Source organism: Geomonas propionica (assembly GCF_016458235.1).
In the GTDB taxonomy this organism is placed as follows: domain Bacteria; phylum Desulfobacterota; class Desulfuromonadia; order Geobacterales; family Geobacteraceae; genus Geomonas; species Geomonas propionica.
Genome location: NZ_JAEMHK010000001.1, coordinates 227,213 through 284,883 on the forward strand (window position 1 = coordinate 227,213; position 57,671 = coordinate 284,883).

Sequence of the window (57,671 nt, forward strand, 5' to 3'; positions counted from 1 at the left end):
GCCGCTGGTGGTCTTCCTGAAGTTCCTCTACAAGTACACCGGCAACTACGGCATCGCCATCATCATCATCACCTGCATCCTGAAGCTCGTGTTCTTCCCGCTTACGCACAAGAGCTACAAGTCTATGAAGGACATGCAGAAGCTGCAGCCGAAGATGACCGAGTTGAAGGAAAAGCACAAGAACGACCGCGACGCCATGAACCGCGCCGTGATGGAACTCTACAAGACCCACAAGGTCAACCCGCTGGGTGGCTGCCTCCCGATGCTGGTCCAGATCCCGGTGTTCTTCGGCCTGTACCGCTCGCTCATGTACTCCATCGAGCTCAGGCACGCGCCGTTCTATCTCTGGATCACCGACCTCTCCGCCAAGGACCCGTACTACGTGACCCCGCTCATCATGGGCGCCACCATGTTCATCCAGCAGAAGATGACCCCGACCAACATGGATCCGGTGCAGGCAAAGATGATGCTGATGCTGCCGGTCGTCTTCACCTTCATGTTCCTGAACTTCCCGTCCGGCCTGGTCATCTACTGGCTGGTCAACAACGTGCTGACCATCGCGCAGCAGATGTACATCAACAAGTCGGTTGCCGACTGACCTAAAAGTGGATCAAAGCAATGTATGTTCGCGACACAATAGCAGCAATCAGCACAGCGATAGGTGAGGGGGGAATCGGGATCGTAAGGATCAGCGGCCCTGCCTCCCTGCCCATCGCAAGCAGCATCTTCAGAGCAAAGTCGAACGGTGGCCTAAAAAGCCACCGTTTTTCTTATGGTGACGTGGTAAACCCTGGCAACGGCGACCTGGTCGATGAGGCCATGGTGGTCTATATGAAAGGCCCCAACTCCTACACCCGTGAGGACGTGGTCGAGATACAGTGCCACGGGGGGACGCTGGTGGTATCCCGCATATTGTCATTGGTGCTGACTGAAGGGGCGCGACTGGCAGAGCCCGGAGAATTCACCAAGCGTGCCTTTCTGAACGGCAGGATAGACCTCGTGCAGGCCGAGGCTGTCATGGACGTAATCTCCAGCCGTACCGACGCGTCGCTTGCCCTGGCCCAGCACCAACGCGAGGGGCTGCTTTCAAGGCGCATTACCACCGTGAAGGAAGGGATTGTTTATGCCCTGGCCTACGTGGAGGCGCTTATCGACTTCCCCGAGGATGACGTCGACGTGGCGGTTGAAACCGACGTGCTCGGCAAGGTAGCGCCCGCTTTGGCTGAACTTGAAGCCCTGATCGAGGGATTCGACGAGGGGAGGGTGCTGCGTGAAGGGGTGTCGGTGGTCATCTCCGGCAAGCCCAACGTCGGCAAATCGAGCCTGCTCAACACGTTATTGAAGGAGAAGCGGGCCATAGTTACCTCCGTTCCCGGCACCACACGGGACCTGATCGAGGAAGTGGTCAACATCAATGGCCTGCCGGTCAAGCTTTTGGATACGGCCGGGATACGTGAATCAGAGGATCAGGTCGAGCAGGAGGGTGTCCGTCTTTCGTTGGACCGCATACCCAAGGCCGACCTGGTGCTCTTTGTCATCGACGGCTCCAGCGAGTTCGGCGAGGACGATGCCGCCATCTTGGGGGCGATTGGGAACAAGAGTTATATTGTGGTTCGCAACAAGGCCGACCTGCAGGTGAATGCCGTGCTGCCGGAAGCGTGTTCCGGTCCGGTCGTTGCCATATCCACCCTGACAGGGGATGGTGTGCCTGAACTTCGGAATGCCATTACCAATGCCTTCATGCATGGTCACGCCATCGATGGTCGTGAGTTTGTTGCGGTATCGAAGGCTCGCCATCGTGACGCGCTGCTTAAGGCACTTACCTCGCTGCAGTCATTTGTTGCCAACCTTGAGGCAGGAGTGAACATGGAATTGCTGCCGGTGGATCTGCGTGATGCGCTTGATGCGGTAGGGGAGGTCACCGGAGAGACGACTGCAGACGACGTGTTGGATAGGATCTTCTCAAGCTTCTGTATCGGGAAGTAGGGGGTAATCATTCGGTAAAGCATGCCATTATCGATGTTTCACGTGAAACAATTCTGTTTTCTACAGTTTTGTCGCAGCGTTGTGGTGCTCGACTGATTGCCTTATGGTGGCTGCGTTTCTGGTTGTGAATGGAATATCACTCTTGCCATCGGCACCTTGGAGCATTGGACCATTGTTTCCCGATTTGTGTAACTTGTAACTCGCTGTGGATGATTGGTACATTGCGGCTGAGAAGTTACGAATCGCGATGGATAAGTTGTACATCGCGGTTGAGAACTTATGAACATCGATAAATAAGTCGTGCATCGCAGTTGAGAACTTATGAACCGCGATGGAGAAGTTGTGCATCCCGATTGAGAACTTATGAACAACGATGCAGAAGTTGTATATCGCAATTGAGAAATCATGAACCGCGATAGATAAGTTGTACATCGGGGTTGAGGACTTATGAAGCGCGATTGATAAGATGTACATCGCGGTTGAGAACTTATGAACCGCGATGGATAAGTTGTACATCGGGGTTGAGAACTTACGAACCGCGATGGATAAGATGTACATCGCGTCGAGTAACTTGTTCGTCGCACCGAGTGGCTTGCTTGTCGCGCCGAGCGACTCAGCTGGCGTCACGACTGATTCGCTTGCCCCAGCGAGTGACTCGCCACCTCGCTCCCAAGGTGAATCAACGTTCCCCCCTTTTGCGAAGGGGGGACAGGGGGGATTTGCCTTTCGCGGTAGAAGCTCCAGGCATCGTATTTGGCAGAGCCAGCCACGGCACATTTGATGTTTGAGCCCCGGCGATAGTAAGCGGTGCGGTTTGATCGTTACCATGTCTTGTTGGAAAGATTGTTGTTCAGGAGCGGGATTACTGATGATCCAGCAAAGAGTAAATCCCCACTGACCCCCCTTCGCAAAGGGGGGGACGTTGGGCCTCGTGATTTGCTTCGTGGCACAGACAGTCGGGTTTTCGGGGTTCTGAGGAGAACCCCGACCTTAACTCAATTTCATGGAGTGGGCATTGAAGTATTTTGGATTTAAGTAACTGTTATTGTGTTGTTTTTTAGTTTTGTTTCACGTGGAACATGCGCCAATACCTGCTTCCTTGGTGGCGCATAAGCTTTCGTAGTAGACGGAGTCAAGTTTTGATAGTTTATGACAAGAAATACGATGTGATTGTTGTCGGTGCCGGTCATGCCGGGTGTGAGGCTGCACTTGCCGCGGCCCGAATGGGACGCTCGACCCTTATGCTTACCATCAACCTCGACGCCATCGCCCTGATGTCCTGCAACCCGGCCATCGGTGGCTTGGCCAAGGGACACCTCGTCAAGGAGATTGATGCCCTTGGCGGCGAGATGGGGCGCAACATAGATGCGACCGGTATCCAGTTCCGCGTGCTAAACACCAAGAAGGGACCGGCGGTCCGCGCTTCTCGCGCACAAGCCGACAAGCAGTTGTACCGCCTGCGCATGAAGCACGTGATGGAGCAGCAGGACTACCTGGACCTGAAGCAGGTTGAGGTGACGGGCCTGGCGATCGAAGGTGGCGAGGTGGTAGGCGTCGATACCCGTGGCGGCGTCCGCTTCATCGGCAAGACCGTCGTGCTCACTACCGGCACCTTCATGCGCGGCCTGATCCATATCGGCCTGATCAATTACCCAGGCGGCAGGGCAGGGGACCTTCCCTCTATCGGCCTTTCCGACGGGCTTAAAGATTACGGTTTCGATGTCGGTCGCCTCAAGACTGGTACGCCGGCGCGCCTGGACGGCAGGACCATCGACTTCGACCGGCTGGAGAAGCAGTACGGCGACGAGAACCCGATTCCGTTCTCTTTCTCCACCGAGCGCATCGAGCAGCCGCAGGTGCCCTGTCACATCGCCTACACCAACCCGAAGTCCCACGATATCATCCGTAGCGGCCTGGATCGCTCACCGCTCTACGCCGGGATCATCGAGGGGATCGGTCCGCGTTACTGCCCGTCGATCGAGGACAAGGTGGTGCGCTTCCCCGAGAAGGATCGGCACCAGACCTTCATCGAGCCGGAAGGTCGGGAGACTGTCGAAGTTTACCCGAGCGGCATGTCCACCTCGCTCCCCATCGACATTCAGTGGGCCTTCTACCGGAGCATCGAAGGTCTGGAGCGGGTCGAGATAATGCGCCCGGCCTACGCCATTGAGTATGACTACGTCAACCCGATCCAACTGCACGCTTCCCTGGAAACCAAGCTGGTGCGCAACCTCTATCATGCGGGCCAAATCAACGGCACATCCGGTTACGAGGAGGCTGCGGCACAGGGGCTGATGGCCGGTATTAACGCGGCACTCAGAGTACAGGATAAAGAACCGCTGGTGCTTGGCCGTAGCGAGGCCTACATCGGTGTGATGATCGACGACCTTGTGACCCTGGGCACCAAGGAACCGTACCGCATGTTCACCTCGCGGGCCGAGTATCGCCTGCTGCTGCGCGAGGACAATGCTGATCTTCGCCTGAGGGAGAAAGGGCACGAGATAGGGCTGGTGCAGGATGAGATCTACAAGTCGTTCCTGGCCAAAAAGGAATTGATCGACTCTGAGTTGGTGCGGCTTTCCAAGGAAAGACTGGCACCGTCCTCCGCCGGTGAGGAACTGCTGGAGGAGTGGGGGTTGACGGGAATGCAAAACGCGATCAGCTACGAACAGTTGTTGCGGCGCCCCGAGTTCACCTGTCAGGACCTCTCCAGGGTCTACCCTGCCATCATGGATTTGCCGGAGCAGGTGCGCGAACAGCTCGAGATCCAGATCAAGTACCAGGGATACATTCAGCGCCAACTGGAGCAGGTTGATCGTTCCGCGCGGCTTGAGAGCACCAAGATCCCTGGCGACATGGATTACGGCACAATCTCCGGCCTTTCCACCGAGGTGCGTGAAAAGCTTGCCCGCTTCCGTCCTGACACCCTGGGGCAGGCTTCCCGCATCCCTGGCGTCACGCCTGCAGGTATCACCATCCTTTCGATCGCAGTGAAGGCGAGGTGTGGACGATGAACCAACGCGCCAAGGATCTCCTGAAGAAAGGTGCCCTGGAACTTGGCCTGGATCTGACTCCGGCCCAGTTGAACACGCTCGATCTCTTCGCGGAAGAATTGAAGAAGTGGAACCGGAAGATCAACCTCACTGCAATAACCGATGACGAAGGTATCGCGGTGAAGCACTTGGTAGATTCGCTGAGCCTGCTCAAAGTGGTGCGCGGGCCGGGATCCATGCTCGATATCGGTTCTGGCGGCGGTTTTCCCGGTATCCCCGTAAAGCTGGTGCAACCGGATCTGGAGATCGTGTCCGTCGATGCGGTGGTGAAAAAGATCAGCTTTCAGAAACAGGCGGTGCGCCTGCTTAACCTGGTTGGGTTCGATGCGGTGCATGTCCGCGCCGAGACCTTAGCCGCGCAGTACGCAGGTCATTTTGATTGGGTTGTCTCCCGAGCCTTTTCGGATATACCTTCCTTCGTTGCTATGGCCCTGCCGGTTTTGAAGGAGGGAGGACGCATCGTCGCCATGAAAGGGAAGAGCGCCGCCGAGGAAGTGGTAGCCGCCGAGGCTGAGCTGGAAAAACTCGGTGCCCGGGTCGAGTCGGTGCAAGATTTTACTCTTCCCTGCTCCGGTGACGCCAGATCGTTGGTTCTCATCGCCAAGATATGATTAACAAAATTTAATAGTTCGTATAACGAGCAAGAAGGGCTCTAGAAGCTGTTTTAGCGGTCAAAGAAGGTGGTTGCTTGCGACGGCACGAGAACGCGGGTTTTAGGCCATAAAATGGCAGCCTAATTTTTGTGCAAATACCCCTCGAAAACCTGTTCAGCTCTCTTCTCGCTCCGACGTGTTACGACACGCTTACCTCGCCCTCCCACGAAGAAGAGGGAAGGGGGGACGGCGATGATCGGCGCAGGATCCCGGAGCGCTTCCCCCAGCTCGCGGTCTCATCTCGACTCCAGGAGAGGGACAGGGATTAGGGCTGCTCCCACTTCAGGTGAAAGTTTTCTAAAGACGCCCTGTGCAAGCCGCGGGGGGGCGTCCTGTTCGCCATTCTGGAACCGTGTTAACAACCAGACAACCACCGTAATTCTCCGGTCCTGACGCGGGAATAGTGGTGAGCATTACTTTGACTTTTTATCTCTTTATATGTTAGAAATAAAAACTTTTTTTGTTTACGATGCCACAGTCCCCAGTTGAATGAGGACAGGTCGTCAAGGACCGTTGGTAAAGTGCCGTCTTTCCCAAGTGGGGAGACCCGGCCCAAGAGTAGCGGGTGCGAAGCTTTCGTGTCCGCCGCTGCGACAATCGAAACACCACTAGCCATTCACATAGCTCTAACGAGGAGGTAGACCATGTTTCACGGAAGTATCGTTGCCATCGTGACCCCGTTCAACAATCATGCGGTGGACGAAGAAAAACTGAGGGAACTTGTCGAGTTCCAGATTGCGAACGGCACCGACGCCATCGTGCCCTGCGGCACCACCGGTGAGTCCTCCACCCTCAGCTACGAGGAGCACGACCGGGTCATCCAGATCGTGGTAGAGCAGGTCAACAAGAGGGTTCCGGTCATCGCCGGCACCGGCTCCAATTCCACCCACGAGGCCATCGAGATCACCAAGCACGCCAAGGAACTGGGCGCTGACGGTGCGCTCCTGGTGACTCCGTACTACAACAAGCCGTCCCAGGAAGGCCTGTACCGTCACTACAAGGCCGTCGCCGACGCGGTCGCGCTGCCGCAGATCCTTTACAACGTACCGGGCCGCACCGGCGTCAACCTCCTGCCGGAAACCGTGGCGCGTCTCGCCGAGCACAAGAACATCGTCGCCATCAAGGAGGCCACCGGCTCGCTGCAGCAGGCTTCCGAGGTGCTGGCGCTTTGCGGCGACAAGCTCGACGTCCTCTCCGGTGACGACTTCATCACCCTGCCGATCATGGCGGCCGGTGGCAAAGGGGTCATCTCGGTGACCGCCAACATCATGCCGAAAGAAATCTCCTCGCTGGTCGACGCCTTCAACGCCGGCAACATGGAGGAGGCAAGGAGGCTGCACCTGTACCTCCTGAAGATCTCCAACGCGATGTTCATCGAGAGCAACCCGGTTCCGGTAAAGACCGCGGTGTCCCTCATGGGCAAGTGCAACGACGAAGTCCGCCTGCCGCTGGCCCCGCTCATGGAGGCCAACAAGGCGAAGCTCGTGGCCATCATGAAGGAATACAAGCTGATCTAGGTAAGCGGGCGAATGTTATTCGCCCCTACAGTGATCGCAGCGGATGGAACAATGGGGGACTGTAGGGGGGAATAATCATTCGCCCCAACCCTGCCTCCTCGCCGGGCCCCCAGCATCATCAATATAATGGAGAAACCAATGGTTAAAATAGCTGTTTGCGGGGCTGCCGGCCGGATGGGCGGCCGTATCATCGCCGCCATCAAGGAATCCGAAGGCGTGGAACTCTCCGGCGCCCTGGAGCGGCCGGGCCACCCGATGGTGGGACAGGATGCCGGTTACAACGCGGGTCTCGGCGCCATCGGCGTCGCCATCAGCGACGACCTCAACGCCGTCGTCCAGGGCTGCGACGTCCTGATCGACTTCACCGCTCCCAAGGTGTCCCTGAAAAACCTGGAAGTCTGCGCTCTTTACAAGAAGTCCATCGTCATCGGCTCCACCGGCTTCACCCCGGAAGAGCGCGCGCTGGCGGCGGAACTCGCCCGCGAGATCCCGGTCATCATCGCCCCCAACATGTCGGTGGGCGTCAACGTCTGCTTCAAGGTACTGGCCGACGTGGCCAAGATCCTGGGCGAGGACTTCGACGTCGAGATCGTCGAGGCGCACCACCGCCTGAAGAAGGACTCCCCCTCCGGGACCGCGGTCAGGATGGGCGAGGTCGTGGCCAACGCGCTGGGGCGCGACTACAACAAGGTCGCCAACTACCACCGCGAGGGGATCTGCGGCGAGCGCACCCACGACGAGATCGGCATGCAGACCGTGCGCGGCGGCGACATCGTCGGCGAGCACACCGTTTACTTCATCGGCATGGGCGAGCGCATCGAACTCACCCACCGCGCCCACACCCGCGATATGTTCTCCCGCGGCTCCGTGCGCGCCGCCAAGTGGGTGGTCACCGCCAAGCCGGGTATCTGGGACATGCAGGACGTGCTCGGGCTGAGATAAGTGATTCAGGCGGCCCGATGGGCGCCGTAAAGTTTAATTCTGGAGGAATTACGTGGCAAAGATAAACGATAACTACCTGAAACTGAAAGCGGGTTACCTCTTCCCGGAGATCGGGCGCCGCGTGCGCGCATTCGCCGCCGCCAACCCGGAGGCGAAAGTGATCCGCCTGGGGATCGGCGACGTGACCCGCCCCCTGGCCCCGGCCGTCATCAAGGCGTTCCACGAGGCGGTGGATGATCTGGCCACTGTTGAAAACTTCGCCGGCTACGGCCCGGAGCAGGGCTACGACTGGCTCATCAACGCCATCATCGAGAAGTCCTACAAGCCGCTTGGCGTAGACCTGAAGACCGAGGAAATGTTCGTCTCCGACGGCTCCAAGTGCGACTGCGCCAACATCCTGGACATCTTCGCGCTGGACAACGTGGTCGCTATCGGCGACCCGGTTTACCCGGTGTACAACGACACCAACGTGATGATCGGCCGCACCGGCGAGGCGGACGAGAAGGGGCACTATAAGGGGATCGTCTACCTCCCCTGCACGGAGGAGAACGGCTTCATCCCGGCGCTCCCCACCGGCAAAGTCGACATCATTTACCTCTGCTTCCCCAACAACCCGACCGGCACCGTGGCCAGCAAGGCGGAGCTGAAGAAATGGGTCGATTACGCCCTCGCCAACGACGCCGTCATCTTCTACGACGCCGCCTACGAGGCGTTCATCACCGATCCGAGCATCCCGCATTCCATCTACGAGGTGGAAGGGGCGAAGAAGTGCGCCATCGAGTTCCGTTCCTTCTCCAAGACCGCCGGCTTCACCGGCGTGCGCTGCGGCCTCGTGGTCGTGCCGGAAGAGGTTATGGGGACCACCGAGAGCGGCGAGAAGTACTCCTTCAACAAGCTCTGGCTACGTCGCACCACCACCAAGTTCAACGGCGCCTCCTACCCGGTGCAGAAGGCCGCTGCCGCGGTGTACTCCGAGGAAGGGTGGAAACAGAACAAGGAAATCATCGACTACTACATGGAGAACGCCCGCATCATCCGCGAAGGTCTCGCGGCGGCCGGCCTGACCGTGTTCGGCGGCGTCAACGCCCCCTACATCTGGCTCAAGACCCCGGACGGGCTCTCCTCCTGGGACTTCTTCGACAAGCTCCTCAACGAGTGCAACGTGGTCGGCACTCCGGGCAGCGGCTTCGGCCCGGCCGGCGAGGGGTACTTCCGCCTCTCCGCCTTCGGCAACCGCGACAACGTCATCGAGGCTGTCGAGAGGATCAAGAAGAACCTCAAGTAGCAGCGCACATGCAAGTAACAAAAAGGCGGCTCCCGATCGGGAGTCGCCTTTTTTTTTTATCAAATCTTGGTCAACTACCTCCCTCTCCCCCCGGGAGAGGGGCGGGGTGAGGGCGTTGCACGAGGAGGGATATTCGCTACGGCCGAGCCCTCACCCGGCCTGCGGCCACCCTCTCCCGGAGGGCGAGGGTAGGAGGGGCCTCCGTTAGCCTTGCGCTTTGAGCATCCTGGTCAGCTCGCGGCAGAAAGCCGGGAGATCATCCGGCTTTCTGGACGTGATCAGATTGCCGTCGACCAGCACCTCGATGTCCTGGTATTGAGCCCCGGCGTCACGCAACTCCGGTGCCACCGACTCATAACAGGTGGCCTTGCGCCCTTTGAGCAACCCTGCCGAGATAAGGATCTGCGGTCCGTGACAGATGGCCGCCACCGGTTTCTCCGAGGACATGAAGGCGCGGGCGATTTCCTGCACCGCCGGGATATTGCGGATGGCCGCGGGGGCCTTGCCTCCCGGCAACACCAAGACGGCGTACTCGGCCGCATGGATATCGGAAAACTGTTTGTCCACCGGTACCTCGTAGCCGTGTTTGCCGTGGATGGTGCCCGATTTTTCAGACGCAACGATGACGGAGTACCCGACTTCACGCAGTCGGTAAAGGGGAACGAGCAGCTCGGTATCCTCAAAGTTATCAGCGCTCAAGATCAGTGCTTTCATGATTCCTCCCGCTTTGCAAAGTTAATAAGGCTGGTGCCCGAACGGGCCGCATGCCGGAATGGCCCAGCCACAACGGACACAGTTTACCATGCGCTTCGTGATCGTCACTGGTAAGAGTAAAAAAAACTAATGATCGGTAGAGGGTGTCTCTTCTAAGGGCTTGGCGGGGGAAACAGGATGGAACGGGGGAGGTCACTTGAGGACGGTGTAGCCATGCTTGACGTCCCAGCGGTAACCCTTGCCGCTCCAGATCGCCTCGATGGTCTTCCAATCGAGCCCTAACCCCTTCATCTCTTCACAGATGTAGTAGGCGGGCATGATTTCGTCGTCGTCGATACGGCCGTCACCGTTGCTGTCGGCCCAGTGGTAGGCGCCTATGTGGATGGAACCGCTGCCGCCTACCGCTTCGGTCCGGTTGGAGGACCCGGCTGCGTGGATCACGATCTCTCCCTTGAGTGCTGCATCCTTGCCGGAGTTGAACGTGTCGGGGACCTGCAGAGTGTAGGCGACGGTCACGGGGGTGCCGCCGCTGGGAACCAGCCACTTCAGTTCCGAATCGGCAGAGGAGGTGGCTGGGAGCGAGTTTATCAGGCGGGCGCCGGCGGGAAGCTTCTCCCTTAGGATAAAGCCGAAGAGGGCAGAAGACTGCCGCGCCACCTTGATCTGCACCGGGAAAGCCTCCCCGGGAGCGGCGAAGCGCGGCGCCCAGCGGGTGGCGCTGGAGGGCGCGGAAGACTGGCGTAGCAGGAAGAAGACGAGCAGGCCGAGGAGCAGGGCAGTCACGACGGCCAAAAGGGCGATAACGGGACGTTTGGCAGGGGAGGGCGGAACCTGCGGCGCAGCTTCGTCTGGTTCGGAAGGCTCCTGGCGCAGGATCTCCTCGAGCGATACCTCAAGGGCGTCGGCCAGCTTCTGGGCGTTGTCACGCTTGATGGAGGGATAGCGGTTATTCTCCCAGCGCGAGATGGTATCCGTGGTCACGCCGACCACGTTGGCCACGTATAACTGGGTGAGCTTCTTGGCTTCCCTGATGGTCCTGGCCCGGGTGCCGTCGATGGCGACGCTGGGAAGGGGAGCCTTATCGTTTTTGTCGCTGCTTTCCACCATCACCACGCTCTCCGAAGGGTAGAAATCCAGTCTGCCGGGGGGCGCCAGGGGCCGATATGGCGCTCAAAGGACCCGACATCGGGTCGAATTGCTATAGATGTCGATACCGGGGGGGCTGACCAGATGCTATTTTTACCACAGTTCCGCCACAAAAAACTCGCAAGAAAAAGGAGCACACAATGAAAAAGGTAATCGTAGCAGCAGCCCTCGTCGTATTCGGTGCCGGCGCGGCCTTCGCCGCCGATGTCATCACCCTGCCGGCCAAGAACGGCAACATCACCTTCAATCACAAGAAACACCAGGAGGCGTTGAAGGACTGTAAGGTGTGCCACGAGAAGGCCCCGGGCAAGATCGAAGGCTTCGGCAAGGACTGGGCACACAAGACCTGCAAAGGGTGCCACAGCGAAAAGGGCGCGGGCCCGACCAAGTGCTCTGACTGCCACAAGAAGTAAACGGCAAGGCAGGTGTAAGCCGTTCCTCCCAGGGACGGCGCAAGGCGGCTCTCTAAAGGAGGCCGCCTTTTTTGGTTCCCCCTCCCCTTGCGGGAGGGGGTTAGGGGGTGGGGGAGGGGGGGACAGAGGACCGGTCTCTTGCGGCGAAGCGGAGGGCCCCTCCCACAGAATCCCTGCTACTGGGCGAAGTGTTCGTCGATGGCGTCGAAGTCGAGGCGCTCATCTGCCAGGGACCGGATCAGAGCAAGTTTTTCAGTGTCCTTGGCGGTAAGTTTGGAAACGTCCTCGGTGATGAGTTTGTAGAGCTCGGTGGTGGTCTGGTTAGTACGCAGGTACGGGATGTTGCTACGGTCCACGATGCGCTGGGTGATGCCGCTGACCGGTGCCTGACCCGAGATAATCAGCCCGGCGATCTGCGGATGGAACTCGGGCATCTGGTACAGGTTGGCGATAGTGACCAGCAACTCGTCCCGGCTGCTGGTGACCAGGAGCAGCGAGGTGTCGCGCAGCATCTCGGTGACCCGCTGGGTGGAAGCTGCCCCTATCTGCACATGGTGGATGATGCGCTTCACCTCGCGGCGGTTGCCGTGCAAGGGGAGGTCGAGCAGGCGTGCCACCCTCCCAAGGGATGGGTTGGCCAGTACCGGCTTGTAGTCGAAGCCCCCGAGGACGGAGAACGGTTGTCCTACGAAGGCACGGGTCAGGTAGTCCAGCATGGTGTCGCGTTTTTCCGTGAACAGCTTGTTCACCAGGACCCCGCGCACGTCTGCCCCCTCCAGCTTAAAGAGCGCCGTGTTCATGGCCAGGGTGTCGATGACGTTCCCCACGCCCCCTCCGCTCAGCATCAGGACCGGTGCGTCCAGCATCTTCGCGATGCGCGCGTTGGAGAGGTTGAGCACCGAGCCGACGCCGGGGTGACCGGACCCTTCGATGACGATGAAGTCGCAGTGCTTCTCCAACTCGGCATAGCTGGTCATGATGCGGTCGGCGAGCTCCGGGAGGTTCAGTTGGCCGTCGATGGCCTGCCGCGAGGTCTCGGGGTAGACCACGACCGGGGACATGTAGCGCAGATCCTTGGTCAGGTCGAATACCTGCGCCATCAGGGCAGCATCCGTGTCCACGGGAATGCCGCGCAGCACGGTCGGTTTCGGCCCCAGGGGCTTCATGAAGCCGACCCGGCCGTACTTCTTCTGGGCAAGGTGCAGCAGCGATACGCTGATGGTCGTCTTACCGATGTTCTGACCTGAAGCGGCAACGAAAATCTTCCTGGCCAAGGTTGCCTCCGCTATACCTCATTAGCATAGTGTAAACGCGATGCTCATGATGGTATCGAAGGGACGGCTTGTCAAGCTGAAAGGGGTGAGTCGCATTGCGGGAAAGGGAAAGTGTTGTATCTTAGGCTGGTGCTACTGTTCGGGGGCGGCTATGGATGACGACGATCTCAGCAAGCGGCTGTTTCATTATACCGAGGCGGAGGAACTGGCCAACCGCTGGACCCACGGCCTGGGGCTCATGCTGAGCGCCGCGGGGGCAGCGGCCCTGATCAGCCTCGCCGTCAGCATCGGGGAAAAGGCGCGCATCGTATCGGCCTCGGTCTACGCTGCGGCCATGCTCCTCTTCTACACCGTTTCGACCATCTATCACAGCGTTAGACGGCCGCGCCTGCGCTACGTGTTCCGCATCCTCGACCACGCCTGCGTCTACTTCATGATCGCCGGAACTTACACCCCCTTCGCCATGGTCACCCTGCGCGGGGCGTCGGGGTACTGGCTGCTGATCACGGTGTGGGGGCTGGGGACGGTCGGTGCCTTCATGAAGCTGTACACCACGCACCGGCTCCCCTACCTCGGGCCGATGCTCTACCTGGGGCTCGGCTGGCTGGTGCTGCTCGTCATCAAGCCGCTCGCTGCCTCCCTTGCCCTAAACGGGTTGCTGCTGCTCTTCGCCGGCGGCGCCGCCTACACCCTCGGGATTGTTTTCTACCTTTGGGACCGCCTTCCTTACAACCACGCCATCTGGCACGTTTTCGTGCTGGTGGGCAGTGCCTTCCACTTCCTGGCTATCTTCTGGTACGTGACGCCCGGCGGGCGCTAAAGAGATCCCAGGTCACCTTTCCAGGTGCCACGGGCATTTGGTGAGTATCTGCGTGAGGGCGTAGTAGAAGACCTCGGCCCGCCCCTGCATGTTCCGGCAGTATTCCGGGTGCGGCTGCCGGGCGTGCCCGGTCATGTCGTAGTGGGTCGCGTAGCAGCCGCCGGCGCAGTCGTAGCGCAGCCAGCAGGCATGGCAGGGGAGCTGGCTGTCCACCTCGAATCCCTGCAGGGCCTGGTGCAGGGACAGGGAACCCGCGCCGGCCTGCCCCATGGCGAAGTCGTCGCGCTCCACGAAGGCGATGCAGGGAAATACCTCTCCGTGGCTGTTGATGGCCAGGGTGTTGGTTCCGGCGCCGCAGGGGCGGGTAAAGCGGTTGGCGCGCCTGATCCTGTTGATGCTGTCCAACAGGTTGGAGACAAATGGAATGCCGCGGGTGCTCTTGTAGCTGGCGATGTAGTCGACGTAATAGTCGACGAATTCGTGGAGTTCGACCAGTTGACGCTCCGCTGGGACGATCAGCTTCTCGTAAATGGGGTTTTGGTGGTAGCCGGGCTCGTGGCAGTACTCGAGCTGGATGCGGCCGACCCCCAAGGTGGTGAGGTGGCGGAAGGTCTCCAGGTAACTGTCGGAAAAGGTGGTCAGGGTGGCCCTGAGCCCGAGCAGCTTCTGGTTCGGGAAACTCCTGATGTTGGTGACGATCTGCTGCCAGGTTTCCTCGCCATATTTCCCGGGGCGCTGCAGGTCGTGGATGCGCTGGCTACCATCCAGACTGATCCCGATTTGGGTGAAGTACCGGGCCAGGAACTGTGCAGGGTGCCCCTGCAGGAGGGTGCCGTTGGTGTCCAGAGTCAGAAAGAAGTTTTTCCCCAGGCGCGCCTCGTGCTTTAGCAGCTGCCGGGTGATCTGCTGCAGCACCGGAAAGTCGAGCAGCGGCTCCCCGCCGTAAAAGTTCACGAAGATCTTTTCGGCGCTGGAGCGCTCCACCAGGGAAAGGATCAGGTCGGTGGCGCGGCGGGCTGTGTGCCACCCCATGACGTGCCCGGGTTTTCCGAAGGTGCCGCCACGGTTCCAGCAGTAGCAGCAGGCCATGTTGCAGGACTGGGCAAGGTAGATGGAAAAGGTCTGGTAGCTGTTTTCGCCGCAGCCGTGTTCCTGCTGGTGCGGGGCGGGGAGCGGGAGCGCCAGCTCATGGTTGAAGAGGGCCGCGAGTTCCGCATAGAGCGCGTGTTCCGCAGGATCAAGCGGCTGGGGCGGCTCGGCATCCGGAGTGGGCAGGGTGGGGACCGGTTGGGTGGAGACGAACAGTTCCAGCAACCTGGCCGCCAGCGGGCTGACCTGGTAGAGCTTGGCCGATCGGCTGAAAAACAGGAAGTGCTGTCCTCCCTGCTCGAAGATATGGTAGTCGCTCATGACCGTTCTCGGGCTCGGGCGCTGATCATAACCTCTCGCTGTAGACCAGCAGACCGGTCGGCACCATCCGGACCGAGTATTTCCGGTCCAGATCGACGATGAACCAGACTCTCCCGGACTGCTGCACGTTGAGTCTCGCGGCGGGCGATAGCGGAGAGCCGTTGGCGTCGAACTGCTGCCGCACCGCCTGCGGGATCTCCCCCCGGTCCAGTTCCCCGGCATGCTCCAGCGGCAGCGAGAAAACGTACATGTCGTTGGTTGGAAGGGTCATGCACACGTTGTTGTAGGCTCTGAAGTTCTCCATCTGTTGCGACGTGATGCAACTGGCGACGATCTGGTCCGGCGACCAGCATTGCGCGCGCCGGGTCGCCGAATCTTCATCACCCTCCGAGACCAGCCTCAAGGGCCTGTTGACGCCGTTGTCCCCGCCAATCTTTTCCTCGGCCATCGCTCTCTCCTCTCATTGGATAACATCCGGAGCGGATCTGCTGATCCGCTGCCGGTAATCAGGCGACTCTTTGAGCACTGGATCAGCGCGGCTCGGGGTAGACCGCGAGGCGCGCGCCAGCCAATCTGACCGAGTAGGAGCAGGTTGCTTCGACCACCTGCCACAGCTTGCCGCGGTCCCGGACCGAAACCGTGGCAGCCGGACTCAAAGGAAGATTCAACAGCTGTAGCCGTTGTCGCAGCAAGGGGGGAAGTACTTCGCGGTCCAACTCCTCAGCATGTTCGTGGGGGAGGGTGCAGACGGCGCTCTCCGGCAGCACCGGACCGGCTCCGACCGTTGCCGGGTACACCGTGTGCTGCGTCTCGGTGGTGCAGTTCTGAGTCGCCTGGATGGAGTCGATGCAGACGAGTTCGGGGCTCCGTGGGTGCGAGCTTCCCCCTTCGGAGATGAGCCTGATATGCGAGGTGCTGACGGTTTCGTGGTGGTGCAGGTCGTGGAAAGGGTCCCTCATGAGTGAATCTCCTCCGCCTCAACCTTTAATGTGCGAGCTTGGTAGCTTGTCCCGCGCTGCGATCCTCAACGAGAGCCATGTCTGTCCAGGGAGTTGGCGGCCGCAGTTGCATAAGCGCCGAGGCGAGAGCGATTTCATTATCCCGAGAAATTAGAGAATGTCAATGTTGTGGGGCGGGTTCTAATTGATTTCGTCAGGGGGGGGGAAGCCTGAAATGAAAGCGGCGGAGGCCGAGGCCCCCGCCGAAAGTGCTGATCGGGCGGAGAGGGCTACTTCTTATGGCACTCGTTGCACTTGGTGGGTCCTTTGCCCTTGTCGGCGTGGCACCCTTTGCAGGTGCTGTGCGCCCAATCCTTGCCCAGTGCCGCGATCTTGCCGCCCTTGTCGGTTTCGTGGCAGTTGGTGCACTTCATCTCCGGCATGTCCTTGTGTTGCTTGTGTGGGAAGGTCACGTTGCCGTTCTTCGCGGGGAGCACCACCACGGTCTCGTCTGCGGCGTAAGCAAACCCGGCACAGAACACGGACAGGACGGCAGCTGCAATGGCTCTTCTCATGTTTTTGTCTCCTTTGGGCTGTAATTAGAGAATACGCAAAAGAGCATACCCGCTCGGCCAGGTATTGCAACGCCTGGGGGATTCTTAACTTGACAAAAGAGGAGTTGTCATTAGAAAGTGGCGGAGAATCAAGGGGCTGTGGCGCATGAAACAAGCAAAAGACATCATCAGCATCCCGGTGGGGTACTTCGCCCTCCCCGTGCCGCGCGTCGGGAGCATCGAGCCCCGTTCCGGCTACGACCGCTCCGCGAGCGACGGGCAGGAGATCCATCAGCGGGTGCAAAAGAGGAGGTCCCAGGACGACCCGACCTACCAGGCCGAGGTGCCGGTCGGGCGGCTGTTCGAGCGCGGCGGCTTCCGTTTCCAGGTCAACGGGCGCATGGACGGCGTGTTGGGCCGCGACGTCCCCTGCATCGAGGAAATCAAGAGCTGCTTCAACCTCTGGGACCTGAAGCGGCGCCTGACCGGCGGTCCGCTCCAGGAACCTTACTGCCTGCAGCTGCTCAGCTACGGTTATTTTCACTGGCTGGAGCACGGCGTGGTGCCGCGGCTCACCTTCCACCTGGTCTCGTCGCGCAACGGCCAGTCTGCGGACCTGGAGATCCGCCTAGACCTTGAGGAGTACCAACTGTGGCTGGATGCCCGCCTGGACGAACTGGTGCGGGAGGCGGAGCTGGCCGCCAAAAGGGCCCGGCGCAGGCGCAAGGTGGCGGCAGCCTTCCCGTTTCCCTTTCCCAAACCGCGTCCCGGACAGGTGGAACTGATCCAGGAGGTCGAGTTGGGGATGGCGCTGGGACGGCGCATGCTGATCCAGGCGCCCACCGGCTTGGGGAAAACGGTGGGTGTGCTGCACCCCGTGCTTAAGGAGGCGCTCGGGAGGGGGCAGGCGGTCTGCTATGTGACGCCGAAGAACAGCCAGCACGAGGTCGCGGAGGACGCGGTGCACAGGTTCCGTGAGGCGGGCGCCAAGCTGCGCTCCTTGACCATCACAGCTAAGAGCAAGATCTGCTTCATGGAAGAGCCCATCTGCACCCCGGAGTACTGCGAGTACGCCCGCGACTATTACGCCAAGGTGGCGCGCCATGGCCTGGTGGAACTGCTGGAAAAGAAACGGAGCCTGAAAAGCCGCACGTTCCGGCAGTTTGGCGAGGAGCACCAGGTCTGCCCCTTCGAGCTGCAGATCGATTGCGCCAAGCTGGCCGACGTGGTGATCTGCGACTACAACTACGTTTTCGCGCCGCGCTCCGCACTGGGGCGTGCCGTAGGCCTCCCGGTGGACCAGGTGGGGAAGCCGAACCTGGTCATCGACGAAGCGCATAACCTCCCTTCCCGGGCCATGGACTACTACTCGCCGAGGCTCTCCAGCTCGGTGCTGGAGGGGATGCGGGAGGATCTGGCTGGGGTGCCGATGTCGTTTCGGCGCGAGGCCGCCGATCTGCTGGATCAGTGCGTGGCGGCTGTGCTCTCTTGTCGCAGGGGGGAGGGTGGCAAGGCGGCCCGGATCGAGCCGCCGCTGGCCCCGTTCCTGGACCTGGACGGCAGGCTACGCACCCTCTTGTCGCGCTACCTGGAAGCGGACCTGGAGATCAGGCAGGAGGACCCGGTGCTGCGCCTCTGCTACTACTGGTCGGAATTTACCGAGACGCTGGAGTTCGCAGTGCGCTCGGAGCGCCGGGAGTTCTTCACCTCGTACCAACCCCACGGCGGGGGGGGGAGCGTCAAGGTGACCTGCTGCGACGCCTCGGAGCTGATCCGGGAGCGCTACGCCGAGTATCAGCAGGTGGTGGCCTTTTCGGCGACGCTGAAGCCGATGGAGTACTATGCCAAGCTCTCCGGTCTCGACCCGGAGCAGGTGCGCTGGTCGGAGTTCCAAAGTCCCTTTCCGCCGGAGCGGCGCAAGCTTTTGATCATACCCCAGGTCTCCACCCGCTACTCGCAGCGAGAGCGCAACTACGCCCGCATCGCCGACGCCCTGGCGCGCATCGTCGCGCTTAGGCGCGGCAACTACCTCGCCTTTTTCCCCAGTTTCACCTTCCTGGAGCGGGTGGCGGAGCTGTTTCGGGTGCCGGAGGGCTTCGAGGTGCTCCGGCAGGAGCGCAGCATGAAGGGGGCGAAGACCGCCGAGTTCCTGGAACAACTCCGGTCGGGGGAGGCGCCCACGGTAGTCCTCGCGGTGCAGGGAGGTTCGTTCTCGGAAGGGGTGGACTACGCGGGGGACATGGTGATCGGCGCCTTCGTGGTCGGGCCGCCGCTCCCCAACTACGACCTGGAGCGCGAGGAGATGCGGGCCTATTACCAGCGGCACTACGGCAAGGGATTCGAGTACGCCTACACCATCCCCGCCATGTCCAAGGCGATCCAGTCGGCGGGAAGGGTGATCCGCTCCGAGACCGACCGCGGCGTGATCGTGCTCATGGACGACCGTTTCCTGGAGGAGGGGTACAGCAGCGCCATGCCGGCGGACTGGTTCGAGGCGCGTGCGGATGAACTGGTTTCGGCGGCCATCTTGAAGGACATCGGTGATTTCTGGGACCAGCCGCAGGACCTGGAACAATAAAAAAAGCCGCCTATTCGCTGAAAGAGGCGGCTTTTTCCGTTCACGCCGGGCGCTCGGGCTATTTCCCCTGCGCCACCAGGGTCGGGTAGGGCCACCCCTGCATGCCGTCCTCGAGGATGTGCATGCGGGCTTCCGCGATCCCCTTTCCCTTCAGGTAGTCGTAGGTGTTCTTGGCACCGCCGCCGCCGCGCGGGCAGATGATGACGATCTCCTCGCGGGAAGCGGTCAGCTGGGGCAGCACCCGGTCCAGCTTCTGCTTGTCCTCGGCCGATTTGACCGGGAAGGCGTTGGTCTGGACGGCACCCTTGAAGTGGTGCTGCTGGAACTCGGCCGGGACCTGGATGTCCACGATCTGCATCTTCTTCCCGGTCTCCAGCCACTTCTTGAAGTCGCTGGGGGCCACGTACTGGTAGTTGCCGCCAAAGAGGGGGCCTGCGAAAGCTGCCGTCGCGGTAAGGAACACCGCCACAGCCAGGGTAAGGGCCATAATTCTTCTCATCGTTATCTCTCCTGTTTCTTGTCTGTCGGGCCATGCTGCCCGAGTTGCACATCAAACCTTTCCTGCCGCCTCAGGAGCTGCCCGCGTGCAAGGCCGCACCCAGCGCGCCCGTGACGGAGGGATCCTCCGGGACCAGTATCGGCACTCCCAGCGCCTTTTCCAGCATCGCCACCAGGGTCTTGTTGTTGGCGACGCCGCCGGTGAACACCAGGTGCTGGCACTCGCACGTTTTTTGAACCATGGCGGCGAGCCTCGACGCGACGGCCAAGTGCACCGAGCGCGCGATGTCACCTGGGGGAACACCGCGGTTTTTCAGGGAGACGACCTCGGATTCCGCAAAGACCGCGCACATGCTGTTGATGGCGGTACAGCCTTGGGCCTCGGCCGCAGCCAGACCGAACTGTTTCATGTCGTAACCCAGGGAGACCGCCATCATCTCCAGAAAGCGCCCGGTCCCCGCGGCGCACTTGTCGTTCATCTGGAAGTTGACGATACGCCCGCTTTCGCTCAATTGGATCACCTTGCTGTCCTGACCGCCTACGTCGAGGATGGCTCGGCAGGTGGGGAACAGGTGCCTCGCGCCCAGGGCGTGGGCCTTGATCTCGGTGATGATGTCGAGTTTGGCGTGCTGCTGCATCAAGTGACGGCCATAGCCGGTCGCCACCACCCGCGCCCGCGGATGCTCGCCCAGCATCTGCAGCGCCTGGCGGTGCGGTTCAAAGCCGCTCTCAACGACGCGCCGCTGCAGCAGCGCGCCTCCTTGGAGGGCGACGGTCTTGATGGTGCGCGAACCGAGATCGATACCAACTTGCATAAGCTACCCCCTGATCTGCTCCAGGAACGCCTCGACACGCGTCTGCAACTGCCCCATGTCGTCAGGAGAGTAGTCGGTTTCGATCGACATGAAGGGTATGCCGCGGGCCTCGCACATTTCGCGCAGCTTGACTGCCTCGATGTTGTAGGTATGGCAGAACTGCAGGCAATAATCGATGATCCCCTCCGCGCCGGAGGCCTCGTACTCCTTGAGCACCTGGGCCATGCGGTCGTCGTTGGGGGTGAAGCAGGAGCAATCGATCTTCATGTAGCGCTCGGTGAGCCGTTCCAACTGCTGGTCGAGGTCGGTGGAGCCCTCATCGATCAGGTCCTTGTAGTAGCGGGTGCCGATGCAGCTCTCCTCGTTGACCACGATGGCCCCCGCGGACTCGATGATGTAGTGCAGTTTCCAGTTCGGTAGCGCCATGGGCGTGCCCGAGACCATGATGCGCGGAGTGGAGGTCGGCGCCACGGCGTCGCCGCTGCTGATGCGCTGCTCGAGTTCGTCGCAGAGCTCGTGCACCTTCTGCGCGAAGCGGACCGGCTCGTCGTAAAAGGCGATCTGTTCGATGAGCAGCATGTCCCTGCCGCTGATGGGCGACGGGTTGTGGTGGCGCAGGGAGTTCAGGCGCTGCAGGGCGAAGCGTTTGGCGTTGATGGTCTTGATCCCGGCTGACACGGCATCGAAATCAGCAACGGTGTCGGTGATCCTTTCCACCGCGGCCTTGAAATCCTTGACCTCGTCCAGCCAGAGCCGCTTGTCGCGCTCCCGCTTCATCTGCGGGATCTCCATGACGTGGGTCGGCACGTAGCGGTCCAAAAGCTCCCAGGTCTTCTTCTTGGCGTCGCAGGTGGTTTCGCCGTAGACCAGGTCGACCACCTGGAAGTAAGGACAGATCTTGCCCACCTTGAAACCGAAGGCGGACTTGACCATGGGGCAGATGTTTCGCGGCAGGATCTTCTCGGCGTCGGCGATGGAGCCCTGGGCACCCCCGCAAAGGCCGATGCAGATGCCGCCGGCGGCGACGACCAGCTCTTCGGGGACATAGACGCAGAAGGTGCCGACGACCGGCTTGCCCCCCTGCTTCGCGTCGTAGATCTCCCTGATGCGTCCGGTGTGGATGTTGGCGACCATGTCATCGAAGTAGGCCATCTTGCTGGGGCGGTTGTGCTGGGACAGGAAGATGTTCTTATAGGCGTTGGTCAGCATGGCGGGCATTCCGGAGAAGCGGGCCACGTCCATGCCGAGTTTTTCCCAGAGCTCCGGGTCCGAATGCACCTGAAAAGCGTCGTTCATAACAGATCCCTCCACCGAAGATAAAAGTATGAAGATTTTTATATGTTCAAAGGGGGGAATAAGTCAAACCGATAGTTTCGATAAAAACTCTCCCTCGTATCGGTTTGGACGATACGGTCGGAACAAAAAAGCCCCCCGTGGGGACGGGGGGCTTCAAGAGAGTAGGGCGGCTTTGTTGTTAACAAGGGGCTGGCGCGACGGGCGACCTGCTGCACCGCTTGACCACAGCTGCTGGATCTGATGGTACAGACGGACTACTCCTTCTCAGGGGGCTCGCAACCTTCGGGCACGTTGGGGCAGCGCATTTTCCGGTTCATGCACTGTTTCACCTTCTTGATCGCCTCTTGGTCGTTAGGGAAGAGATCGAAGGGATGGTGTTCACCTGTCTGCTTGTAGATCTGGTACCTGTTGCAGCTCTGGTAGTCACCGAAGCAGAGTTTACTTTGAATGTACTGTGCCGCCTTGGGGAGGTCCTTCATGTTGTCTTTGAAGAACTGGCAGCATTCGACGAGTTCGCACGCCATGACATACCTCAAATCATTAATTCCAGGGCTGGCCGAACCGGCCTAACCGTGGGTGCCGCCGGAGCTGGGGAAAAAAGCGGCAAAACTGCTTTGTGGCGGGGCCGCCTCAGGCCCCGTCGCGTATCCGGTCCAGCGTCGCGGATATGGTGGCGGCGCTCACGGAATCGCCGAAACAGCCCGCTCCGGCGTAACTGTCGAAATCTTCCAACTGCAGCAAGAGAAGCGCGAGCAGGTCGTCCCGCCCATGGGCAGGCGTTGCGGCAGCGCGGAGAGCGTTGATCTCCTCCAGGATCCAGTCAGGGAGGTCAGCTTCTTCGTGTTGACGCCGCGCAGTTTCAACGAGCTGCTCGAGCAACTCCATGGGCTACTCCTTTGCTGACCCGGTGGAGTGGCAGGCAGTGGCTTGTCCCGGCCCCCCGGAGATCGCCAGCGCTTTTTGCTGTACCAGGACGTCGGCCACCTTGCTCCGGGCCGCCGCTAGGAGGCGCTGCACCGTGCCCCGGGACACACCCATGCAGGCCCCGGCCTCTTCCTGCGTTTTACCCTGCCCGTCGCACAGGTGCAGGGCATCCAGTTCGTCATGGGCAAGTTGCACCAAGTCCAAATCCTTGAGCGGTGTTCCCGCTGGCTTGAACACCGCGGCGAAGCCGACGCGATGCGGACAGATACAGGTTCTGGGCTTGCGCGGACGCGGCACGGCTAGTGGGAACACCCGTGGCTGTGGCCATGGCCACCGCAGGTATGTCCCGGAAGGTACTCCTGGAGCTGATTGGCACTCAAAAGCGCAAGGTTGTCGGCAATCGTTCCCTCTCCGGCCCGAAACACCCTCAACCCTGCCGCGTTAAGCTTGTACAGCGCGCCGCCGCCGATCCCGCCGACCACGACCGCATCGACCTCATGCCCCCCGAGTCCAGCCACAGGGTTGCAGGCACCATGTTGATGCACGCGGTCGCCGTTGTTGATGGCGGTGCACTCGCCGGTCACGCTGTCGACAACCACAAACCCGGGAGCCGAGCCGAAATGGCCGTACACCGCACTGGAAAGACCGTGGTTTTGCTCGACTGGAAAACAAACTTTCATGAAAAACCTCCAGGGGTATTGTGTTTATGCACATGGCACAACTAACATTCAGAAACATATATGTCAATATCTTTCCAAGGAAAGGTGTCATTTTTTCCCATAACTTGTGTGGAATTAACAGGGGCAGATACTGTCTGGAATGCATGTCTCTGGTAGAGGTATAAGAATTTTACTTTGACGCCCACTTGTCGCAGGTGTTATAAGTGCCGCGAACCTCCCCTCATTCTCATGCTCCTTCCTTTGCCAATGTCAGAACCCCGTTGCGCTCAGGAGCCTCTTGCCATGCTGACCAGAATTCTTTTATTGCTGATCTTTTTCGGCCTGATGCTCTCCGGGGCGCACGCTGAGCAGGCGCCCGGCCGTGACCTGAGAGTCATCGTCGTGGGCGGCAACAGCAACTACCCTCCTTACCAGTTCCTGGACAAGAACGGCCAGCCGGCAGGCTACATCGTTGACCTCACCAGGGCCATCGCCCGGGTCATGGGGTTGCAGGTCGAGATCCGCCTGGACGATTTCGGCAAGATCCTCAAAGGGCTGGACAGCGGCGACATCGACATCCTGGAGGGGCTCTCCTACTCCGAGGCGAGGGCGAAGGAATACGATTTCTCCACGCCGCACTCCATCATCGTCCAGGCCATCTTCGCACGGAAGGGAACTCCCGCGGTGAAGAGCCTGGAAGAACTCAAAGGGAAAAAGGTGCTGGTGCACCGCGGCGGCGGGATGCAAAGCTACCTGCAGGAAAGGCACTACGACCTCAACCTAGTGCTCACCGATAGTCCACGCGATACCCTGCAGCATCTGGCGGCCGGGCAGTGCGATTACGCCGTGGTGGCCCTGCTGCCGGCAATGCACATCATCCGCGAGGATAAGCTCACCAACCTGGTGCCGGTGGCGACCAACGTGGCGCCGCAGCGTTATTACTGTTATGCGGTGAAAAAGGGGAACGCGGAGTTGGTGGCCCAGATGAACGAGGGGCTTTCCATCCTCAAAAAAACCGGTGAGTTCAACCAGATCTACGACAAGTGGATCGGCGTGCTGGAACCCCAGCGCACTTCGTGGGTCACGGTGGCGAAATACGCGGCACTGGTGGTGATCCCGCTCTTCCTGATCCTGGCGGCGACGGTGCTCTGGTCGTACTCCCTGCGCCGGCAGGTGGCGCAGCGCACGGAGTCGCTTTCCAACGCCCTGGCGGAATTGCAGAGAAACCAGCAGCAACTGGTGCAGGCGGACAAGATGGCTGCCTTGGGTATCCTGGTGTCCGGGGTGGCCCACGAGATCAACAACCCGACCGGCATCATCCTGATGAACATGCCGACCCTGAAGAAGATATTCCGGGACGCGGAGCGGATACTGGACCGGTACCAGGAGGAAGAGGGTGACTTCGCGCTCGGCGGGATCCGCTACCAGAGGGTGCGGCAGGAGGTGCCGCTGATCCTTGACGAGATCCAGGACGGCGCCCAGCGCATCAAGAAGACGGTGGACGACCTCAAGAACTTCGCCCGCAAAGACGATGAGGCACGCAAAGAGCTCCTCGACTTCAACCACGTGGTGCAGACGGCGGTGCGGCTGGTGGACGTGGCTACGCGGAAGCTGACCAACAATTTCAGCGCCAGCTATGGCGAAAGGCTACCTAAGGTCTTCGGCAACGAGCAACGACTGGAGCAGGTGGTGGTGAACCTGGTCATGAATGCGGGACAGGCGCTGCCCGATCCCACTCGGGGCATAAGCCTGCGGACAAGCCATGATGCCGGCAGCGGCCGTGTGATGCTCACCGTGCACGACGAGGGAACAGGGATCTCGCCTGAGCACCTGAAGCATCTCACCGACCCATTCTTCACCACCAAGCGCGAGAACGGGGGTACCGGACTGGGCCTCTCCATCTCGGCCAACATCATCAAGGACCACGGCGGCGAAATCAGCTTTGATTCCAGCCCGGGCAAGGGGACCACGGTCACCCTCGCCCTGCCGGCTGCCGTGGCGGGGAGCGAACATGGACAGTGAGCTGTACCCAAGCTTCAAGGTGCTGCTTGTCGACGACGAACCGGCATGGCTGCGCTCGCTGTCGCTGGCGCTGGAGAGCAGTTCCGGGATCACCAACGTGGAGCTTTGCAGCGACAGCCGCAATGTGCTGGATATCCTCGCCCAAGGGGAGGTAGGTCTCGTTCTTCTTGACCTGACCATGCCGCACGTCTCGGGAGAGGACCTCCTGGTCCAGATCGCGGAGCGTTTCCCGGGCGTGGCCGTCATCGTGGTGAGCGGCCTGAACCAAGTCGGCAAGGTGGTCAACTGCATGAAGCTCGGTGCCTACGACTACTACGTCAAGACCGATGACGAGGAGCGGATCGTGTGCGGTGTGTTGCGCGCCATCAAGCACTTGGAACTGCAACGTGACAACAAGGAGATGGCCCGGCGCTTCGTGTCCTGCGAATTGCAGCACCCGGAGGCGTTTTCCGCCATCTGCACGGCGGACCGGGCCATGCAGGCGCTCTTCGCCTACATCGAGGCTGTGGCCGTCAGCCCGCTGCCGCTGCTGATCACGGGCGAGAGCGGGTCCGGCAAGGAACTCCTGGCACAGGCTACGCACCGGTTGAGCCGCTGCCGGGGCGAACTGGTGGCCGTGAACGTCGCCGGCTTGGACGACACCGTGTTCTCGGACACCCTTTTCGGCCACGTGCGCGGCGCCTTTACCGGTGCCGAAGGGGTTCGCCGTGGCATGATCGAGGCGGCAGCCAACGGCACGCTGTTCCTCGACGAGATCGGGGACCTGAGCATCGCCTCCCAGGTGAAACTTTTGCGGCTGCTCCAGGAAGGAGAGTACTTCCCGCTGGGGAGCGACCAGCCCCGGCGCCTCAAGGCGCGCATCGTGGTGGCGACCCACCAGAACCTGGAGGCCAAGGTCCAGCAAGGGAGCTTCAGGTGCGACCTGTTCTACCGGCTGCGCACCCACCACGTCGAGGTGCCGCCGCTACGCAGCCGCAAGGGAGACATACCGTACCTGCTTGACCTGTTCCTGGAGGAGGCCGCCGCCATGCTCGGGAAGAAGAAGCCGACTCCGCCCCCCGGGTTGGTGCAGCTTCTCGCCACCTACAGCTTCCCGGGCAACGTCCGGGAGTTCAAGGCCATGGTCTTCGACGCGGTGAGTACCCACAAGGAGCGCATGCTGTCGATGGATTCCTTTGCCAAGGCGATCAGCGCCGGCGGAGGCGTTGCGGAGCGGGCGCCGGACCAGAATCCCTTTGCGGGCTTCGAGCCTCTCCCAACCTTCGCCAACGCCGCCAACTATCTCCTCGATGAGGCGATGAACCGCGCCGGCGGCAACCAGACGCTGGCGGCGCGACTGCTCGGCATATCCCAACCCTCCCTCTGGAAACGCCTGAAATTGTCCCGCGGCTGAACCCCTATTGCCGGAGTCTATAGCTATAGACTTCGGCAATAATGCTGTAACTCCCCGAAAATAAACAAGTACGCCTCCCTCCCCGGGAAGTCCCATAGCCTGAATCTATACCCCTTGCATCCCTTCCCACTGTGAATTCCACTGTAATAATCGATGGTTACCGCTCTTTTCATCTTTGGTATCGATCCTGCTCTCATGAGATCAAAAGCAATCACGGGGCTGCGCCCCAACATACCGAAGGAGAAGATCATGAATCAGAAAGCGGCAATGGCGATGGCAGGTTTTCTGGCGGCAATGGCTGTAGGGCACGATGCCCAGGCGAAGAGCCTGGAGGATATCCTGAAGGAAAAAGGTGTCATCACCGAGGCGGAGTACAAGGAAGCTTCCAAAGCCAAGCCTTACGATTACAAGCTGGGCAAGGGTTTCGTCCTCACCTCCCCGGACCAGAAGTTCCAGCTGCAGCTTGGCGGGCAGATCCAGGCCCAGTACGAGCTGGACAACTACGAGGTGGCCAACAAGCAGGACGTGAGCCAGTTCAACCTGCGGCGCGTCAAGACTCTCCTGAGCGGCTACGCCTTTACCAAGGACCTGACCTACAAGGCGACCTACAACTGGTCCAACGTGGTCAAAGAGAACACCAAGGCGATGGAAGAGGTGAACATGAAGTACCGGGTCGCCGACGAACTCCAAGTGATGCTGGGACAGGAGAAGATCCAGTACTCCAGGCAGTGGATCACTTCCAACACGGCCCAGCAGTTCGTCGATGGTTCCTTCGTGAGGAACGCGTTCATGCAGGGGTACGATACCGGTATCAACCTGCACGGCGACCTCTGGACCGGGATGGTCAAGTACGACGCGGGCCTCTTCGGAGGCGCCGGCCAGAACACCAAGAACAAAACCAGCGACAACGCTTACAACTTCAGGCTGACCTTAAATCCGCTCGGCGACATGAAATACGGCGAGGGGGACCTGGAAAACTCCCAGAAGCCCCTGGTTTCCTTGGGGAGCAGCTACTATCTGAACACCGTGAAAAAGACGGTCGCCGGAACCGGCGCCACGGCAACTTCCGCCATCGACAACAACAACTCCAACTTCGTAACCGACGCCAACGGCTGGCTCGGTACGGCGGTGAAGGGGAAATACTTCGGTACCAAGGTGGCCGAGGACATCAGCGTCGACTCCTGGGAAACGGACGTTGCCTTCAAATGGCTGGGCGCGTCGATGCAGGGTGAGTACTTCTGGGGCAAGGCAGTGGGTGAAACCTCCGGCAAGGAGCTGATTGCCAGGGGCGGTTACGTCCAGGCCGGCTACTTCGTCATCCCGCAGCGCCTGGAACTGGCACTCCGTTACGCCTGGATGGATCCCAATCGCCAGGTGTCCAGCGACTCCATCTCGGAAATCCAAGGGGCGGTCAACTATTTCCTCTACGGCAACAACCTGAAGATCCAAGGTGACGTTGGTAACCGCCACATCTACAAAGGCCAGGTCGACGACCTCGTGGCGCGTGCCCAGGTCCAGCTGCTCTTCTAAGGGCTTGTCACGACAACGACGACGTAATCACAGGAGAGAAAAATGACACGGAAAACTATCGTACCGGCACTGCTGCTCTCAGCGGCCCTGTTCATCGCGGCTTCCGCGGCCTGGGGGGAGGACTCATCCAAGAGCTCCTTCCTCTCCGGGATACACAAGAAAAACCAGGTGAGCTGCGCCGACTGCCACGGCAAATCCCTTACTGTGGACGACAGCGAGACCGCCCTGAACAAGAACTGCAAGGGGTGCCACGGCGGATTTGCTGACCTGGCCGCGAAAACCAAGGAACACATCAACCCGCACAACTCCCACCTGGGCGAAACCAACTGTACCGCCTGCCACAAGGGGCACGTCGCATCGAAGGCATACTGCAACTACTGCCACAGCTTCGCGATGAAAATCCCGGCTATGGGGACCGAGAAGGAATCGACCGACAAGAAGTGGGTGCAGGAATCGGCACCCAACAAAAAGGACCTCAAATCGAACCGGGTGGAGTCCACCGACGTGGTCGTGATCGGTGCCGGCGGCTCGGGATACGTAGCCTCCATCACCGCCCACGATGCCGGTGCCAAGGTGATCCTCCTGGAGAAAATGCCGATCACCGGCGGCAACAGCATGCTGGCGGCCGGTGGCATCAACGCCGCCAGGACCCGCTACCAGGAGCGGCTCGGGATGCACGACGACCCGGCCGAGATGGTGAAGGAAACCATGAAGGGCGGACGTGACAAGAACGACCCGGAACTGGTCAAGGTTCTCGCCTATAAATCCGCCGATGCGGTCGACTTCCTGGTGTCGCTCGGGGCCGACATGACCGACCTGGTGCGTTCGGGTGGCGTCGCGGTTGACCGCACCCACCGTCCCGTGGGCGGGGCCGCGGTGGGCCCGCACCTGATCAAGGTATACCGGGAGAACGCGGCCAAGCGCAACATCGACGTCAGGGTGAACTCCGAGGTGGTGCAGATCCTCTCCGACGGCAAGGGGCGCGTCACCGGCGTCCAGGTGAAGGGCAAGCACAGCGGCGTCTATACCATCAACGCCAAGGCCGTGATCGACACGGCGGGCGGTTTCGCCGCCAACAATGAGCTGGTCGGCTCCTACAAGCCGCAGTTCAAGGAAACCGCTTCCTCCAACCAGCCCGGCGCGACCGGCGAAGGGATGTTCCTCGCGGAAAAAGTGGGCGCCAAGCTGATCGACATGGAACAGATCCAGATCCACCCGACCATGGGGGGCGAAACCAAGGTCCTCATCTCCGAAACCGTGCGCGGCAGCGGCGCCATCCTGGTGAACCATGCCGGCAAGCGCTTTGTCAACGAGCTGACTACCCGCGACAAGGCCTCCGCCGCCATCCTGGCGCAGCCTGAGAAATCGGCCTTCCTGGTGCTGGGCGAGAGCACCCGCAAGAGCAACGTCCAGATCGACGGCTACATCGTCCTCGGGCTGGTGCAACAGGCAGACAGCATCGCGGGCCTCGCGGCCAAGATGGGTGTGCCGGCGGATGCGCTTGCCGCCACGGTGGCAGCCTACAACAAGGCCTTCGAGGCGAAAAAGGATCCGGAATTCCAGCGTCAGGACATCCCGCGCCCGGTGGACGGACCGAAGTACTACGCCATCTGGGTCAAGCCGGGTCGCCACCACACCATGGGCGGCGTGAAGATCAACACCGAGGCGCAGGTGATAGCCAAGGACGGCAAGCCGATCACCGGCTTCTACGCTGCAGGCGAAGTCACCGGTGGTGTCCATGGCTGGAACCGCCTGGGCGGCAACGCCATCACCGATACCGTCGTCTTCGGCAGGATCGCCGGCAGCAACGCGGCGAGCTTCGTCAAGGAAGCGAAGTAGGGCAGCACCCGTCACAAAGGAAGCGCCCTGCGTAGCTACGCGCAGGGCGCTTCATCATGGGCACAAGGCAGGCCACCATCGGGGCAGGGACGCACGTTCGGTGGAAGCCCCAGCAAGGACACCGGCATGAAGAACGCAAACCTGTTCCAGTCGCTGTTTCTGATAAATTTCTCCACCAGCCTCGGCTTCGGCATAGCGGACGCCTTCTTCTCCACCTACCTCTTCAGCCTGGGCGGGCGCGGCATCCTGCTGGGCCTGCCACTCCTCCTCTTCTCAGTTTCCAAGATCCTGTTGGGCCCCCCGATGGGCGCTTGTGTGGACCGCTTCGGCCCGAGGGTAGCCGTCACGCTCAGCCTTTCCCTCTATCTCCTGGTCTCACTTGGCTACCTTTTCAGTTCTAACCTCGTACTCATCACGCTGCTGAGAGTGGTGCAGGGAGTAGCCTGCGCGATGTTCCGCCCCGTGATGCTGTCGCTGGTTGGGGCCGCGAGCAGCACCAAAGGGGAGGGGTGTGCCACCGGGACCTTCGATATCTCCTTTTATCTTGCCATCGGCATAGGGCCGCTTCTGGGCGGTGTCCTGCACGACTGGTGCGGTTTCTACGGTATATTCGCCTGCCTCGCTCTTCTATGCCTGTTTGCGCTGGCCGTCGCGTTGCGGCGAGTACCTCGCCACGCGGTGGCGGCAGTCCCGTCCAGTAAGCCGGTAGCGTGCGTCGCACTGCCGGACGCCCTGGAGGCGGCACGACACGGGGCGATGGGCGGGCTGCTGGTATTCATCTTTGGACGCGGGTGCGGCATATCGCTGCTGGCGGGCTTCCTTCCTCTCCTGTTGAGCGGGCGGCTGGGACTCACCGGCACCCAGACCGGCGTGGTACTTGCCTCCAGCACCGTGGTGATCAGCTCACTGCTGCGTCCGGTCGGCCGGCTTTCGGACCGGTTGCCCCGCAAGGGGCTGGTGCTCCTGGGAGGGATCTCAGTGTCGCTGCTCTACTTCCTGATTCCCCTTGCCCAGGGGTTTCACCAGGTGCTCATGCTGGGGGGAGGGATCGGGCTGTGCAGCGTCCTTTCGCAGCCGGCCAGCACTGCGCTTCTTCTGGAGCAGGGGGAACGTCATGGGACGGGGCTGGCGGTGGGGATCTTCAACACCGCGTTAAACCTTGGATTCGTGGTGGGACCGCTACTTGGGGGATGGCTGCAAAATCATTTCGGACTCACCGCCGTCTTTTACGCAGCCGGCTGGATCGGCCTGGCGGCAGCGGGGCTCTTCGCAGTTTGCACCACGGTGCGGGAGAAGAGGAACTGCGCCTGCTCACCTGCCTGAAATAACTTCGGGAGCGGCTGCCACGGCCGGATCAACACCGCCGCCGTGGTCGGCCACTCCCGTTTGTCCTTCCTACCTATCTACTCCTTGATGTTCTTGTCGATACCGGCGCGGCCGTCGTCACATTCGTCCTCGGGCTGGCCTGGCCGGCTGTAGCGGGGATCGCTGGTCGCGCTGACGCAGACCGGCGCCGGCTCCTCTGCCGCTCCCGCGGCGGCGGGGACATGGTCGTGCGTTCTCCCCCCTTCCTTGGGAACGTCCCCTTTGCTGGGCTGCCAGTCGGCCATGTCCCGGAACATCCGGAAGCGCTCCAGTGCCTCCTGCTCCATCTGCTCGCGCAGCTTTTTCGCTACTTCCGGGTTCTGCTTTTCCAGCGCCTGGAAACGTACCTCTCCGGAGAGGAACTCGGCGAGCGAGCCATCGGGTTTCTTGGACTCCAGGATGAACGGGTTCTTCCCTTCCATCTTCAAAAGCGGGTTGTAGCGGTACAGCGGCCAATAACCCGACTTCACCGCGAGCTGGCTTTCCTCGATGGATTTCCCCATCCCTTTCCGGAGCCCCTGGTTGATGCAGGTGGAGTAGGCGATGATGAGCGACGGACCGGGATAGGCCTCCGCCTCCGTGATCGCCTTGAGGGTCTGGTTCTTGTCGGCGCCGATGGCGATGGAGGCGACGTAGACGTAGCCGTAGGTCATGGCCATGCGCCCCAGGTCCTTCTTCGAGGTCCTCTTCCCTGCGGCGGCGAAACGGGCGATGGCGCCGAGCTGGGTGGCCTTGGAACACTGCCCCCCGGTATTGGAGTAGAGTTCGGTGTCCATCACCAGCAGGTTCACGTCCTCCCCGGTGGAGATGACGTGGTCCAGGCCGCCGAAGCCGATGTCGTAGGCCCAGCCGTCGCCGCCGTAGATCCAGATCGACTTCTTGGTGAACAGGTCGCCAGATGCGGCGATCTGCTGCAGGAGCTCGTTGTCTCCTGATTTGGGGAGCAGCTCCTTCAGCCGGTCGCCGTGGCGCCGGGAGAGTTCCGGGTCGTGCATCCCCGTTAGCCATGCGTCGAGTTCCCCCCTCAAGTCTCCTTCGGGCAGGCTGTGCACGGCACGGCGCACCTGGTCGGCCAGGAGGTTTCTGCGCTGCGACACCGCCATGTGGTAGCCGAAGCCGAATTCGGCGGCGTCCTCGAAGAGCGAGTTGTTCCAGGCGGGGCCATGCCCTTCAGCGTTGGCGCAGTAAGGGGAGACCGGTGCGGAGGCGCCCCAGATCGAGCTGCAGCCGGTGGCGTTGGCGATCATCATGCGCTCCCCGAAGAGCTGGGTCACGATCCTGGCGTAGGGGGTCTCGCCGCAGCCGGAACAGGCTCCGGAGAACTCGAGGAGCGGCTGCTGGAACTGGCTGCCGATCACCGTGGTCCGCTTCACCATGTGCCCCTTGGGGGAGAGTGCCTCGGCGAACTTGCGATTCTCCTCCTGCACTGCGGACTGGGTGTCGATCGGCTTCATCACCAGCGCCGGCACCTTGGCGGGGCAGATATCGGCGCAGTTGCCGCATCCCATGCAGTCCAGGGTGTAGACCTGGATCCGGAAACCCATCCCCTTGAACTCTTTGGCGTTGGGGGGGATGGTCTCATAGGTCGCAGGGGCGGCACCCAGTTCCTGTTCCGAGGCGATGAAGGGGCGGATGGTGGCGTGCGGGCAGATGTAGGCGCACTGGTTGCACTGGATGCAGTTTTCCTTGATCCACTCCGGGACGTTGATGGCGACGCCCCGCTTTTCGTAGCGCGCGGTGGAGAAGGGGAAGACACCGTCCGGCGCGAACGAGGACACCGGCAGATCGTCCCCCTTTTGGCGCAGGATCGGGAAGACCATGTCGCGCATGTAGTCCGGCATCTGCTGATTGAGGCGGAAGTCGGTGCCGTGCTGGTCGTTGGCGTCACGCCAGGAGTCGGGATAGGAGATCTCCACCAGGCTCTGCACGGCCAGGTCGACCGCGGCGAGGTTCATCTCCACCACCTGATCCCCCTTCCTGCCGTACTCCTTGCGGATCGAATCCTTCAACAGTTCCACGGCCCGCTCGAACGGAAGCACCCCGGAGAGCTTGAAGAAGGCGGTCTGCATGATCATGTTGATGCGCCCGCCAAGCCCCGCGGACTGGGCGATGCTGATGGCGTCCACGTTGTAGAGGCGCACCTTCTTCCCGGCGATGGCCCGGCGCATGGCGGATGGGAGGTTGGTCTCCATCGCCTCCACGCTGTTCCAGGGGGAGTTGAGCAGGAAGGTCCCTCCTTCCCGGATCCCCTCCAGGAGGTCGTAGATCTGCACGTAGGGGGCCTTTTGGCAAGAGATGAAATCCGCCGAGTCGACGAGATAGGTGGACTGGATGGGACTCTCGCCGAAGCGCAGGTGCGAGACGGTGATGCCGCCGGACTTCTTGGAATCGTAGGAGAAATAGGCCTGGACGTAGAGGTCGGTGTTGTCGCCGATGATCTTGATGGCGGCCTTGTTGGCCCCGACGGTGCCGTCGGCGCCCATCCCCCAGAAGCGGCACTGGATGGTCCCCTCCGGGGTGGTGGAGAGGGTTCCTTCGATCGGGAGCGAGCTGTCGCTCACGTCGTCGTTGATGCCGACGGTGAAATGGCGCTTGCCGGGACTCCCGTTCATGTTGTCGAAGATGCTCTTCACGTGCACCGGGCGGAACTCCTTGGAGCCCAGGCCGTAGCGGCCGGCGTAGAGTTCCGGCACCTCGCCGCCCCGCTCCAAAAGGGCGGTGCAGACGTCCTGGTAGAGCGGCTCGCCCAGGGACCCGGGCTCTTTGGTGCGGTCGAGAACGGTGACCTTCGTTGCCGTGGGAGGGATGACGGAAAGGAGGGCGTTGGCGTCGAAGGGGCGGTACAGGCGCACCTTGATCAGGCCCACCTTCTCACCCTGCCCGTTCAGGTACTGCACCACCTCCTCGGTGGTCTCGCACGACGACCCCATGGTGATGATGACCCGGTCCGCCTCGGCATGCCCGATGTAGTCGAAGAGCCGATAGTGCCGGCCGGTCAGTTGTCCCACCCGTTCCATGGTTTCGGTGACGATCTGCGGCAGGGCCTGGTAGAAGGGATTGGCGCGCTCGCGGCCCTGGAAGTAGATGTCCGGGTTCTGCGCTGTGCCGCGCAACTCAGGGTGCTCCGGGTTCATGGCCTTCTTACGGAAGGCGGTGAGCTTGTCGTAGTTCACCATCCGGGCCATCTCTTCGTATGGGATCACCTCGATCTTCTGCACCTCGTGCGAGGTCCGGAAGCCGTCGAAGAAGTGCAGGAAGGGTAGGCTCGCCTCCAGGGCCGCCAAGTGCGCCACCAGGGCGAGATCCATCACCTCCTGGACCGAGGAGGAACAGAGCAGGGCGAAGCCGGTGGGGCGCGCCGCCATGACGTCCTGGTGGTCGCCGAAGATGGAGAGGGCGTGGGTGGCGATGGCGCGGGCCGAGACGTGGAAGACCCCCGGGAGCTGCTCGCAGGCGATCTTGTACATGTTGGGGAGCATCAGCAACAGCCCTTGCGATGCGGTGAAGGTGGTGGTGAGCGCGCCCGCGACCAGCGAGCCGTGCACGGCGCCGGCGGCACCCGCCTCGGATTGCAGCTCCTTGATGTTCAGGATCTGGCCGAAGACGTTCTTGCGTCCCTCAGCAGCCCACTCGTCCGCCACTTCCCCCATGGTCGAGGATGGGGTGATCGGGTAGATGGCCGCCGTTTCGCTCAGCGCGTAGGCGACATGCGCCGCCGCAGTGTTGCCGTCCATCGTTTTCCTGGTTCCGCTCATGTGAACAGTCCCCCTTGTCCGGAGATGGATGCACCCGCCCGCAGGCCCGGCCGGCAATAATGGGGACGCAGGGAGGGTGGCAATAATGAAGTTTAATATGCTACCACTAATTTATTAGATGGGAAGGGCGGAGCGGGGTACAAGCGGATCAAGGGGATGAAGCGGATCAAGCGAGGGACCGTGTGCCGGGAGGATTCAGCGCGGCGCCAGCTCCGGGGGGGGGGTGAGCGAGAACCGGTGGAAAATCCCCTCGATGAGGTCGCACAGCGTCGGGTCGAGGCAGCGGTTCTTCTCCAGGACCAGGCGTCGCGGCCGGGACGGCTCAAATCCTTCGACGTGGTGACTGACCAGCGAGCCGTCAGCCAGGTGTGACGCGACCACGCTGCGGGAGATGAAGGTGACCCCTTCTCCTGCCCGGACTGCCTTGATGATGAAGGGGATGTCGTCGAAGTAGACGGTGTTGCGGAACTCGGCGGCGTCGCGGCCGATGCCATGCATGCTCTTTTCCAGGAAGCGTCGGGCGCAGCAGCCGGATTTCTTGCAGTACAGGCGCTGGCCGAGCATGGTTTCGACGTCGACCACCTTGGCATCGATGCCGAAGCCGGGCCCGCTGACGAATACCATCTCGTCGTCGGGGAGCGGGTAGACGGCGAACTCGTCCAGGTTCAGGTCCTCGCAGAATTCGATGAGAATCAGGTCGTACAGCTTTTCCTTAAGCCCCTTGAGCGCCCCTTCGGGCATGTCAAAGACGAAGCTCAGGTCGCTGGTTTCGGAGTTGCGGGACATGAAGTGCGTGAAGATGTCGGGGAGGTATGAGATGCCGAAGGGGGCGGTGCAACAAAAGGAGATCTTGCGCTTGCTGGTCAGGAGCTGCAGGTCATAGACGAATTCCTGCTCCACCTGCAGCACCTGGCGCGCCTTATTGATCAGCAGGTGCCCGGCGGCGGTTGGTTTCAGTGCGAGTCCGGAGCGGTCCAAAAGGAGTTGACCGTAATGGTCCTCGAGGATCTTGATTCTGCGGGAGACGGCGGACTGGGTGACGCAGAGGATCTCCGCAGCCTTGGAAAAGCTGCCGCATTCGACCGAAACTACCAGGGTTTTCAGATTCGTGAAATCCATGTCAGGTCACCCGCCGACGCCGCCTATGCGAAACACGCATGGGTCATGTGAGAATATGTCGTTTGTGCATATTGCAAAAAACTTATATAGATTGCAACAGCCAATTTCAGAAAATGTCCCCACTGTCAGAGGTAAAGTTTTAAATATATTTAATTACCATGCGTTTTGCGCATGGTCCTATGAAAAAGTTTCACTTGAGTAGTTCACCCCATCCTGCGAAGAAGCAACAACGCCGCTGCAAGTGAGGCAACGTGCCTCCTTCTGACATAATAAGACGGTAGATCGATAATTTGTGTCGAGTTGTGCGGTGGCGGGTGCTGCGCCTGCCAATGTTACACGTTGCTTCTGTTCATCTTGTTGCTCCTTTAGTCTTCAATTCAACATTCTTGACACAAAACGAAAATATTTTAACTTTCACAGTGGGTTATCTTTGACAATGCTAATTGAGTGGAAAGGAGGAGTGAACACTTAAACCCAGTCGGACGTCACAATTTACCAATCCAAAGGAGGTTGTATGTCGGAAAAGATGATGAAGAGCAGGGTATTGCTGTTCTCGCTGCTCGGTCTGGTGGCCGTTGCGGCTCTCAGCATCTGGGGGTGCGGTGGCACCAGCTATGACAACCCGGCCGAGAAGGCAGTTACGACCAAGACCGCTACCGCGCTGATCACCGCGGCCGACCTGAAGGGGTGGATCGATGCCGGCCTGGTGAACAAGCAGGGGGGGTACGACCGTGTGGTGATTCTCGATGTCTCCAACAACGACTCTGACACATCCAACAAGTACAACACCGTGGGCCATGTCCCGGGTGCCCAACTGGTTTCAACGGGATCCGCGGCCTTCATGGACAATACCCGTGCCGAGGGCCCCTTCAACGTCACCGGCAGCATGGTCTTGACCGGCGCCGCGATGGACACCATCATCCAGACTGCCGGCATCGATGGCAACACCACCGTCGTCTTCACCAACAACGCAACCAACACGGTCAACGTGGCCCGCGCCTACACGACGTTCCGCTACTGGGGTTTCCCCAAGAACCGACTCAAGGTTCTGCAGGGCGGAAACGCGGGATGGGGCGCTGCCGGTTACCCGCTGACCAAGGTTGTTCCCACCGTCACCAGATCGAGCTTCGGCGTGGCTCAGAACGGCACTACCAGGGTCAACACTGACATGCGCGTCTCCCTTCCGGAAATGATCGCCTACGTCCAGGGCATCGTCGCGGGCAATGCCGGCAAGGTCACCCTGGTCGACACCGTGCGCGGTGCCACCAACCCGCTGGCGACCGTATCGTCTACCACGGACCTCCTGGTGAGCGGCAACGCCTACACACCGTTTGACGGCGCCATCAAGGGGTCATATTCCTATGGCGCTCCGGCGATGGTCGCACCGGCGGGGACCCTGAATTTCAAGGACGCCGCCACCATAAAAGCGGACCTCGCAGCGGCATTGGGTACCGACGGCGTGGCTACCCTTGGCGCGGCAGGGCGCGACGCAACCAGGACCTTCATCTCCTTCTGCCGGGCCGGCAACTATGCCTCGGTCGGCTTCTTCGTTCTTGACGGCATCGCCTACTACAACGACCCGAACGTGGAAGTGAAGTGGTATGACGGCTCCTACGGCCAATGGAACCTCCTGGCCTCCTCGGATCACACCGCGGTCAATACCGCGGGCGCCACGGTTCCGGCGGGCGGCAAGCTCGCCGTTGGCTCGATCTGGGACACCACCGCGTTGATGGAGAACCTGACCTGGAACGTGGGCCGTTTCCACACAGGAACGACCCAGCGCATCATCGTCGACTACGGCGCACGGGTGTACACGGTCGAGCCGAGCTTCGCGGAAGGGAACCAGATTGAGACTGCGGACCGGGCCTATCGCAGCACCGTGAGCGCACCGGCCTCGGGCGGTTCCGGCAGCGGCGGTGGCGGCTGCTAGGTTATGGGGCTTGTGTGCCCCTGCGGGGGCTGACCTACAACGAAAAGGAGTGATCTATGCTGAAAATGCCTAAGATATCGACCGTCGCCGCGACGACGCTGGGGGTTGCGCTTATGGCCGGCACCGCCTTTGCCGGTCCCAGGATGACTTTCGGCCCCAACGACGAGGGGGCGCTGCAGCTGGACTACAAGGGGCAGTTCCAGATGACGTTGCGCGACAACGGCTCCGGGGACAACAACGAAGACACGACGATGAACTTCAACTTCCGCCGTAACCGCTTGGCCCTCATGGGCAAGTACGGCGACATGATGTCCATCTACGTGCAGACCGAGTACACCGATGACCCGAATGTGACCCCGCTGGACGTGGCCAGAGAGAACCAGGGCTCGAACTTCCAGCTCCTGGACGCGGTGGTCCGCTTCAAGATCGACAACGCCTTCCGGGTGAACGTGGGCAAGTTCAAGTACAACCTCTCCCGTGAGAACCTGGAGGCCTGCGAGATGCCGCTCACCCTGGACCGCTCGCTCTTCATCCGCGTCCCCTTTACCACCACTCGTGATACCGGCGTCGCGGTGTGGGGTAACCTCTTCAACGACATGTTCCAGTACCGGCTGGACGCCATGGAAGGACGCAAGGCCCTTTCCGGAGATGCGACTCCGGCCTCTAAGTTCCGCTATTCGGCGCGTGCCCACGTGACCCTGCTCGACCCGGAAAACGACTACGGCTACAAGGGAACCTACCTCGGCAAGAAGAAGGTCGCCACCTTCGGGGCCGCGTACCAGTTCGAACCCGACGTCGCCTACGGCAACACCGTGTTGAAAACCGACAAGAAGGACTACAAGGCGTGGACCTTCGACGGCTTCGTGGAGTACCCGGTCGAGGGGATGGGAACCTTCACCGCCTCCGGCGCCTACGAGAAGATCGATCTTGATCACGCCTACCTGGGTGACAATCCCGACTTTAACGTGGTCGGCATTAACGGGGAGAAGAACGGCTACTACGTCAAGGCCGGCTACATGCTCCCCAACATCCCGTTGCAGCTGTTCGTGCGCCACGAGGACTGGAAGTTCGCGAACCTGAACGGCATCTACAACCAGCGCATTTTCTGGACCGGCGGTGGCATGAACTACTACCTGCGCGACCAGAACCTGAAACTCACCTTCGAGGCCAACTCCACCGGCTTCCGTTACGGCAGCGGCACCTCGGCCGACGAGACTGAGGACTTCATGACCTACGTAACCCAGCTCCAGGTAATCTTCTAACCACAGACAGCCAAAGGGGACTGGCTCCGCCAGGTGCCAGTCCCCCTGGGCTTACAGGAGGAAAAGCGATGTTAGCTAAAACGATGCGGATAGCGGCGACGACACTGGCCATGCTGAGCATGGCCGCCATGACCTTCGCGGCGGGGCCCGCCAAGGGGAAGGTCACCAAAGTGGAAGGCGAGCAGGTCACCGTGACGCTGGAGGCGGCTCCGCCGGCGTACATCAAGAAAGGCGCCATGGTGACGGCTTTGGGCGGCTCTCCCAAGGTGCTCGCCGTGCAGGGCAACGAGGTGACGCTGAAGTTCGGCAAGGCCAAGGCGGAGAAAATCAAGGTCGACTCCGCAATTTCCCTCTCCGAGTGCGAGGGGGATGAACTGCAGGGCTGCTGATAAGGAAGGGGCGCCCCGCGCGGCGGGGCGCCCCTTCTTCGCCCCCAAACCGGAAAGGAAGGGATCATGAAAAGACAAACGGCGCAAGTAACCCTGGCGGCGGCCCTGCTCCTGGGTGTGCTGGCGGTACCGGCATTCGCTGGAAAAGCCGGCATCGGCTGGCAGGAGACCATCGCGGCCAAATCGGGCAAGGCGAAGACGCTCGCCGAACTGGCCAAGATGTACGATTCCAGCTCCTGCGTGGAATGCCACCAGGAACAGCATGACCAGGCCTCCAAGTCGATCCACTCGCGTTCCCTCTTCGGAACGGCGCGCACGGCGATGACCATCATGACCACCATCGAGAACGGGTTGACGGAGGAGCCTTATTCCGGGGTCAAAAGTCCCAAGGACGTCAAGGTCGAGCACCTGATGGGGTGCGCCAAGTGCCACCTGCCGCAGTTGGCCGACGCCGAGGACTCGGTGGCCCAAGAGCTGGTCTCCACCCTGTACGGGTGGAAGGAGGCCCGCGCCAAGAAGGATAAGGAAGGGGCCAAGAAGCTCGAGGAGAAGCTGAAGAGCGTTTCCATCAACTGCCTGGTCTGCCACAACAGGAACGCCATCACCCACAAGTGGCAGGACGGCTATCCCAAGGCCGGGGTGGTGTACGGTTCCAAGGACGGCGATCATCCCTCGGACAAGTTCCCGAAGATGGCCAAGAGCCCGATCATGGACCAGGCCATCCAGTGTGGCCAGTGCCACGGCTTAGGACCGAACCTGGAACTCGACGAGCCGACTCAATGCTGCACCTCCTACGGCAGCTACCTCTGGGTCTACAAGGCCGAGGTGGGACAGGAGAACTGCCAGGACTGCCACATGAAGAACTCCAAGCTCGGCCACAACATCCAGGCCTACCGCGATGCGGCCATGACCGACAAGGCGGTCGAGTTCAAGGCCGAGGCCTTCGGGTACTACTGGCGCGACGGCGCCAAGATCAGGCCCCGGGCCGTGGTCAAGGTCGAGATGCTGAACAAGGCGGGACACTCCATCCCCGACGGCTGACCGACCCCCAACCGACTGGTTCTGTCGGTAATCGGTAAGACAAAAGACGGCAAGGAAGTGTTCAACCAGGAGAAGATTTACATGCCGGTCCCGCAGCAGCTGGCTCGTGGGGACCGGATGGGGCGCGGCCCCTATGAGAAGAGCGGCCTGATCGAGGACACTGGGCTTCCCCCGGGCAAGCTCGTGAAGGAGCGTTTCGAGATCTTCTATCCGCTCGAAGAAGTGGAAGTGAACGGCAAGACCGTCGAGAAGCCGTCGGCGTACGACCTCGACGTGGAAGTGAAGCTGACCTATCTCCCCTTCGGCACTCCTAACAGCGATCCATTCGTCTGGAAGGAGTTCACCAAGAGGGTGAGCATCAGTCAGAGCGGCAAGTAAGGCGAAAAGAAGGTTCCTGGTTTGTGATGGCCGGCATTCACCGCGATGCCGGCTTTTTTTGTGTATTGCTCATGAAAGGTTTTGGAGAATGGCGTTAATTTGAATATAATGCGCTGGAGCTCAGGGGAAGAAGCGACGGGTGCCATGAAAGCGACTGGGAGCATGAAAAAAAAAGCGGTAAGCGCAGGCGGTATAGGGACACTCCGCCGCGGTATGTTGCTCCTTTCCTTGCTGCCCATCCTGGCGCTCGCCGGCTGCAATGGCAAGAGCCAGGCGGGGGAGGGGTGTCTCGCCTGTCACGCCGGCATTGAGCACGCCTCGGCCACGCACCGCGACTGCGTCGCCTGCCACGGCGGAGACGCTAAGGCCACGGAGAAGCAGGTCGCGCACCGCGGCATGCTAGGGCGCAGCAATCCCTCTTCACCGGAGCACTGGGACAAAAGCTGTGGCTCCTGCCACCAATACCAGCTGGAGCGGGTCAAGTCGAACCTGATGTACACGACGACCGGGATGATCCGCAACATACGGCTCACCTGGGAAGGGCCGAAAGAGGGGGAGTACGCCAGCCGCGCCGGGGATGTCTACGATCCCGCAGGAAAGCCGTTGCAGCTCAAGCCGGTGGCGGAGCTCGACCACGTTTCCGGGGAGCTGTACCGCAAGTTCTGCTCCCAGTGCCACGTGGCCCGGGAGAGCGGGGAGGTCTACGGGGCGAGCCACGCCTCGGGATGCGCCGCCTGCCATTTCCCCTACAACGACCGCGCCGTCTACCGGGGGGGCGACGCCACCGTGCGGGGCCGCGGCCCCTACGCGGCGAGCCACGCCATGGAGCGACTTCCGGGCAACGAAGTCTGCTCTCGTTGCCACAACAGAAGCGGGCGCATCGCCTACTCCTACCAGGGGCTGAACGACGGCAACAACTCGCTGGTGCCGACCCGCTTCGGGCTCCCGGGACCGCAGCTTGCCAGCGGCAACAGGAACCTGACCCGCATCGCCCCGGACGTCCACTTCGCGGCCGGGATGGATTGCATCGACTGCCACACCTCGCGCGACCTCATGGGGGACGGCTACTCCCACCGCAACATGTACCTGCAGACCGAGATCGCCTGCGAGGACTGCCATGGCGGCGCCAAGCCGCCGCGCTACCGCGAGATCGCCAGCGAAAGCGACGAGGCGCTCCGCGAGTCCCAGGGGTACCGGGTGCAGATGCGGCAGGGGATGAAGATGATCCTCACCGCCAAGGGGCGCGCCTACTCCAATGTCTTCTACAAAGACGGCACGGTGTGGGTGCTGGGCAAACGCAGCGGCAAGCTGTTCAAGAGCCGGGTCATCACCGGCACCCCGGAGCACACCGTGGTCGGCCACGGCCGGATGGAATGCTACTCCTGCCACAGCCGCACCGTGGTCCAGTGCTACGGCTGCCATACCAGCTACGACAAGACCAGGACCGCCATGGACTACGTGAAAGGGGTGCCGACACCGGGGCGCTTCAGCGAGAAGGAGGATTACCGCATGCTCTACCCCTTCCCGCTGGCCCTGAACCAGCGCGGCAGGATCTCCACGGTGACCCCGGGATGCCAGACCTTCGTCACCGTGGTGGAGCCGGAGGGGACCCTCTCCAAAAACGAGTACGTGGCGCGTTTCAAGGGGAAACAGCAGCTCCGCTTCGCCCCCTTTTATTCGCACAACACCGGCAAGAAGGCGATCGGCTGCGGCGAGTGCCACGGCAACCCCGCCTTCCTCGGTTTCGGGCAGCACGTGGTCTCCGGCAGGAACATTGAGGGGACCATGATCTGCGAACAGTCGGCGGACAAGCCGCTGGACGGCTTTCTGACCCTGCAGGAGGGGAAGGTGCGGGCCTACTCCGCCATCACCCGCGAGCACTCCCGGCCGCTCAACGCCAGCGAGGTGCGGCGCGCCCTGGCGGTCAACCTCTGCTTGGTCTGTCACGACAAGGCGGCCGACACCATCTATCGAAAGGAGCTGGACCATCGTGCGCTCAATGATGCGCTGCATCGTCGCCTTATTCCTGCTCCTTAGCGCGGCGCTTGCGCTGGCCGGGGAGAACTGCACCGTCTGCCATAAGAAGGTGGTCAAGGGGGTGCACCGGGGGCTTCCCTGTCTCTCCTGCCACCTGGACGAGACCAGGACCCTGGCGAACCCTGCCTCCCGGGAGAGCGGCGCCGCCGGCTGTATCGGCTGCCACAAGGGGTACGCGGCGCTCTTCGATCAGCCTATGGGGAGCCGGCGGGGGGAACTGGACTTCGTGGCGGCGAGCTACGGCCGGACGGACCCGGGTTTCTTTGCCAAGAACTGCGGGGCCTGCCACTTGAAGGGGTGCACCGACTGTCATGCCGGAAAGGGGCACGAGATCGGCAAGCCGCGCGACCGCGACTGCTTCGCCTGCCACAAGGGGTACTTCGTCGGGACGGACTATTACGGCATGGCGCCACGCGAGGACAGCATGCGCTACCAGCGCGGCGAGGTGGCCTACGGCGAGGCGTACCTGAAGATGACTCCGGATCTGCACGCGGAGGCGGGACTTGTCTGCGGCGACTGCCACTCCATGGCAAGCCTCGCCGCCGGGCGCAAGGCTGCCAAGGGGTGCCGGGACTGCCACGAGCCGAAGCTAAGCGTGCCGGAACACCGCATCACGGCGCACCTGGAGAAGATGGAATGCTGGGCCTGCCACTCCGCCTGGGCCGCGCAGGAGTATGGCACCTTCTTCCTGCGCTTCACCAACAGCCCCTCACAGGAGCTCTACGGGCTGCGGCGAGACCAGGGTGCCGAGGAGTACCTGAAAAGCGCCTACCTGCGGCGCCAGGACGCGCCACCGCTCGGGTTGAACGGGCGGGGGAAGGTGAGCCCGATCCGCCCCGAATTCATCGCCTACTTCACCGACGTGAGGAACGACCGGGCGATCTGGGACGAGAACCGGCTCCTGGCGGCGCGCTGGAAGGCGTTCTTTCCACACACGGTGCGCCGGGGCACAGTGATGTGCGAGGGGTGCCACGGCAACCCGCGCCGCTTTCTGAGGGAGCCCACAGTGGACCGCATCTACCAACTGCAGGCAGAGGGGATGACGCTTTCCTCGTTCTGGGACGCGACGGGGCAGCAGGTCAGTAACGGTTCCTTCTACCCGGAGCGGCGCTATCTGGAACTGAATCGAAAGAGCACGGCCTATCGGAGGGCCTACCTGGAAAAATGGCAGAACTTGGTCAATCACGTAGAACCTTCCTCGGCACGCTGATCACGCTGGCGGCGGGGGGATGGTTCTTGGGGAAGTTCCTGACCCCGAAGGGGAAGCGCAAGAAGACGCTGCTCACCGTGGCCCAGAGCGACCTCCCGCGCGACGGCGCCCTGGTGTATCGGGAGGCGCGCATCGCGCTTCTGGACCGGGGCGGGCAGGTCTACGCTCTGGACCTCGTTTGCACGCATCTGGGCTGCACGGTCAACGTCACCCCCACCGGTCTTGTTTGCCCCTGCCATGGCTCAGAGTTCGACCGGGAGGGAAGGGTGCTGAAGGGCCCCGCCGACCGGGCGCTGCCGCGCTACAAGGTGGAACTGGTGGGAGAGAACTATCACGTGCACGTGTAGGGGCGAATAATCATTCGCCCCGCCACTCCCGCAAGTGAAGGGGGAAGTCGGCGGGAGCAGGGAAACTGGTGTCACAGGTGAAACAGCGGGAGCAACTTACTTGATCGAAGACTTCCTTAAACATCTCTTTCCGCGGGCGGTGCTGCAACGAAACCTCACCCTCTCCTATACCCTCTGCCTCGGAGGGCTGGCCTTCACCTGTCTGCTCCTTTTAGCCGCATCCGGGCTGCTGCTCCTTTTCTACTACCAACCGAGCCCGGCCGCGGCCTACCCGTCGATCCTCCTCCTGGAGTCCTCGGTCTGGGGAGGGCGCTACCTGAGAAGCCTGCACCGGCTCGCCAGTCACGTCTTCCTGGTGCTGATTGTCCTACATACTCTGCGCGTCATCCTGACCGGCGCCTACCAAAAGCCCCGGCAGCTGAACTGGCTGGTCGGCTGCGCCCTCTTCTTCCTGGCGGTCTTCGAGGGATACACCGGCTACCTCCTTCCCATGGACCAACTCGCCCTCTGGGCTACCCAGACCGGCATGGAACTGCTGCACACCATGCCGCTGGGCGGGGCGCTGCGCGCCGCGCTGGTTCCGGACGGGGTGGGTGAGCCAGCCTCGCTGCTACGCTTCTACGTGCTGCACATCCTGATGATCCCAGCGGCGCTCTTGTTTCTGAGCGGGCTTCACTTCTACCGGATCAGGAAGAACAAGGGGGTGCTCCCCTACCTATGAAACGAGGCTACCTAAAGAGTTCGCCGCACTTCTTCCGGCTCATCAAGATCGCGCTGGCCCTGACGGTACTGGCCCTCATGGCCCTTGCCTTGCTGATCCCGGCCCCCCTGCAGGAACAAGCCAACCTCGCCCGCGTTCCCAACCCGGTCAAGTCAGCATGGTTCCTGCTCTGGATCCAGGAACTGGTCAGCTACTCCAAGTACCTCATCTACCTGGTGCTGGCGCTGGCTGCCTGTTTCCTCGCTCTTCCCTGGCTTACCCGCTCGACGGCGGACTCCGCCCGCTGGTTCCCCCGCGAGTGCCGGGTCGTCAACTGCGCGGCGCTCGCCACCTGCATTCTGGTGCTCGCGCTGACTTTCGTGGCCATGTTCTGCAGAGGTGCCAATTGGCAGTTCGTTTCCCCTTTCTGATCGCGCTGGCGCTCGTGGTTGCTCCGGTGGCCGCACACGGGGCGACACCCTCCTGCCTCAAGTGCCACCCCACACACTATGGTTCCCTGGGAAGTTGCGTGACCTGCCACGGCGGCGACCCCCGCTCGGACCGGCCCCGCATCGCCCACCACGACCTGGTGCCGGGACGCTTCGCCTGGTTTACCGTTCCAGGCTCGGCACCCACGCGGCGGGGGCGCGACCTCGTGGAGCAGTTCGCCTGCCGGCGCTGCCACATTGTGGCGGGGAAGGGGAACCGGCTCGCCGCCGACCTGGACCGGCTCCCGTCGGGAACCACGGGGCAGACGATCTTCGAGGCGATCGGCAATCCGGCGCTATTGATGCCCCAGTTTCACTTCGACGAGCGGCAGAAAACGGATCTGGTTAATGCAGTGCTGGCGGGGGCGCGGGAGGAAACGGCCAAGGGGGGACGCGGCAAGGGGGAGTCGCCCCAGGTTGTGCATTTTCAAGATGGCGACACCCGCCGCGACAACGTCTTCGAGAAACGGTGCGGCGCCTGCCACCGGGCGCTCACGCGTACCCTTGGGGGGCTTGGACATGGCGCCATCGGTCCCAACCTCTCCGGGCTCTTGTCGGAGTTCTACCCGAAGACCGCCGAGGGGCGTACTCCCTGGGGCCAGGGTCCCCTGAAGAAATGGTTGGATAACCCGAGGCGAAGCCGGGCGCAGACCCAGATGCGGCCGGTAACCCTGCCGGAAGGAGAGCTGGAAAAGCTGGTGGGGATTCTGACGGACCGGCAGGGGCGATAAATAAAGCAGCCCCGCCGGATACCGGGTCCGGCGGGGCTTTCCCTCCCCGTCTCAAGGAGGTGAGAGGCGGGGTGGACTCGTTAGCCGCGTACGATCTCCTCGAGGCTGCTGGCTATGGTGGTCGAGGTCGCGGCCTGCTCCTCGGACGCGGTCGCGATCTGCCCGATGACGTGTTCGATCTGCTCAATTGAGTTGACGATGTTGGCGAGCGAGCTATCCACCTGGTGCGAGAGCGCCTCGCTCACCTCGGCCTCGCTCTTGCCGCGCTCGATCGATTCCACCGCCAGGACTGTTTCCTTCTGGATCTCCTCGACCATGAGCCGGATCTCCTTGGTGGAGGCGACGGTGCGGTCGGCCAGGCGACGGACTTCGTCGGCCACCACGGCGAAGCCGCGCCCCTGCTCGCCGGCCCGGGCGGCCTCGATGGCGGCGTTCAGCGCCAGCAGGTTGGTCTGGTCGGCGATGTCGTTGATCACCGCCACGAACTCGCCGATCTTCGACGATTTTTCCCCCAAGTTCCCCACGATTCCTGCCGAATCCCTGACGATCTCCGCCACCTTGCGCATCTCGCTCACGGCCTGACTCACCACGCTCTGTCCCTCGCGGGCGTTGCCGGCCACCTCGGCGGCGGAGTCGGCGGCGTTGACCGTGTTGCGCGCAACCTCGTTCACCGTCATGCTCATCTCTTCCATGGCGGTGGCGATCTGGGTCACCCGCGTCTCCAGGTATTCCTTGCGATCGATGGCCTCACGCTGGTGCTGCGCGACCGCCTTCTCGGCCGTGATGTCGTTCCAGCACGCCATGTAGCAGAGCACCTTGGAGGGGTCACGGCTGTCCCATATGGGGTAGGTCGAGGTGCGCAGGGTGACCTCGCCGATGGGAATTTCGGCGGTGTGCGGCATTCTGCCGCGCGGCTCTCCGAAGATGGTGCGGATGCGGGCCGGGTCCTTGTGGAACTGGTGGATGCTGTTTCCCGCGGCATTGGCGACGTCGGCGCCGCGCAGTCCGGCGTTCAACTGGCCGCGAAACTGCTGCATCAGGGCCTGCGCCTGCTTGTTCATGTAGATGATCTTGTTGTCATGGCTGGTATCGCAGAGCATGACGATGTTGTCGACGTTGTCGAGCATCTGGGCCATCTTCGCGATTTCCACCGCCTGTTCGTCTACCTTGGACTGGCAGGAGTTGCCGAATAGCTTCATGAGTTCTCCCTCCGCGCCTGGCAGGGCGCTGCTTCGGTGGGTGCTCGCCCCGGCGCGGAGTTGCGCGGGGAGATGCAGGATCATGTATCTTCATCGGCAGGAAAGGCTAAAGCTTTAATGGGAGCCGGCACTTTGGACCTTTTTTGTATGGGAGTTTCAGCTTCGTGCGTTGCGTGACTTCCCTTCACGTTCGCTCATGTTAAAATGCTCTACTGTCGTTTTGGCCGGGAAAATGCCCACAGCGGCATCATAGCGCATGGCAGCCACCCTGACGCTGGCGGCCGTCAACAGGAGGCGGGGATGCACGAAGAAGCAATCATCGTTTTTTCCCACCTGCGCTGGAGCTTCGTTTACCAGCGCCCGCAGCAGTTGCTGGCGCGCATGGCGGAGCGACGCCGCGTCATCTTCTTCGAGGAGCCGGTGTTGGACCCGGAGGTGGCGCCTTTCCTGGAGTGCTCGAACCCCGCGCAGGGGGTTATGGTCTGCCGTCCGCACACGCCGGTGCAGCGCCCGGGCTACCACGACGAACAGATCTCCTGCCTGGTCCCGCTGCTCGAGGAGCTCCTGCGCGAGGAACGGCTGGAGCGCTACCTTGCTTGGTTCTACACCCCCATGGCGCTGCCGCTGGCGGCCCCCCTCAAGCCGCGCCTGGTGGTTTACGACTGCATGGATGAGCTCTCCGGTTTCCTGGATGCCCCGAAGGAGTTAGCGGAGCGGGAGCGCGCCCTGCTGAAGTGGGCAGACCTGGTGTTCACCGGCGGCCCCAGCCTGTACCGCGCCAAGCAACGCCACCACGCCCGGGTCTACTGCTTCCCGAGCAGCGTCGATGCCGCCCATTTCGGCCTTGCCTGCGATCCCACCATCGAGCACGAAAATCAGCGTCCCCTGCCGCGCCCCCGCCTGGGCTATTTCGGGGTGCTGGACGAGCGCCTCAACCTCCCCCTGCTGGACGCCCTGGCCACCTCCCATACCGAATGGCAGATCGTCATGGTGGGGCCGGTGCTGAAGATCGCCCCGGAAACCCTGCCGCAGCGCGAGAACATCAGCTACTACGGCCAGCAGCAGTACGCCGAGCTCCCCCGTTTCGTGGCGGGATGGGACGTATGCCTCATCCCCTTCGCCCTGAACGACGCCACCCGCTTCATCAGCCCGACCAAGATCCTCGAGTACATGGCCGCCGAGAAGCCGGTAGTCAGCACTCCCATCACCGACGTCGCGGAGCCCTATGGCGACATCGTCTTCATCGGGGATGACATCGCGAGTTTCATCGCCGGGTGCGAAGGGGCCCTGGCCCTTCCCCGGGCGAAGCAGCGGGAGATGGTGCAGGCGATGCGCGCGGTGGTGGCGGGAACCTCGTGGGATGGCACGGTCCGAGCCATGGAGGAGCTGCTGACGGCCACGTGGCCGCCGATCCGATAAGCGGACCAAAAGACATGACCGGCAAAGAGAAGGCCCCAACAGGGGCCTTTTTTAGTTCGGCGCAGGGATCTATTTCAGAGGCGGGGCGGTATCCACCAAGTACCTGGCCAGGGCGTCCTGCAGGGGAGGGAGAACGATGCCGCGTGTGCTGGCGAGGGCCGAGAAAGGGGGGCGGGGCGCGATGAAGCCCAGTGAGGAGGCGGGGCAGGGGATGACGGCGGCGGCATCGTAACCCGCCATCGTCGCGCAGTGACCCGCAAGTTCGGCCCAGGTCACCGCGCCCTCGTTGGCCACGTGCCAGATGCCGTTGGCTGCGTCCACCAGGAGGTTCAGGCAGGCGTGCACCAAGTCGGGGACGTAGGTGGGGGAGACTACCAGGTCCGATGCCGCGTTCACGGTTTCCCCCTGGGCGAGCCGCTGCAGGGTCTGGGTAACGAAGTTGTACCGGTCCCAGGGGCCGAAGAAGGAACTGGTGCGGATGAGGAGCGCCCCCGGGTGCTGCGCGAGCACCAGGCGCTCCGCTTCGGCCTTGCTCCGTCCGTAGACGTTCAAAGGTGCCACCGGGTCGGTTTCGTGGTAGGGGGTCCCTTTGCTGCCGTCGAAGACCATGTCGGAGGAGAAGGTGACCAGGGCGATGCCCCTGCGGGCGCATTCTTCGGCAAGGATGCCGGGGCCGAAGGCGTTTTGCCTGAAGCAGGTGGCGGCGTCCCCCTCGGCCTCGTCGATGCGGACGAAGCCGGCGGCGTTGATGACGGCCCAGGGGGCGAACCGTTCCAGTGCCGCGGCGACCGATGGCCGGGAGGTGATGTCGAGTTCGGCGCGGGAGAGCACGTGGCAGGGGACGCAGCGGCTGGCGCAGACCAGGGCGAAGGCTTGGCCCAGGGTCCCGGTCTTGCCGATCACCACCACCCCGCCGGCTGCGGGCGGCGGCGAGCCAGGGAGCAGGGACTTCGGGCGGCAACCGGGGAAGAGCCGTTCGGGGCGGCGCCACCATCCGTGGTGCGCGAGGGTGGGATGGAAGGCCCTGCCGAAGAGGGCCACCTGTTTCAGCGTGGTGGCCAGCGCAGTCGGGCGCGGCTCTTTGGTGCTCACGTCGAAGACGCCCGGTTCATACCTCCCGTCCATGCTGGTGAGGAGTCCGCACCAATCGTAGGAGCCGAGCAGGGCCCAGGAGGTGACCGCCCGCACCGGGACCCCCTCCCGGCACAGTTTCAGCGCCGCCTGCCACGCCTCGTGGAACCAGCGCAGCTGGTCCTCCCTGGTGGCACCGGCGTGGACCTCGGTGAGGGCAACCTCGCGCCGGTAACGCAGCCAGGCCGAGCGGAGCACCTCCTCGTGCCCGAGGATACCCTCCCGCCGGGCGCGCACCGCCTCGACGTCGGCGTAGCGGTGCCGGCCGTTGCCGCCGTGGCTGGTCGCCGGGTAGCGCTTCAGGCGCTGGTCCAGGTATCGGTCGCTGGTGAGGTAATAGTTGAGCCCGACCACATCCGGAGTCATGTCACAGCCAAGGAAGTAGTCAAAATCTGCGTCGGTCGCGCCGGTTCCGGCGAGCCACGGGCGCAGGGGGTGGTCCCGGTCCACCCGCCCGGAAAGGAGGTCCAGGCTGAGCCAGCGGCGGTTGTTCTCGTAGTCGGCCTGGTACGACAGAAGCGGCGTGGACCAGGTTCTCCCCATGTCCTCGGTCATCACCAGCCGCGCCGCCGGGATCACCCGCCTGATCGCGCGCATCGCCTCCACGATGCCGCGGCACTGGGTGATGACGGCCCTGACGAAGCTGCGGTCGTCGCGGCCATGGGGATACCAGTGGCCGTAGAGGCAGCTGAAACGGGCGGTGGTGAGGGGTTCGTTGACTGGGGTGAACGAGGTGAGCCAGGGATAGCGGGCTGCGACCATGCCGGCGTAGCGGCCCAATAGGTCGGGGAAACCGGGGTCGATCAGGCTGGTGTAGCGTGGGCCGCTGCCATGGTGCAGGAAGCCGACGATGGGTTCGATGCCCAGATGGTGCAAACGCGGAAGCCGCTCATCGCTGAAGCTCCAGTCGGGGTGGTCCAGGGTATCGGGGGCCACCATCTCCCAGAGCACGGGATAGCGCAGCGCGGTGAGCCCCAGGGTGGCGAAGAGTTCCAGGTCGGCGGGGCGCGCCATGTGGCCGCTCAGCTCGATCTGGCTATGGAAGCAGTCGCCGACGCGGTGCAGGGTGCACTCCACCCCGCCCCAAAGCTCGGGAAAGAGCCGCCTCCCCTCCGACCCGGCCACGTCCGCGCCCCCTTACTGCGGGACCAGCAGCGTGCCCTGCTGTCCCTGTTCCTGGTAAAGGGCGAGCACCCGCTCGCCCACTGTGCGGGCCGAGCCCGCCCGGACCAGCGCCACGCAGGCGCCGCCGAACCCCGCGCCGGTGAGGCGCGCGCCGAACACCTCGACCTGCCGCTGCAGCAGGGAGACCAGGAGGTCGAGTTCGGGGGTGGAGACCTGGAAGTCGTCCTTGAGGCTTCGGTGCGACTCGTTCATGAGCTCCCCGAACCGGCACGCATGCGGCGCCACCAGCGCCTGGAGCACCCGCTCGTTTTCCGTGAGCACGTGCCGGGCCCGGTGGGCGAGGTCATGCGGCAGGCGGCTCAGCTCGGCGGGGTCGTCCAGGTCCCGAAGCGAGGCGAGACCCAAAAGCCGCGCCGCCTCCTCGCACTCCTGCCGGCGCAGGTTGTACCTGCTCTCGCCCAGGCGGCGCGGCACGCCGGAGTCGAGCACCAACAGCTCGGAGTTGCGCGGCAGGGGGACCAGCTTGCGCTCCAGGGAGCGGGTGTCCAGAAAGAGCATGTGGGTGGTATCGGCGAGGCTCGAGGCCATCTGGTCCATGATGCCGCAGTTCACCCCGGCGTAGCGCACCTCCGCCTGCTGCGCCATCAGGGCCAGGGCGAGATCGTCCAGGTCGAGGCTGAACAGTTCGCGCATGGCGCGCAGGAAGGCGACCTCGAGCGCGGCGGAGCTGGAGAGTCCGCTCCCCATCGGGACCTGCGAGGAGACCCGGACGCAGACGGGGTCGCAGTGGTAGCCGGATACGCGCAGCAGGGCGAGGCAGCCGTGCAGGTAGGCGGCGAAACCGCTCGGGACCGCGCCCCCCGCCTCGGACCAGGCACGCTCCTTCAGCTCCCAGGCGAAGTAGTGATTCAGGCCGTCGCGGCTTCTGGCCACCTCCACCCGGGTCTCCAGTGGAATGGCGATGGGGAGGACGAAGCCGTCGTTGTAGTCGGTGTGCTCGCCCAGGAGGTTCACCCGCCCGGGTGCGGTCGCCGCGGCCTGCGCCGGGAAACCGAAGGTGGTCTCGAAGCTGCTCTCGTCCATGGCTAGCTCCTTCTTTACCCCTGCCAGATCAGCGGCCGCTCCAGACCGGCCACGGGGGTCGTGGGCCAGACCGGGTCGAGGGTGAGGTTCAAAAGGCCGGTATCGGTGATCAGGAAGGTGTCCTCAATCTTGGCGCCGGGGAGACTCGGGTTCCACGCCACCGCCATCCCTGCCTGCAGTACCTCCTGGCTTTCCGGTCCCGCGATCGCCTCGCGTGACAGGTACCCGGTGATTCCCCCCTGGTGGTGTTCGTGGATTGCCTCGCCGAAGCCGAATCCGGCATAGGCGTAGCTCAACTCGCGGTAGATCTCGTGCAACTGCTCGCTGGGGCGGGACAGAGAGAGGGCTCGCGCCTCGATCTCGCGCACCAGCCGGTGCCGCTCCTGCTCCTCTTCCGTGAGGGGGCCGAAGGCGACGAAGCGGGTCAGGTTGGCGTAGAGGCCGAAGCCCCGGGCGCAGAAGACGAGCATGGCGTTGCGCCCTAGGGGCTCGTCGTTCGGGAGGGGGTGGCGGTACAGCTTGCCGCGCCGCTCCCCGGCGGCGAGGATCAGCGCCGGGGCAAGACCGCGCGACAAGAGGGCCCTCGCCCCCGCCCCCGCCAGCTCCCGCTCGCTCCACTGCGGCTGGGCCTGGGTAAGCACCTCGGTCATCGCCTGCGTGGCGAGAAGCCCGACCGAACGGTAGCGCTGGATCTCGCCCGGGGTGAGCACCCGCTTGGCGGCCAGGAGAGGGGCGGGGAGCTCGTGCTCCCCCTCGTCGGGTCGGTCGGAGCAGACCGGCAGGCCGTGCGCAAGTTCGCGCAAAAGCACTTCGATCTGCGAGGGATAGGCCCAGGGGAGCACCCGGAGCTCGAAGCCATCGGGCAGCTGTTCGTCGGCCAAGCGCTGCGCCTCGATCTCGTTGGTTACCACGAAAGCGCCTTCCGGGGTGATCAGCACCTCGGCGATCCCGGTTTCCGCGGCGAGGAGCACCTCGTTGGAGCCGCCCGCGGTGATCCAGGCGAACCAGTCGATCCCTTTCAGGCGCACCGCCATGTCCGGGCAGAGAGTTTCCCGAATCAGCCGCACCTTTTCTGCCGCTTCGGCCGCGCGGATGGCGTCGTTCATAGCATGACCTCCACGTTTTTCAGTTCCCGCGCCTTCTCCTCGGGGAGGGCGTCGTTGGCGAACATCCCGGCAGCGAGCTCGGTCCCGGCCAGGTACTTGAGCCGGTCGCTGGAGCGGTAAGGGGGATAAAACTCGGCGTGCAGGTGGCTCTCGGGGTGGTCCTTGCCGTCGGTGGGTGCGCCGTACCACGCCATCAGGTAGGGGAAGGGGCGCTGCCACAGGCCGTCATATTTAAGAAGCGTGGTCTTGAGCGCACGTGCCAGGTCGGCGCGCACCGCCGGTTCCAGCCGGTCGAACCCCGGGACCGCACGGCGCGGCGCCACCCACACCTCGTAGGGGTAGCGGGCGCAGGGGGGGACGAAGGAGACGGCGTGCGCCCCCGCATAGAGGATGCGCGCCCCCGAGGCGACCTCCCCCTCGATCAGTTCCTCGAGCAGGGGGCGCCCGGTCTCCCGGTAGTGGAGCAGTTCCTCGGCCTGCATGCGGGCGGGGACCGGCGGGACGAAGGGATAGGCGTAGATCTGTCCGTGCGGGTGGTGCAGGGTAACCCCGACCTCGACCCCCTTGTTCTCGAAGGGGAGCACGTACTTGATGCACTTGTCGCTGCCGAGGACGGCCACCCGGTCCCCCCACACCTCCATGAGGAGCTCGATGTGGTCCAGGGGAAGCGAGGCGAGCGAGGCGGAGGGGTCCTTGGTGAAGACCACCACCTCGCACTTGCCCCGGGCCGGCGCGGTCTTCACCGCCTCCCGCGGCGGGTCGTGCGCCGCCGGGGCGAGGGAGGGGAAGCGGTTGTCGAACACCGCCACCTGGTACTCCCCTTGGGGGAGTTCGGTCGGGTTCTCCGGGTCGCGGGTGGGGGCGAGCGGGTTGTACTCCGGCGGGGGCATGAAGGTGCGCCCCTGGCGGTAGCTCGCATAGGCGACCCATTCCCCCCTCAGGGGATGCCAGCGCAGGTGCGGGTTGGCCTGCAGAGGCTCCCGGTTCGGGCTCGGGGCCTCCCCCTCGATCCGGATCGGGGTGCGGCCGTAGAGGGTGAGGCTGCGTCCGTCCGGCTTCTTCATTTCTTCCCTGTAGAGCATGGCGTCGGTCCCTTTTCTTAGGCTGCGGCCTGAGGGGATGTGGTCGGTGGGTTTTTCGCTAGGTGCTTTCCCAGTGCAGAGCCCCCTCCTCGACCTGTCCCCGCACCGCCTCGGCGACTTTCTCCAGCGGGATCTTGGGGGTCCGGTCGGGGTAGAGGAGGCCGTTGGCTTCCTGGAAGGTGTCGGCGAACTGGGTGTAGCAGAAGCCGCTGAACATGGCGGTGCCCCGGGCGACGTCGATCAGGGCGAGCACCAGCTTCTCGAAATCCTCCAGGGTGTTGTGCCTGAAGTACCCCCAGGTGCCCCGGTGCGACTCGTCCTCGGGGTTCACGTAGGCGACCCCGCCGAACTCGGTGAGGATGATGGGCTGCCCCCGGTGCGGGTAGCCGTCCAGGGTCAGGATGCGCCCTCCCGGGCGGCGCCGGTCGAAGAGCTCGTCCGGCTTCACCTGCGGGCCGTAGCGCTCCCTGAGCGTCTGCGGGTTGTTGTCGTAGTCGTGGATGCCGATGATGTCGGTCGCCGAGCTTTCCCAGCCGTCGTTGCCGATCACCGGGCGGTCCGGGTCGAGCGTCTTGGTGAGGTGGTAGAAGGCGTGCACCGCGTCGCGGTGGGCCTGGGTGGCGGTGAGGTCGGGGACCCCCCATGATTCGTTGAACGGGACCCAGACGATGACGCAGGGGTGGCTGAAGTCGCGCTCGATCGCCTCGGTCCACTCCCGCATCAGGCGCTTGACGGCGCGGGTGGTGAAGCGGAAGGCCGACGGCATCTCGGCCCAGACCACGAGGCCGAGCCGGTCCGCCCAGTAGAGGTAGCGCGGGTCCTCGAGCTTTTGGTGCTTTCTGACCCCGTTGAAACCCATCGCCTTGGCGAGCTCCACATCGCGCCGGGCCGCCTCGGATGAGGGGGGAGTCATCAGGGTGTCGGGCCAGTACCCCTGGTCCAGCACTAGTTTCAGGGGGTAGAGCCGACCGTTCAGGAGGAAGCGATCCCGGTGCACCTTGGCGGAGCGTAGCGCCGTGTAGGAGGTGATGTTGTCGATCACCTCCCCCCCCTTCAGGAGCTTTATCTCGGCGTCGATCAGGCGCGGGTGCTCGGGGGACCACAGCAGGTCGTTTCTGAAGTCGTCGATGCCGGGGTCGGAAAGGGCGATCCTGCGGTGCACCTCCCCCCGGATCACCCGATAGCGGTCCTCGACCAGGAGGTCGCCGTCACTGGAGAGGCGTATTTGTACCTCGAGCTCGTCCGCGATCGGCCCCAGGATGAAGGCTTCGAAGCCGATCTCCCAGCGCTCCAGGTGCGGCGACCAGCGGATCCGGCGCACGTAGGTCTGTGGTACCTGCTCCAGCCAGACCGTCTGCCAGATGCCGGTGGTGCGGTAGTACCAGATCGCGTGCGGCTCCGGGCGCCAGTCCTGCTTGCCGCGCGGCTTCTCCAGGTCCTCGGGATCGTCCTCCACCCGCACCGTGACGCGCTGGTTGCCGGAAGGAACGAGCAGGTGGCCGATGTCGGCGCTGAAGGGGGTGAAGCCGCCCCGGTGCCGCGCCACCAGCATGTCGTTGACCCAGACATGGGCTAAGTAGTCGACGGCGCCGAAGTGCAGCAGCACCTTCTTGCCCGGCTCGGGGCGGAACTCGAAGTCGCGCTGGTACCAGCAGACCTTGTGAAAGCCGGTGTCGCCGATGCCGGAGGCGCTGGCTTCCGGGGCGAAGGGGACCTCGATGGTGAGGGGCCAGGTCTCGATGTCGGACGGGATGCCGTAGCGCCCGTCGACATCGAAGGTGAAGCGCCAGGGGCCATTCAGGGAGAGCCATTCCGGGCGCTGCAGTAGCGGGCGGGGGTATTCCATGCGCCATGCCTCGATGAAGGATTAAAAAAAATTCACCCGCCAAGACTAGCAGGGAGGCGACGATTTACAACAGGTTGCCGTCATCCCCCTCCAGGCCGTGGAAGAGGTCGAGGGCGTTCTTGAAGGCCTGGTCCATGTTGAAGTACCTGTAGTTGGCCAGGCGCCCGACGAAGTGCACGTTGGCGAGGCGGTCCGCCTCCTCCTGGTAGCGCCGGTAGATGGCGTCGTTTTCCGGGTTGGGCACCGGGTAGTAGGGATCCCCCTCGTCGGTGGTGTACTCGCGGGAAATGGTGGTCTTGTCGTGTTTCTGGCGGGTGAAGTGCTTGTACTCGACGATGCGGGTGAACTCGCCATCGGCGGGGTCGGGATAGTTGATCACCGAGTTCTCCTGGAAGAACTCCTGGTCCAGGGTGATCCACTCGAAGTGGATGGAGCGCCACTGCAGCTTCCGGTGCCGGGAGTGCCGGTAGTCGAAGAAGCGGTCGATGGGGCCGGCATAGAAGAGCTTGCCGCAGCCGCGCACCTCGGCGCTGTCTCTCACGTCGAAGTAGTCCGTGTTCAGGCGCACCTCGATGTTGGGGTGGGCGAGCATCTTCTCGAAGAGCTTGGTGTACCCCTCGAGGGGGAGCGCCTGGTAGCGGTCGCTGAAGTAGCGGTCGTCGAAGTTGG

The 57,671-nt window shown here is 62.5% G+C and carries 50 protein-coding genes (2 of these 50 running past the window's edge); 26 read left to right on the forward strand and 24 right to left on the reverse strand.

Annotated elements, in window-relative coordinates; all coding sequences use genetic code 11:
* Both yidC and mnmE read left to right on the forward strand, forming a co-directional pair.
* On the forward strand, positions 1-598 hold the end of the coding sequence (gene yidC / locus JFN90_RS01030; protein WP_199393244.1) for a membrane protein insertase YidC. The gene continues 1,013 nt to the left of window position 1, outside the view; only the last 598 of its 1,611 coding nucleotides appear in the window; the start codon falls outside the window, past its left edge; it ends in the stop codon at positions 596-598.
* Positions 599-618: 20 nt separating this feature from the next.
* Positions 619-1,986, forward strand: a complete 1,368-nt coding sequence (mnmE, locus tag JFN90_RS01035; protein ID WP_199393245.1) for a tRNA uridine-5-carboxymethylaminomethyl(34) synthesis GTPase MnmE — start codon at positions 619-621, stop codon at positions 1,984-1,986.
* Between the two features lie 60 nt (positions 1,987-2,046).
* On the opposite strand, the gene JFN90_RS01040 is transcribed toward mnmE, so the two are convergent.
* Positions 2,047-2,613, reverse strand: coding sequence for a hypothetical protein (locus JFN90_RS01040; protein WP_199393246.1), 567 nt, complete (start codon positions 2,611-2,613; stop codon positions 2,047-2,049).
* A 452-nt stretch (positions 2,614-3,065) separates the two neighbouring features.
* Between JFN90_RS01040 and mnmG the strand changes: the two genes are divergently transcribed.
* From mnmG to JFN90_RS01065, 5 genes are all read left to right on the forward strand, one after another.
* A complete protein-coding gene (gene mnmG, locus JFN90_RS01045; RefSeq protein ID WP_236018788.1) occupies positions 3,066-5,000 on the forward strand; it encodes a tRNA uridine-5-carboxymethylaminomethyl(34) synthesis enzyme MnmG in 1,935 nt (644 codons plus the stop codon).
* A complete protein-coding gene (rsmG, locus tag JFN90_RS01050; protein WP_199393248.1) occupies positions 4,997-5,650 on the forward strand; it encodes a 16S rRNA (guanine(527)-N(7))-methyltransferase RsmG in 654 nt (217 codons plus the stop codon). Before mnmG ends, rsmG begins: the two co-directional genes overlap by 4 nt.
* Positions 5,651-6,336: 686 nt before the next feature.
* On the forward strand, positions 6,337-7,209 hold the full coding sequence (gene dapA, locus JFN90_RS01055) for a 4-hydroxy-tetrahydrodipicolinate synthase (RefSeq protein ID WP_199393249.1): 873 nt from the start codon (positions 6,337-6,339) through the stop codon (positions 7,207-7,209).
* A 138-nt stretch (positions 7,210-7,347) separates the two neighbouring features.
* Positions 7,348-8,151: a 4-hydroxy-tetrahydrodipicolinate reductase gene (dapB, locus tag JFN90_RS01060; protein WP_199393250.1), complete on the forward strand. Its 804-nt coding sequence runs from the start codon at positions 7,348-7,350 to the stop codon at positions 8,149-8,151.
* 52 nt (positions 8,152-8,203) lie between these two features.
* Positions 8,204-9,436 (forward strand): LL-diaminopimelate aminotransferase, encoded by a 1,233-nt coding sequence (locus tag JFN90_RS01065; RefSeq protein WP_199393251.1) that lies wholly within the window; start codon positions 8,204-8,206, stop codon positions 9,434-9,436.
* Between the two features lie 204 nt (positions 9,437-9,640).
* Here JFN90_RS01065 and JFN90_RS01070 read toward each other — a convergent pair whose 3' ends face one another.
* Both JFN90_RS01070 and JFN90_RS01075 read right to left on the reverse strand, forming a co-directional pair.
* The gene (locus JFN90_RS01070; protein ID WP_199393252.1) at positions 9,641-10,150 is read right to left on the reverse strand and encodes a type 1 glutamine amidotransferase domain-containing protein; all 510 of its coding nucleotides are present in this window, start codon (positions 10,148-10,150) and stop codon (positions 9,641-9,643) included.
* Between the two features lie 192 nt (positions 10,151-10,342).
* Positions 10,343-11,257, reverse strand: coding sequence for a helix-turn-helix domain-containing protein (locus tag JFN90_RS01075; protein ID WP_199393253.1), 915 nt, complete (start codon positions 11,255-11,257; stop codon positions 10,343-10,345).
* Between the two features lie 179 nt (positions 11,258-11,436).
* On the opposite strand from JFN90_RS01075, the gene JFN90_RS01080 reads away from it, so the two are divergent.
* A complete protein-coding gene (locus tag JFN90_RS01080) occupies positions 11,437-11,709 on the forward strand; it encodes a cytochrome c7 (RefSeq protein ID WP_199393254.1) in 273 nt (90 codons plus the stop codon).
* Between the two features lie 176 nt (positions 11,710-11,885).
* On the opposite strand, the gene JFN90_RS01085 is transcribed toward JFN90_RS01080, so the two are convergent.
* Complete coding sequence (locus JFN90_RS01085) at positions 11,886-12,983, reverse strand: phosphotransacetylase family protein (RefSeq protein WP_199393255.1); 1,098 nt, start codon at positions 12,981-12,983, stop codon at positions 11,886-11,888.
* Between the two features lie 151 nt (positions 12,984-13,134).
* Between JFN90_RS01085 and trhA the strand changes: the two genes are divergently transcribed.
* Positions 13,135-13,803: a PAQR family membrane homeostasis protein TrhA gene (trhA, locus tag JFN90_RS01090; RefSeq protein ID WP_199393256.1), complete on the forward strand. Its 669-nt coding sequence runs from the start codon at positions 13,135-13,137 to the stop codon at positions 13,801-13,803.
* Positions 13,804-13,815: 12 nt separating this feature from the next.
* Here trhA and JFN90_RS01095 read toward each other — a convergent pair whose 3' ends face one another.
* From JFN90_RS01095 to JFN90_RS01110, 4 genes are all read right to left on the reverse strand, one after another.
* Complete coding sequence (locus tag JFN90_RS01095) at positions 13,816-15,213, reverse strand: radical SAM/SPASM domain-containing protein (protein ID WP_199393257.1); 1,398 nt, start codon at positions 15,211-15,213, stop codon at positions 13,816-13,818.
* Positions 15,214-15,238: 25 nt separating this feature from the next.
* Positions 15,239-15,661, reverse strand: coding sequence for a hypothetical protein (locus tag JFN90_RS01100; protein WP_199393258.1), 423 nt, complete (start codon positions 15,659-15,661; stop codon positions 15,239-15,241).
* An 82-nt stretch (positions 15,662-15,743) separates the two neighbouring features.
* The gene (locus JFN90_RS01105; protein ID WP_199393259.1) at positions 15,744-16,172 is read right to left on the reverse strand and encodes a hypothetical protein; all 429 of its coding nucleotides are present in this window, start codon (positions 16,170-16,172) and stop codon (positions 15,744-15,746) included.
* A gap of 269 nt (positions 16,173-16,441) precedes the next feature.
* Complete coding sequence (locus tag JFN90_RS01110) at positions 16,442-16,726, reverse strand: cytochrome c7 (RefSeq protein WP_199393260.1); 285 nt, start codon at positions 16,724-16,726, stop codon at positions 16,442-16,444.
* Positions 16,727-16,871: 145 nt separating this feature from the next.
* Here JFN90_RS01110 and JFN90_RS01115 point away from each other — a divergent pair, with 145 nt between their 5' ends.
* The gene (locus JFN90_RS01115) at positions 16,872-19,283 is read left to right on the forward strand and encodes an ATP-dependent DNA helicase (RefSeq protein WP_199393261.1); all 2,412 of its coding nucleotides are present in this window, start codon (positions 16,872-16,874) and stop codon (positions 19,281-19,283) included.
* 58 nt (positions 19,284-19,341) lie between these two features.
* Here JFN90_RS01115 and JFN90_RS01120 read toward each other — a convergent pair whose 3' ends face one another.
* The 7 genes from JFN90_RS01120 to JFN90_RS01150 form a co-directional block, all read right to left on the reverse strand.
* Positions 19,342-19,782: a rhodanese-like domain-containing protein gene (locus JFN90_RS01120; protein ID WP_199393262.1), complete on the reverse strand. Its 441-nt coding sequence runs from the start codon at positions 19,780-19,782 to the stop codon at positions 19,342-19,344.
* A 70-nt stretch (positions 19,783-19,852) separates the two neighbouring features.
* Positions 19,853-20,596, reverse strand: a complete 744-nt coding sequence (locus JFN90_RS01125; protein WP_199393263.1) for an acyl-CoA dehydratase activase — start codon at positions 20,594-20,596, stop codon at positions 19,853-19,855.
* 3 nt (positions 20,597-20,599) lie between these two features.
* Positions 20,600-21,892, reverse strand: a complete 1,293-nt coding sequence (locus JFN90_RS01130; RefSeq protein ID WP_199393264.1) for a double-cubane-cluster-containing anaerobic reductase — start codon at positions 21,890-21,892, stop codon at positions 20,600-20,602.
* 254 nt (positions 21,893-22,146) lie between these two features.
* Entirely contained in the window at positions 22,147-22,416 is a 270-nt protein-coding gene (locus JFN90_RS01135) for a hypothetical protein (protein WP_199393265.1), read from the reverse strand.
* Positions 22,417-22,522: 106 nt separating this feature from the next.
* The gene (locus tag JFN90_RS01140; RefSeq protein ID WP_199393266.1) at positions 22,523-22,777 is read right to left on the reverse strand and encodes a GSU3529 family protein; all 255 of its coding nucleotides are present in this window, start codon (positions 22,775-22,777) and stop codon (positions 22,523-22,525) included.
* Between the two features lie 3 nt (positions 22,778-22,780).
* Positions 22,781-23,128: a DUF134 domain-containing protein gene (locus tag JFN90_RS01145; RefSeq protein ID WP_328755171.1), complete on the reverse strand. Its 348-nt coding sequence runs from the start codon at positions 23,126-23,128 to the stop codon at positions 22,781-22,783.
* Entirely contained in the window at positions 23,116-23,496 is a 381-nt protein-coding gene (locus JFN90_RS01150) for a NifB/NifX family molybdenum-iron cluster-binding protein (RefSeq protein ID WP_199393267.1), read from the reverse strand. The genes JFN90_RS01145 and JFN90_RS01150 overlap by 13 nt, the downstream gene beginning before the upstream one ends.
* A gap of 282 nt (positions 23,497-23,778) precedes the next feature.
* Between JFN90_RS01150 and JFN90_RS01155 the strand changes: the two genes are divergently transcribed.
* The 5 genes from JFN90_RS01155 (at position 23,779) to JFN90_RS01175 (ending at position 31,582) form a co-directional block, all read left to right on the forward strand.
* Positions 23,779-25,497 carry a transporter substrate-binding domain-containing protein gene (locus JFN90_RS01155; protein ID WP_199393268.1) on the forward strand — a complete coding sequence of 573 codons (1,719 nt, stop codon included), beginning with the start codon at positions 23,779-23,781 and terminating at the stop codon, positions 25,495-25,497.
* Positions 25,487-26,890, forward strand: coding sequence for a sigma-54-dependent transcriptional regulator (locus JFN90_RS01160; RefSeq protein ID WP_199393269.1), 1,404 nt, complete (start codon positions 25,487-25,489; stop codon positions 26,888-26,890). Before JFN90_RS01155 ends, JFN90_RS01160 begins: the two co-directional genes overlap by 11 nt.
* Before the next feature lie 249 nt (positions 26,891-27,139).
* The gene (locus JFN90_RS01165; RefSeq protein WP_199393270.1) at positions 27,140-28,420 is read left to right on the forward strand and encodes a porin; all 1,281 of its coding nucleotides are present in this window, start codon (positions 27,140-27,142) and stop codon (positions 28,418-28,420) included.
* A 42-nt stretch (positions 28,421-28,462) separates the two neighbouring features.
* Positions 28,463-30,259, forward strand: coding sequence for a flavocytochrome c (locus JFN90_RS01170; protein ID WP_199393271.1), 1,797 nt, complete (start codon positions 28,463-28,465; stop codon positions 30,257-30,259).
* A gap of 126 nt (positions 30,260-30,385) precedes the next feature.
* Positions 30,386-31,582 (forward strand): MFS transporter, encoded by a 1,197-nt coding sequence (locus tag JFN90_RS01175; protein ID WP_199393272.1) that lies wholly within the window; start codon positions 30,386-30,388, stop codon positions 31,580-31,582.
* A gap of 80 nt (positions 31,583-31,662) precedes the next feature.
* Here the strand turns inward: JFN90_RS01175 and nifJ are convergent, their stop codons facing one another.
* Positions 31,663-35,379 carry a pyruvate:ferredoxin (flavodoxin) oxidoreductase gene (gene nifJ, locus JFN90_RS01180; protein ID WP_199393273.1) on the reverse strand — a complete coding sequence of 1,239 codons (3,717 nt, stop codon included), beginning with the start codon at positions 35,377-35,379 and terminating at the stop codon, positions 31,663-31,665.
* A 195-nt stretch (positions 35,380-35,574) separates the two neighbouring features.
* A complete protein-coding gene (locus JFN90_RS01185; RefSeq protein WP_199393274.1) occupies positions 35,575-36,498 on the reverse strand; it encodes a LysR family transcriptional regulator in 924 nt (307 codons plus the stop codon).
* Between the two features lie 514 nt (positions 36,499-37,012).
* Between JFN90_RS01185 and extH the strand changes: the two genes are divergently transcribed.
* The 10 genes from extH (at position 37,013) to extS (ending at position 47,011) form a co-directional block, all read left to right on the forward strand.
* Positions 37,013-38,428 (forward strand): selenite/tellurite reduction operon rhodanese-like protein ExtH, encoded by a 1,416-nt coding sequence (gene extH, locus JFN90_RS01190; protein WP_199393275.1) that lies wholly within the window; start codon positions 37,013-37,015, stop codon positions 38,426-38,428.
* Between the two features lie 56 nt (positions 38,429-38,484).
* Positions 38,485-39,690, forward strand: a complete 1,206-nt coding sequence (gene extI / locus JFN90_RS01195; protein ID WP_199393276.1) for a selenite/tellurite reduction operon porin ExtI — start codon at positions 38,485-38,487, stop codon at positions 39,688-39,690.
* A gap of 68 nt (positions 39,691-39,758) precedes the next feature.
* A complete protein-coding gene (gene extJ / locus JFN90_RS01200; protein ID WP_199393277.1) occupies positions 39,759-40,079 on the forward strand; it encodes a selenite/tellurite reduction operon protein ExtJ in 321 nt (106 codons plus the stop codon).
* A 66-nt stretch (positions 40,080-40,145) separates the two neighbouring features.
* Positions 40,146-41,498: a multiheme c-type cytochrome (seleno)protein ExtKL gene (gene extKL / locus JFN90_RS01205; protein ID WP_268898628.1), complete on the forward strand. Its 1,353-nt coding sequence runs from the start codon at positions 40,146-40,148 to the stop codon at positions 41,496-41,498.
* A gap of 213 nt (positions 41,499-41,711) precedes the next feature.
* Positions 41,712-43,535, forward strand: a complete 1,824-nt coding sequence (gene extM, locus JFN90_RS01215; protein WP_236018789.1) for a selenite/tellurite reduction operon c-type cytochrome ExtM — start codon at positions 41,712-41,714, stop codon at positions 43,533-43,535.
* Positions 43,489-44,745 carry a selenite/tellurite reduction operon b-type cytochrome iron-sulfur cluster-binding subunit ExtO gene (gene extO, locus JFN90_RS01220; RefSeq protein ID WP_199393280.1) on the forward strand — a complete coding sequence of 419 codons (1,257 nt, stop codon included), beginning with the start codon at positions 43,489-43,491 and terminating at the stop codon, positions 44,743-44,745. Before extM ends, extO begins: the two co-directional genes overlap by 47 nt.
* Positions 44,700-45,092 (forward strand): QcrA and Rieske domain-containing protein, encoded by a 393-nt coding sequence (locus tag JFN90_RS01225; RefSeq protein WP_199393281.1) that lies wholly within the window; start codon positions 44,700-44,702, stop codon positions 45,090-45,092. The genes extO and JFN90_RS01225 overlap by 46 nt, the downstream gene beginning before the upstream one ends.
* Before the next feature lie 100 nt (positions 45,093-45,192).
* Positions 45,193-45,813 (forward strand): cytochrome b N-terminal domain-containing protein, encoded by a 621-nt coding sequence (locus tag JFN90_RS01230; protein WP_199393282.1) that lies wholly within the window; start codon positions 45,193-45,195, stop codon positions 45,811-45,813.
* Positions 45,810-46,223: a selenite/tellurite reduction operon b-type cytochrome membrane protein ExtQ gene (extQ, locus tag JFN90_RS01235; protein WP_199393283.1), complete on the forward strand. Its 414-nt coding sequence runs from the start codon at positions 45,810-45,812 to the stop codon at positions 46,221-46,223. The genes JFN90_RS01230 and extQ overlap by 4 nt, the downstream gene beginning before the upstream one ends.
* Complete coding sequence (gene extS, locus JFN90_RS01240) at positions 46,199-47,011, forward strand: selenite/tellurite reduction operon c-type cytochrome lipoprotein ExtS (protein ID WP_199393284.1); 813 nt, start codon at positions 46,199-46,201, stop codon at positions 47,009-47,011. Before extQ ends, extS begins: the two co-directional genes overlap by 25 nt.
* 80 nt (positions 47,012-47,091) lie before the next feature.
* Here extS and JFN90_RS01245 read toward each other — a convergent pair whose 3' ends face one another.
* Positions 47,092-48,294, reverse strand: a complete 1,203-nt coding sequence (locus tag JFN90_RS01245) for a methyl-accepting chemotaxis protein (RefSeq protein WP_236018790.1) — start codon at positions 48,292-48,294, stop codon at positions 47,092-47,094.
* A 216-nt stretch (positions 48,295-48,510) separates the two neighbouring features.
* Between JFN90_RS01245 and JFN90_RS01250 the strand changes: the two genes are divergently transcribed.
* Positions 48,511-49,629, forward strand: a complete 1,119-nt coding sequence (locus JFN90_RS01250) for a glycosyltransferase (protein ID WP_199393285.1) — start codon at positions 48,511-48,513, stop codon at positions 49,627-49,629.
* 69 nt (positions 49,630-49,698) lie between these two features.
* Here JFN90_RS01250 and JFN90_RS01255 read toward each other — a convergent pair whose 3' ends face one another.
* From JFN90_RS01255 to glf, 6 genes are all read right to left on the reverse strand, one after another.
* A complete protein-coding gene (locus tag JFN90_RS01255; protein WP_328755184.1) occupies positions 49,699-51,885 on the reverse strand; it encodes a family 1 glycosylhydrolase in 2,187 nt (728 codons plus the stop codon).
* A gap of 12 nt (positions 51,886-51,897) precedes the next feature.
* Complete coding sequence (galK, locus tag JFN90_RS01260) at positions 51,898-52,968, reverse strand: galactokinase (RefSeq protein ID WP_199393286.1); 1,071 nt, start codon at positions 52,966-52,968, stop codon at positions 51,898-51,900.
* Between the two features lie 14 nt (positions 52,969-52,982).
* Positions 52,983-54,074: a M24 family metallopeptidase gene (locus tag JFN90_RS01265; RefSeq protein WP_199393287.1), complete on the reverse strand. Its 1,092-nt coding sequence runs from the start codon at positions 54,072-54,074 to the stop codon at positions 52,983-52,985.
* Positions 54,071-55,156 (reverse strand): galactose-1-phosphate uridylyltransferase, encoded by a 1,086-nt coding sequence (galT, locus tag JFN90_RS01270; RefSeq protein ID WP_199393288.1) that lies wholly within the window; start codon positions 55,154-55,156, stop codon positions 54,071-54,073. The genes JFN90_RS01265 and galT overlap by 4 nt, the downstream gene beginning before the upstream one ends.
* Before the next feature lie 58 nt (positions 55,157-55,214).
* Entirely contained in the window at positions 55,215-57,002 is a 1,788-nt protein-coding gene (locus JFN90_RS01275) for a glycoside hydrolase family 2 protein (RefSeq protein WP_199393289.1), read from the reverse strand.
* Between the two features lie 64 nt (positions 57,003-57,066).
* Positions 57,067-57,671: the 3' portion of a UDP-galactopyranose mutase gene (gene glf / locus JFN90_RS01280; protein ID WP_199393290.1), read on the reverse strand. It continues 532 nt past the right edge of the window; 605 of the gene's 1,137 nt are visible here — the last part of the coding sequence; its start codon lies off the right edge, out of view; the stop codon is at positions 57,067-57,069.

Excerpts from the sequence above, each read along its gene's own strand:
- mnmE (WP_199393245.1), top strand. The coding sequence starts at position 619 with ATGTATGTTCGCGACACAATAGCAGCAATCAGCACAGCGATAGGTGAG.
- mnmG (WP_236018788.1), top strand. The coding sequence starts at position 3,066 with ATGCGCCAATACCTGCTTCCTTGGTGGCGCATAAGCTTTCGTAGTAGA.
- rsmG (WP_199393248.1), top strand. The coding sequence starts at position 4,997 with ATGAACCAACGCGCCAAGGATCTCCTGAAGAAAGGTGCCCTGGAACTT.
- dapA (WP_199393249.1), top strand. The coding sequence starts at position 6,337 with ATGTTTCACGGAAGTATCGTTGCCATCGTGACCCCGTTCAACAATCAT.
- dapB (WP_199393250.1), top strand. The coding sequence starts at position 7,348 with ATGGTTAAAATAGCTGTTTGCGGGGCTGCCGGCCGGATGGGCGGCCGT.
- JFN90_RS01070 (WP_199393252.1), bottom strand. The coding sequence starts at position 10,150 with ATGAAAGCACTGATCTTGAGCGCTGATAACTTTGAGGATACCGAGCTG.
- JFN90_RS01075 (WP_199393253.1), bottom strand. The coding sequence starts at position 11,257 with ATGGTGGAAAGCAGCGACAAAAACGATAAGGCTCCCCTTCCCAGCGTC.
- JFN90_RS01080 (WP_199393254.1), top strand. The coding sequence starts at position 11,437 with ATGAAAAAGGTAATCGTAGCAGCAGCCCTCGTCGTATTCGGTGCCGGC.
- trhA (WP_199393256.1), top strand. The coding sequence starts at position 13,135 with ATGGATGACGACGATCTCAGCAAGCGGCTGTTTCATTATACCGAGGCG.
- JFN90_RS01095 (WP_199393257.1), bottom strand. The coding sequence starts at position 15,213 with ATGAGCGACTACCATATCTTCGAGCAGGGAGGACAGCACTTCCTGTTT.
- JFN90_RS01100 (WP_199393258.1), bottom strand. The coding sequence starts at position 15,661 with ATGGCCGAGGAAAAGATTGGCGGGGACAACGGCGTCAACAGGCCCTTG.
- JFN90_RS01105 (WP_199393259.1), bottom strand. The coding sequence starts at position 16,172 with ATGAGGGACCCTTTCCACGACCTGCACCACCACGAAACCGTCAGCACC.
- JFN90_RS01110 (WP_199393260.1), bottom strand. The coding sequence starts at position 16,726 with ATGAGAAGAGCCATTGCAGCTGCCGTCCTGTCCGTGTTCTGTGCCGGG.
- JFN90_RS01115 (WP_199393261.1), top strand. The coding sequence starts at position 16,872 with ATGAAACAAGCAAAAGACATCATCAGCATCCCGGTGGGGTACTTCGCC.
- JFN90_RS01120 (WP_199393262.1), bottom strand. The coding sequence starts at position 19,782 with ATGAGAAGAATTATGGCCCTTACCCTGGCTGTGGCGGTGTTCCTTACC.
- JFN90_RS01125 (WP_199393263.1), bottom strand. The coding sequence starts at position 20,596 with ATGCAAGTTGGTATCGATCTCGGTTCGCGCACCATCAAGACCGTCGCC.
- JFN90_RS01130 (WP_199393264.1), bottom strand. The coding sequence starts at position 21,892 with ATGAACGACGCTTTTCAGGTGCATTCGGACCCGGAGCTCTGGGAAAAA.
- JFN90_RS01135 (WP_199393265.1), bottom strand. The coding sequence starts at position 22,416 with ATGGCGTGCGAACTCGTCGAATGCTGCCAGTTCTTCAAAGACAACATG.
- JFN90_RS01140 (WP_199393266.1), bottom strand. The coding sequence starts at position 22,777 with ATGGAGTTGCTCGAGCAGCTCGTTGAAACTGCGCGGCGTCAACACGAA.
- JFN90_RS01150 (WP_199393267.1), bottom strand. The coding sequence starts at position 23,496 with ATGAAAGTTTGTTTTCCAGTCGAGCAAAACCACGGTCTTTCCAGTGCG.
- JFN90_RS01155 (WP_199393268.1), top strand. The coding sequence starts at position 23,779 with ATGCTGACCAGAATTCTTTTATTGCTGATCTTTTTCGGCCTGATGCTC.
- JFN90_RS01160 (WP_199393269.1), top strand. The coding sequence starts at position 25,487 with ATGGACAGTGAGCTGTACCCAAGCTTCAAGGTGCTGCTTGTCGACGAC.
- JFN90_RS01165 (WP_199393270.1), top strand. The coding sequence starts at position 27,140 with ATGAATCAGAAAGCGGCAATGGCGATGGCAGGTTTTCTGGCGGCAATG.
- JFN90_RS01170 (WP_199393271.1), top strand. The coding sequence starts at position 28,463 with ATGACACGGAAAACTATCGTACCGGCACTGCTGCTCTCAGCGGCCCTG.
- JFN90_RS01175 (WP_199393272.1), top strand. The coding sequence starts at position 30,386 with ATGAAGAACGCAAACCTGTTCCAGTCGCTGTTTCTGATAAATTTCTCC.
- nifJ (WP_199393273.1), bottom strand. The coding sequence starts at position 35,379 with ATGAGCGGAACCAGGAAAACGATGGACGGCAACACTGCGGCGGCGCAT.
- JFN90_RS01185 (WP_199393274.1), bottom strand. The coding sequence starts at position 36,498 with ATGGATTTCACGAATCTGAAAACCCTGGTAGTTTCGGTCGAATGCGGC.
- extH (WP_199393275.1), top strand. The coding sequence starts at position 37,013 with ATGTCGGAAAAGATGATGAAGAGCAGGGTATTGCTGTTCTCGCTGCTC.
- extI (WP_199393276.1), top strand. The coding sequence starts at position 38,485 with ATGCTGAAAATGCCTAAGATATCGACCGTCGCCGCGACGACGCTGGGG.
- extJ (WP_199393277.1), top strand. The coding sequence starts at position 39,759 with ATGTTAGCTAAAACGATGCGGATAGCGGCGACGACACTGGCCATGCTG.
- extM (WP_236018789.1), top strand. The coding sequence starts at position 41,712 with ATGTTGCTCCTTTCCTTGCTGCCCATCCTGGCGCTCGCCGGCTGCAAT.
- JFN90_RS01225 (WP_199393281.1), top strand. The coding sequence starts at position 44,700 with ATGGCAGAACTTGGTCAATCACGTAGAACCTTCCTCGGCACGCTGATC.
- extQ (WP_199393283.1), top strand. The coding sequence starts at position 45,810 with ATGAAACGAGGCTACCTAAAGAGTTCGCCGCACTTCTTCCGGCTCATC.
- JFN90_RS01245 (WP_236018790.1), bottom strand. The coding sequence starts at position 48,294 with ATGATCCTGCATCTCCCCGCGCAACTCCGCGCCGGGGCGAGCACCCAC.
- JFN90_RS01250 (WP_199393285.1), top strand. The coding sequence starts at position 48,511 with ATGCACGAAGAAGCAATCATCGTTTTTTCCCACCTGCGCTGGAGCTTC.
- galK (WP_199393286.1), bottom strand. The coding sequence starts at position 52,968 with ATGGACGAGAGCAGCTTCGAGACCACCTTCGGTTTCCCGGCGCAGGCC.
- JFN90_RS01265 (WP_199393287.1), bottom strand. The coding sequence starts at position 54,074 with ATGAACGACGCCATCCGCGCGGCCGAAGCGGCAGAAAAGGTGCGGCTG.
- galT (WP_199393288.1), bottom strand. The coding sequence starts at position 55,156 with ATGCTCTACAGGGAAGAAATGAAGAAGCCGGACGGACGCAGCCTCACC.
- JFN90_RS01275 (WP_199393289.1), bottom strand. The coding sequence starts at position 57,002 with ATGGAATACCCCCGCCCGCTACTGCAGCGCCCGGAATGGCTCTCCCTG.